A 57671-nucleotide genomic window follows, 5' to 3' on the forward strand; every position below is an offset into this window, starting at 1 on the left:
TTTCTAACTTGATTGCCGCAGAATACGTTGCGCGTTTTAATTTCGTCATTTTTTCACCCAAATTTGTATGCTTATTAGCATAACATTTCTTTCTTAATGGGTGGCCAAATTAACTATGCCACTACATGGAGACTTATGAGTAAAGCTGGAATTATTATTTTTGTGTTTCTCTTTATCACGTTTCTTTTCACTATAAGATATTTTTTCATTTTTGTAACAGCGTTTTGGCGTGGAAGGTTTAAATTAAAAGAGCTTAATTTCTGGTTGTTAGGTTTTATTATTTTTGTACTGACTTTTAATGTCGCAATGAATTTTCACGAAGAGTTAGGGATAAAGAAAACTTGTGCACAAAATGCAGCTTCTTGCTAAGTATAGCTAATTTATGCCAACTACTTACTGTTTAGCAAAGCATTTTATATTCCTCCATCATCATTATTTAAGGATGACTTATGAATAACACAAAAGTGGTTTTAATAACGGGCGGAGGTCGAGGTATTGGTGCTGCTACATCTAAATTATTTGCATCAAAAGGGTATGCCGTTTGTATCAATTACAAGTCTAATCTAGCTTCGGCCGAAGCTGTCGCAAGCGATATTAGGGCTGCGGGTAATCGTTGTATTACAGTCCAAGCAGATGTTTCGGTTGAGAATGATGTGCTAAGGCTGTTTAAAAAAATTGATGCCGAGCTAGGTCCTTTATCAGTACTTGTTAATAACGCTGGTATTTTACGTAAGCAGTCGCGTTTGGAGGATTTAACAGCTGAAAGAATTAATACTATTTTAGCAAACAACGTGACTAGTTACTTCTTGTGCTGTCGAGAGGCCATAAAGCGTATGTCTACACGCCATGGCGGAAACGGTGGTGTTATTGTAAACGTTTCATCGGGGGCATCTCGTTCAGGTTCACCGAATGAATATATTGATTATGCTGCCTCAAAAGGGGCTATAGATACACTCACTAAAGGTTTATCACTAGAGGTTGCCTGTGAAGGAATTAGAGTTAATTGTGTGCGTCCTGGGCTAATTAATACGCAAATGCACGCTGATGGTGGTGAACCTGAAAGAGTAGAAAGGTTAAAGGAGCTTATTCCTCTTAAGCGTGGAGGTGAACCTGGGGAGGTGGCCGAAGCTATTTATTGGCTTTCATCAGCAAAGTCATCGTTTTCGACAGGGAATTTTTTAGACTTATGTGGTGGCCTTTAATACATAGCAAACCAATGTAATGGCAATTCCTCACGCATTACACTTTTAAGTGGGTGTTATAAGTTAAAAAAGGATTGAATATGTTACTCGACTTCTCAGTTTTTGTTGAGAAGCCTCCATTAATCAGGTATTTATACTAAGCGTAGCAGTGACGCATTGTTCAGCATTTCGATTTTAAAGCGCTATCTGGCTTTAACTAAGTAAAAGCTATATCAGCCGCATTTATTTAATACAGCTATTCAAACGCAACTATTCAAATACAATCTCCCCTAAACACAGCTAAGCATAAAAGCTTCGCCAAATAACGTTATTTTAGTAAACGCGAGTTCATATTGCGGTGTGTAATATCTTTACAAGCATTTTAAGTTAGGCGTTCGTACTGGGCGCTTATTTTTAGACTCCCTTTATTAGAGATACTTTTTATGAAGTTAAAGTTATTTATTGCCGCTATTATTGCCTCCTCAGTGTCGTTACACACGGCGCAAGCACAAGCAAGTGCTAAGTTTACTTTTGAAGATTTAAAAGCAATGGCAAAAGCCTCTGCCAAAAAGCCTTATACGCCTGTCGAAGTGCCAGCACCTGAGCTTATTGATAAAATTACCTATGACGAACACTGGAAAATACGCTTTAAAGAAGATGAAACCCTCTACCCAAATGGCGAAAAGGCACCGGTGCAATTATTTTACCCTGGGCGATATTTTCCTGAGCCGGTAAGTATTTTCATCAGAGATGATAAAAACAACGTTAAAGAACTGCCTTTTAATAATGCGCTTTTTGATATGCCTGACGATAGCCCTGCCCACGACCTGCCAGAAGGGTTTGGGTTTGCAGGCTTTAGAATTATGCGCCCCGATATAAAACCAGATTGGATATCGTTTTTGGGGGCGTCTTATTTTAGAACTGATGGCCCTCAGGGGCAATATGGGTTGTCGGCTCGTGGTATTGCAATTAATACCGGTATGAGTGAGCCAGAAGAATTTCCACGCTTTTCGGCATTTTGGTTAGGCCCTGCAGAAAATAAAGGTGAGAGCATGTCTGTGTGGGCATTGCTTGAGGGGCCCTCTGTTACAGGTGCTTATCGGTTTGGTTTAAGTAAAGATAACAAAGAGGCCAAAGGGCATGTTACTTCTGTAAGTGCTAATTTGTATATGCGCGCCGATGTAGAGCGCTTAGGTATAGCGCCGCTAACCAGCATGTACTGGTACTCAGAAAAAGATAAAACGGTAGCGAAAGACTGGCGCCCAGAAATTCACGACAGCGATGGCTTAGCTATTCATACTGGGTCGGGCCAGTATATTTGGCGACCGTTAAATAATCCGCAGTCGGTGTCGACCAATAGCTTTATTGATGAAAACCCTAAAGGCTTTGGCTTAATCCAAAGAGACCGTGACTTTAATAACTACCAAGACGACGGCGTGTTTTACAATAAGCGTTCATCAGCGTGGATAAAGCCTACGGGCGATTGGGGGAGAGGCGCTGTGCAGCTAATCGAAATCCCAACTAAAGATGAAACGTTTGATAACATTGTTGCCTATTGGGTGCCTGAAAAAGAGGTACGTAAAGGCGATGAGTTTACCTTTTCTTATGATATTGAGTGGCGTCCACTCGATCCAAAATCAAAAAACCTAGCAAGTGTTGTTAATACTCGCCAAGGACAGGGCGGAATTCCTGGCCAGCCTATTCCTGAGGGCGTAAACAAAATGGTGATTGATTTTGAAGGCCCAGTATTTAAAGGCCTAGATAGAAAAAGTGGCATAAAGCCTATTGTTGAAGCCAGTAACGGCGAAATACTTGAGCCAATTGGTGCTTACCCAATAGTGGGGACCAACCAATGGCGATTAGCATTTGACTACAAACAGAGCAATAACGACCCCGTAAGCATACGCGCGTATTTGGTTGATAAAAACGAAGAGGCGATAACCGAAACATGGGTAAGTGATGCAAAGGTAACGGTTGAGTAACTATAAAAATTAAAACGGGTGGCCCTATAATTAGTTTTATGTAGCCACCCGAATAACTGCAAAATAAATGTTTTTAGCGAAGGTTAGCTAAAGCAATTCTCTTATTTCAGTATACATCTAATGCTTAGTTATAAATTTAATATGCTTGGCTAACTACTTGGTGAATTTAGCTAATTTAAGTTGCTCCTACTTGTTTTTATGTTTGCTTGTGTGAATAATAAACATTCGATCAGGAAAAATAATAAAAGTAATTAAATTAAGGATATATATGAAACTTTACCCATACTCAACAATTAAAACAGAAAACCTTAAGGGCCTGCTTATCGCTTCTAGAGTGCTTGGGTTTTTGAGTTATATACTGTTTTTTATAGCTATTTGCATTGGTTTATTTGGTGTTTTTTCTAACCTTGGCGCACCTAAAGATTTAGGGAATGGAATAGTTATGTCTGCACCAAATGCCGGTTTACCTGTGATGATAATGTCAATTTGGGGTGCAGTTTCTGCAGTTTGTATTTTAGCTTTTAGTGGCTTATGTGCAGCTGTTGTATCATGCGAATACAAATATACAAAGTCGGTTTAGCTATATACCGGCGTATTTAGATAGTAAAGACGGGGCTTCTACTATCTAAATATTTATTTGTAAGACTAGGTTAACTACCGCGAACAAATCTAAATTTTTTGTTCTTCTTCCTTATCTCAATAGCCTGATATTCGTTTTAATAATAATACAAAAGCAAATCTACCTTAGCCTTTAATACATCCAAACTGTAGCTAATTTACCTTGATAAACCCTAATTTATAGTTAAAATGGCCGGCTTATTTAACGAATGTACCTACTTTATTACTGACATAGTAATAAAAGCTGCATTAATAGATGTAAATACTAAGCGTGCAATTTTAAGGCGTGTTATTTACCTCGTTTTATACCAATCCTCAAAATAGGTTACTTAATTAAGCGAATTGGTATTTGTAAATTTACGTTAGGACGAAAATTGGTTTGATATCATTGAACGACGATTTAATTGTAGGTAAAGGGGCGCATAGAACGTGTTACAGGCACCTTGAGGCACATAATTTATGTATAAAAGTAAGCCATGAAGGGTTTTCGCAGGAGCAAGATCAAGAGCTGGCTTATTATAAGCGACTTAGTAACCGAAATATTCAGTGGCAGTTGTTAGCGCGATACCACGGTACGGTACACACCAATATTGGCACAGGGTACGTGTTTGACCTAGTAATTGATGCAAATAATCAGCCGGCTAAAACGTTGGAACATTATTTAAATCAGCCAAATAGTGAAGCCTTAGCCGAGCCACTATTAAATTTAAAAGATTATTTATTACACAATTTAGTGATCACCAAAGAAATAAAACCACGCAACATAGCGTGTGTTAATAATAACGGCACCATTGAGCGGTGTGTTGTTGTTGTTGATGATATTGGTAATACTGAGTTTTTTCCTATTAGTAATTACGTGAGCTCATCGGCTAAGCGTAAAATAAATAGAAAATGGCAGCGCTTTGAAGCGAGTTTAAATGAGCTTGGCTTAAGCCTTAATTAAGTTTTAAACTCCGACTTTAAATACTGGCTTTAATTAATAACCACAGCCCCGTTTAATACGCAGGGCTAAGCTAACAACACATAGCCTACCCTGCGCTTAATAACCGTTAGTTACTTTTCTAACTCTTTTACATACAGCATGAGTGCGCTGTACATTACGCTAAGGGCTTTTGTTACATCTTCATCAATAACAGCTTCTGCGGGGTGATGGCTTATCCCGCCAGGGCTGCGTATAAATAGCATGCCCACAGGGCAAATAGGGGCAATAGCCATGGCATCGTGCCCAGCGCCAGAGGCAAGTGTAGGCGAGGCTTGGTTATTCAATTTACAGGCACTGCTAAACAATTGTTGAATTTGAGTGTCGCACGCTACGGCGTCGGCCGCATGTGTCCATTGCCAATCAAGCGTTAAATTACGCGATGTTGCAATTTGATCGGTGCGGGTATGTATTGCATTAAGTAATACTGCTAGGTCGGCATCATTTTGTGCGCGTGCATCTAGGCTTATAGTCGTTTTACCGGCAATAACATTTGTAGCGCCTGGGCGAGCATGAATTTGCCCTACGGTGGCGACTTCACCATTACTCGCGTTTTTTGCTAGCTGCTCTATGGCAAGGGTAAGCTCGGCGCAGCCAACTAACGAATCTTGGCGTAAGTTCATTGGTGTAGTGCCTGCATGGCCGCTTTGGCCTGTTAGGGTGATCATAGCGCGTTTGGCGCCAGCAATAGCGGTTACTACGCCTAGCGCCTGGTTTACCGATTCAAGCACTGGGCCTTGCTCTATGTGGGTTTCCCAATAACCGAGTAATTCGTTTTTGTTAAGGGCGGCTTTAGCGTAATCATCAGGGGTTAGGCCAAAATCAAGCATGGCTTGGCGCATACTAATGCCGTTTGTATCTTGTATATTTAACCACTGGGGGTCAAACTCGTTCGCCAGTGCTTTTGAGCCAATTAACGTGGTGGCAAAGCGAGTGCCTTCTTCATCACAAAAGCCCACTACATCTAAATGAAATGGTAAATCAAGCTTAAGCGTGTGTGCAAGGGCGGCTATTTCAATACCCAGTAACACCCCTAAAATACCATCAAATGCACCGGCGTTTGGTACGGTGTCTAGGTGTGAGCCAATAATTAATCGTTTAGCGTTTGGGTTAGATGATGCTAAGCGCCCCCATAAATTGCCAACTTCGTCTTGCCACGATTGCATGCCCGCCTCAGCCATCCATTCAGCAGTGACACGGTTACACTCTTTGTGCTCTTTAGATAAATACACACGGTGAATGCCACCTTGCATTTGCGATAGGCCACTGAGCGTTTTACAGCGCAATAACGCGCGCGCGGCAAATTTATTAGCCAGCTCACTGTTTAATAATGGCTCATGGAGGGGGCTTGCAATCGTCATGCTAAATCCTTTTTTCTATTTATAATGGGCTAGGGCGGCAATAGCGGCTTCGCCTTTAGGGCCTTTATAGCCGTTGGCGTGTAAGCAGGCATCTAGGCTTGCCAATGTTTGTAATACGGCATCTTTACGGGCGTTGTAACCCATGGTGCCAATACGCCAAATTTTGCCATGCAGCGGCCCAAACGAGGTGCCAATTTCAATACCAAAGTCGGTTAGCATTTGTCCGCGTAAGTGGTCAGCATTTATGCCCTCGGGTATATAAACACCCACTACGTTGTTCATTTTATGGTTTAAGTCGCCAAATACGTTTAAGCCCAGCGCTTGAATACCCGTTAGCATGGCATCGCCGTGTAACTTGTGGCGGGCAACGCAGTTATCTACGCCTTCTTCAATAACAATGCGAGCACATTCTGATGCGCAATACAGCATGCTGGTGGCTTCGGTGTGGTGGTTAAGGCGCTCTTCGCCCCAGTAATTCATGATCATGCCTAAATCAAAGTAGTTTGAGCGTACAAATGGCTCGGTGCCGTCGGTATGCTGCGCGGTACGAATACCCGCTTCTACTTTTTTGCGTTTTTGGATCCAATCGGCGCATTTATCGCTCAGTGTTAAAGGGGCTGAGCCAGATGGGCCACCTAAACATTTTTGCAAACCAACCGAAAGCGCGTCGAGTTTCCACTCATCTGCGGGTAAATCGTTACCTACAATTGATGCGGTGGCATCGCAGTAAAATAATACGTCGTGCTTTTGGCAAATATCGCCAATGTGTTCAAGGGGTTGGTTCATGGTTGTAGAGGTATCGCCCTGTACCATAGCAAGTACATGGGGTTTTACATCAACAATGGCTTTTTCTATTTGTTCGGGGGTAAATACCTCGCCCCACGGGACTTCTATGGTGTGTACTTTTGCGCCTACGCGCTCGGCTACTTCAGCAAGCAAGTGGCCAAAGCGGCCCATAATGGGCACCAGTACTTTATCGCCTGGGCGTAAAATAGAGCATAAAACGGCTTCTATGCCTGCGCGTGATGTGCCATCAACTAACATGGTCCATTCGTTTTTGGTTTTAAAAATTTCGCGATAGCGGGCCATGGTTTCGTTCATAAAACCGGTCATTACTGGGTCGTATTGGCCAATTAGCTGCGCCGACATAGCACGTAGCACGCGTGGATCTGCGTTTATTGGGCCTGGGCCCATGAGTAATCGCTGTGGCGGATTTAAAGTTTGAATTTGCGTGTCGCTAAACATGTTTTAGGCTCCCAGAGTCTGAATAAGCATACGAATGCCCGTTATCATTAATACAACGGCAAAGGCGCGTTTTAATTGTTTTTGATCTAGCTTGCTACCAATTTTTACGCCAATAGGGGCAAACAAAATAGTAAGCGGAATAATAAGTATAAAAGCAGGTAGGTTTACAAGGCCCCACGTGCCAAGCGGCGCATCGGTGGGTGTAGTACCAATACTTAATAAAGTAATAACGCCCGGTAGCGCAATTAATAAGCCAAATACAGCAGCGGTGCCAACGGCAACATGAGCACGTACGTTAAACGCGTTTAGCATGGGTACGCCAATAGTGCCGCCACCTATGCCAATCATTACCGATAAACCACCGACAATACTTGCCATAATGCCTTGGCCAAATTTACCAGGTAATTTACTAACTAGGGCAGGCGCGCCGGCTCTAAATAACATGTTTAAACTTACTAAAATGGCAATACAGGCAAACATAAGTACCAATGCATTACCGCGTATAGAATGAGCTAAGTAGCTACATATCACGGCCATTACCAAAATAAACGGGGCCCAGTATTTAATTAAAGCAAGGTCGATATTGCCCTTGGCATGGTGCGAGCGAATCGACGAAATAGAAGTAGGCACTATAGTGGCAAGCGATGTCGCTGTGGCTATCATCATGGCCGACTCAGGGCTTACGCCAAAGCCTTGCAGTAAAAAGTACAGCACAGGCACAATTACTATGCCGCCGCCTACACCAAATAGGCCTGCTAAAATACCTGCAAAAATACCGGTTGCTATTAAGGCCGCTATAATCGGCCATTGATTTATTATTTCTGTCATTGTGTTCCTGCTGTAGTTACTGTTGCGCGACCATCTGAACGAGGATCGGTGGCTGCTTCAAGGCTGGTAGGCGTATCTAAAATGGCACCTGCATGACCCATCATTTCATTGTTATTATCAACGCTCACCCAGTCGTGGTCACGTTGATTTAATTCATGTTTAACTTGAATTACTAAGCTTTGCTCTACCTTTAAATTTGTGCTTGTATCGCCCCAGGTGCGCCCTAATAACCAACGCGGATCGCTTACTGCTTGGGTAATTGATTTATTACGCCATGCGTACCCACTAAATACAGCAGCTTGTGTTTGTGGTTGGCCTTCGCCGCCCATGGTGCCGTAGGCAAGGCGCCTACCATCGTCAAATTTTGCTAAAGCAGGGTTGAGTGTATGAGCCGGTTTTTTATGCGCTTTTAAGGCATTGGCATCGTTGCTATTTAAACTAAAACTTAAACCGCGGTTATTCCATACAAAGCCGCCTTCGCTCATCAAAATGCCGCTACCAAATTCCCAGTAAACACTTTGAATAAAGCTCACTAGTTGGCCGTTTTTATCACGTGCTGCCATCCAAACGGTATCGCCTGGCTCTGCATTAAATGGCCATTGCTTGGCTTGGCTCATATTTATATTGCTGGCAAGCGCATTTAAGCGCTCATCAGTTAATGCGTTTTTATAATCATCGCCAAGCGCGTCTGGGTCTGCCCAAAGTGTAGGGCGGTGCGTAAAGCTTTGTTTGGTTGCCTCAACAATCAAGTGCATCCAATCGGCCTCTGTTTTGGCTAAATGTTTTAGTGTATTAACAGCGCCAATTATTTGCAGAGAATGCACGCCTTGCGTGGGGGCGGGTAAGTTATAACACTGTATGCCCGATAAATTAGCACTGAGCGGCGTTACTAAATCGGCCTGCGTATTGGCAATATCAGCGCGTGTAATTGCACTGCCTGCGGCAGCTAAATCGTTTGCAAACGACTCTGCTAAAGGGCCTTGGTAAAAGGCGTTTAAGCCATGCTCGGCTAAGTGCTCAAAGATACTGGCAAGTTTTGGGTTTTTAAAATGTTGGCCCGCTTGCAACGGTTTACCATTAGGTATGTAAAGTTCTTTAAAGGCTGCGTTAGTGTTTGAAGCGGTGGCAAGCTTTTCGCAGCCTGCTTGCAAGCTTTTAGACACTGTAAAGCCTTCGCGCGCGAGCTTTATGGCTGGGGCTAAAATAGTACTTAGCGAAAGAGCAGCGTGCTCATCTACCGCAAGGGCTTTTTGCCAGCCGCGTAATGTTGCAGCCTGAGTAAGCGCGCTTAAACCGCCGCGCTCTGGTATGTGTGGCTCATTGCTATAGGCGCTTATATCGTTTGGTGCGCGCCCGCAGGCATCAATGGCAGTGGGTATACTTTGGTTTGGGTTATCAATAAGCCAAAAACTGTCGCCGCCAATTGAGTTCATATGCGGATATACCACGCTAATAGCAGCCGCTGCCGCTACCATGGCTTCGGTGGCTGTACCGCCTTGTTTTAGTATTAAGGTGCCTGCCTCGGTTGCTGCAAAATGCGGGGCAGTAAAGGCAATGTTGTGTGTGCTCATGCAAGTGTGTCCTGTTTAAAATGGGCAGCTAATTGTTGTACGCAGGCAAGTAGGCTTTTATCGTTGCCGTGGCTCATCATTAATGAAAACCCATACGGGTAGCCATTTTCTAAATTAGCCAATGGTAAGTGTACTTGCGCCGAGCGGCTCAAGCCCGCAATGGCCGATAAGGTAATTATTTGCATGCGTAAGGCGCTTGTGTCGGCGCCCAATTTAGGTGCAGTTGTGGGTGTGGTTGGCAAAAATAAACAGCTGTTTGTGTTTAGGTTTTTAGCGATTAGTGTTTGCCACTGGGTTTGTACATTTAGTGCTTCTTGCTCTTCTTGGGCGGTTAGGGCAAGCGCCATGTTAAAACGTGCCGCAATTGCCGGAGCAAACTGGGGAAGTAGCCCTGGCAATTGAAGCCAATCTTTATGCGTTTTTGCGATTGCTCGCCCTTGCAGTATTCTAAAGCTGTCAGCCAGTTCGTTTAATAAGCTGCTGTTAGGCAGTTCAAATTCTTTATGGTGTTTAAAGTAAGGTTTGGTTTTTTCAAGCAATTGTTTAAGTGGGGCTTGTAAAACAGGGTCAACCAGCTCAAATAATGGCTCGCAAATAACTAAAGTATCAACGTTATTAATAGCTTGATTTGGTAACAGTACATTGCCTACATCGCTTAGCAGCTCTGCATTTTGCGTAAGCCAGCCAATGGTATCAAATGGGGGCGCTAGCGGTATTAGGCCATCTTTTTCAATTACGTTATGGCTTGGCCTTATACCAAATAAGCCACAATAACTTGCCGGTATCCTTATAGAGCCACCAGTATCAGTACCTAAGCCAATATCGGCTAGGTTAGCCGCCACAGCTGCAGCCGAGCCCATACTTGAGCCGCCACTTGCATGGCCTTTAAGTTTTGGGTTTTGTGCTGCACCATAGTGAATGTTATTGCCCTCTAAGCTGTAGGCCAGCTCATCGGTATGGGTAAAGCCTGTAAAGCTACAGCCTTCATTCATTAGTTTGTTTACGGCACTTGCTGTTTGCTGTGCAGGTTTTGCTGCTTTAAACCAGCTTGGGTTACCTGCGCCGTTGCGCTCGCCTTTAACAGCAAATACATCTTTTACCGCAAGGCGCTTATTTACAAGTGTGCCGTGGGTTTGTGTTTGCCATGCGTTAGGGCCATGGTCACAAAAAATACCGGTAAAATTATTATCTGTTTTGGTACTCATATCACCACTCGTTATAAAGTAAATCTGACCAACTGGTTATAATCAGATTTAGGGTGATTAAAAAGACGAATTAGTTATTATTATTTTTCAGCCCACTGCGTAACATCTTATTTTTATTTTACAGAGCCTGATCCGCTTTTTAATCGGTTAGCTATTATATTGCCTAAAAGCTAAGCAAAAGCAATGCCAAATGCAACAAAGTTGTCCGTTCGGTCAGGTTTTGTTTGGTTAGTATGGGATTTAGCAGATATTTATAAAAATATAAGTATTAAAGAAGGCGTAATTTAGAGGTGAAAACACACCAAGTTGGTGCGTGATTGCACCAACTTGGTTGCAAGTGTGGCGTTTATAGTAATGCGTTAGGGCTAATAATTAAGCCATTTACATCGGCGTATAGCCAATCGGTAGGGTTAATTGTGGCACTAAGCATGGTCACTGTTTGATTTTTATCTCCAAAGCCACGCTTTAATGTACTGCGCGGGGTTGAGCCAAGTGCCATAACCGGTAAATCCATAGTGGCAAGTATTTCAATGTCGCGGCAACAGCCGTTAATAATCACGCCTTCCCAGCCGTTTTTTAACGCGCGCTCCGCCATAATATCGCCTATAAAAGCAAAGCGTTTGCTAGCAAAACCATCAATAACCAGTACTTTACCCTTGCCGTTTTCATGCAGTATGTCGGCGGCAAACGAGTTATCGTCTGGGCAGATAACGGTAACTGCTTGGCCACTAAACGTGGTTTTTTTACCAAAGTGGCGCAGGCCGCTGTCGGCAACTTGTACGCTATTGCGGTGATCGTCAAATAAGTCTGGGGTGGTAAAATTATCCATGGGTTAAGCCTCACTGTGCTCAGGTATTTTTAAACCAATACCTTTTAAAATTATGTGGGCAGTTGATTGCGTTATTTGTGCCACATCGGTTTCGTCGTATTCTAACTTGTTCATTACCAGTAGCACTTCGGCCTGAAAGTCGGCGTAGTACTGCGTAGTTGACCAAATGGTAAATAATAAATGGTAAGGGTCAACATTATCCATTTTGTTTGCATCTATCCAGGCCTGAAACACGTCTACCTTTTGTTTTACCCACGGGCGTGTGTTGGTTCTAAAGTAGTTTTGCAAATAAGGAGCGCCGCGCAGTATTTCACTGGCAAATAAACGTGATTGCAGCGGCTGGTTTACGGCAAGTATTACTTTGCTTTTAATATAGTGATACAACACATGTGCAGGGTCGTCCTCAGGGGTTACGTTATCTAAGCCTAAGTTCCAGTGCGCGATAATGCGGTCTATTACGTTTTCGTATAGGCCGTCTTTGCTTTTAAAATAATATAAAATATTGGCCTTAGGAACGCCTGCTTCTTTGGCAACCATACTCATACTGGTGCCATCGTAACCAAGCTGAGAAAACAACTGCTCGGCGGCATCGAGTATTAATGTTTGGTTTTTTACTCGGGTGAGTTCTTTTTTATTTGGCTTTGTTTGTGTGCTCATTATGGCGATGCTGTTTTTAACGTGTTGAATGATTGTAACTTTACTGACCAAAAGGTCAAACACTTAAGTGCAGGCCAAAAACATCTTTATAACAATAAATGATGAGCAACAATTGTTTAACCCATTAATTACTGTTAGCGTAACGTCAAACATAAGTAGTACTTTTAGGTAGTTAATGGACTTTTTTTCTAATCATAAATACACGCTCTATGGCATTGCCGCTATTTTATTATGGAGTTGTTTAGTGGCTTTGCTCAGGGATGTTTCGGAGTTATTTGGCCCCATAGGTGGGGCGGCACTTATGTACAGTGTAAGCGCGCTGTTTTTAATTTTGGTAATGGGACGGCCCAAGTTTGCTGGGTTTAATAAGCGTTATATTATTTGGGGCACTGCTTTATTTGCACTTTACGAGGTGTGTTTAGCGCTGTTTGTAGGGCTTGCTAATAATCGCCACCAAGCGGTACAAATGGCAGTTATAAATTATTTATGGCCCACACTTACCATTTTGCTCAGTATTATAGTTAACCGTAGTAAAGTAAGTGTTTGGATTTACCCCGGTATGCTGCTCGCTTTTTTTGGTGTGGCTTGGTGCGTTGGTGGCGATAGCGGGTTATCTCTTAACAGTATTATGGGTAATTTTGCCAGTAACCCAACGGCTTACTTGTTGGCGTTTGTAGCACCTTTTATTTGGTCTGTTTACTGTGTAATTACTCAAAAAAATAGCAATGGGCAAAATGCCATTGTGCTGTTTTTTATCGCCACGGCACTAAGCTTATGGGTGTTGTATGGATTAAGTGACGAGTCAAAAATGACCTTTACACTGCACGCGACCGTAACGCTTGTGTTAGCTGGTGTGGTTGTTGGCAGCGGGTATGCTCTTTGGAACCAAGCTATTATTGGCGGTAACTTAATGTTGCTTGGTACGCTTTCGTATTTTACGCCGGTTTTTTCGGCGATTATTTCGGCGTTTTATTTATCAATTACGCTTAGTGCCTCGTTTTGGCAAGGAGTAATAATGGTAACTGGCGGCTCACTCGTGTGCTATTTCGTAACGCGTGAGAAACCAGTTAAAAAGCAAATTAACGCCGTAAATTAACGGTGTAAACGCATCCTTTTTTAACTGTGTTTGTTTAGCCAGTTAAGCGCAAGTGGCCATAATCCGTCAGATTTTTTGCTAAAAAATTTCATATGACCAATTTCCTTCAAACCATAGTCGTGAGGGTTTAAGGTTAGGGTTTGTGCTTTTAACTTAGGAAAAACCGAGAGCATATCGGCTACATTTGCATTGTTAGCAATATCGTCATCGGTAGCATTAACCCATATTGAGGGCATAGAAAGCGTGTTGTAACAGTGTTGGAATACGGTATCACCAAATGCTGATTGCACATACCCTTGGGCGTTACACCATTTTCGCCATTGTTTAGCTACGCCTTTAGGTAGGGGCTCGCCCATGCCAAACCACTGCGATTTAGTATGACCAAACAAGGCATTACTAAAGGGTATAACCCCATTCATAAAAAAGTGTGCTTTAACCTGATACGCTAAGCTCATATTAGTTAATTTACCCGACGAGCAAGCAAAATTAAACGCGGAGCTTAGCTCGTTGGCGTTATGCATTAGCCCCACTAATTGCCCGCCGGCGCTATGACCCACTAAATGATACTGCGTATTAGGAAATAGCCTTTGCAAATGCTCAAGCACCGCAGGCATGTCTTGCTCACCCCAACTTTGTAAACTGGCTTTGCTTTTTTTAATGCTGCGTTTAAGCGATTGGCCAATGCCACTGTTATCAAAAGTAATAACGCCAAAGCCATGTTGCTGTAAGTAAGTAGCAAAGTTTGCATAAAACTGCTGCTTTATACCGGTTGCAGGGGCAATCATCACCGCACCTTTAATAGCGCTGGTGGGTGTAAATACACGGGCGCTTAGGGTTTGCCTGTTATTACAGGTAATAGTGGTGTGCTCAAAGTGTGGTGCGGTCATTAGAATTATTATTTCCCATATAAAGTACACAGGTAAAAATAATATCTGGTTAGACCAGTTTCGGCAAGAGGGGAGTGCGTTGTTTATATCAACCCCATTAAGTATGTGTTTTAAATTTTATTCCGAATAAACAATTCTGTTTAGGCGTAAATTGCTGTAAATGGTTGCTCCCTTAACGAAAATTACAACAAAGAAACGGGTTGTTTTAGCAAGTAAAATAGATCAGCTATTTATTGGCGTTGGTATTAAACCACGCCCCAGATGAAATGGGGCGAGAGGAAGGTTTAAATAACTAAAGGGTACTACTTATTTTGCTAAAGCCTGGTTATTGGCTGCTAATGTAGCCTTATTGTCACTAACAATAACGGGCAAATGGGTATATTAAAAGTTGATTAATTAGATTTACTGTTTACCTGTGCTAATAAATCGAGCACTTTTTGTTGGCCAAATTTTTGTGCAAATTGCTCGGCTGTTTGACCGGCTTTGTTTTGATGTGCGTTGTCGCAATCAAGGCCTACAAGTGTTTTAGCTATACTAAATTCGCCTCTAAATATGGCGGCCATTAGGGCTGTGTTACCGCGGTGTCGTCGGTGCGTGCGGCTGCAAAGTAATAAGCAAGTAAGCTGTCGTATTGCGACTGGGCGGTGCTTTGTTCCGTTACAGGGCTTTGTGGCTCATTGGCAAAGCCTGAAAAGCTCATCACTAAAGTAAATATAATAAGTAATTTACGCATACTGTTTACCTTTTTAAAAAAGAGGAAAGCTAGGCTTTCCTCAATAACTTACAGGTTGGGTAAAACATTAAAGCTTAGCGGCTAGTTGCTTAACTTGTTTCATGTCGCCGTTTACAGCGTTAGTTAAGCGTGTACCGTATTCGCTATCTGCTTTGTAGAAGTGGCTAAGCATTTTGTGCATAACTTTGCTGTCTTTCACTTTGCCTAAATCGCCGGCTAAGTTGTTAACTAAGTTAGTGCGCTCTTGCTTGCTAAAGCTGCGGTAAAGTACACCCGCTTGAGCAAAGTTTTGCTGCTTTTTAATTGCTGCTTGTTGTACGTAGCCTTTTAGCTCTGTGTTACTTCTGCGTGCAATTGGGTTTTTTGCAACGTTTTCGTGACTTGGTTGGTAGTTCACGTTACTTGTTGTATTACCGTAGTTCATTGCGCCGTCTTGGTTGTAGTTAACCACTTCAACTTTTGCACGGTTAATTGGCAATTGTTGGTGGTTAGCACCTAAGCGGTACATTTGCGTATCGGCGTAAGAGAAAACACGCCCTTGTAAAAGTCTGTCTTCAGATGGCTCAATACCCGGAATTACATTTGCCGGTGCCATTGCAACTTGTTCTGTAGATTGGAAGAAGTTAGTTGGCATACGGTTTAGGGTCATGGTGCCTACTTTAGTTTCTTTAACGTCTAACCACATTTTTGTTGCATCTAATGGGTTGTAGTCAAAGTCATCTAACTGCGACGGATCAAGGGTTTTAATGTATAGATCCCACTTAGGGAAGTTGCCTTTACCAATCTCGCTGTATAGGTCGCGTGTTAAGTGTTGGAAGTCTTTACCTTGCACTTCGTTTACTTCTTTAGCATCAAGGTTGTCTATACCTTGTTGGCTTACCCAATGAAACTTAACGTATTTAACATCGCCAGACTTATTAATCATTTTGTAAGCATGTACGCCCCAGCCGTCCATTTTACGTAGGCTTGCTGGTGTACCGTAGTCGCTGTATACCCACGTTAACATGTGAGTAGAACCTGGCTCGTATGAGAAAAAGTCAAAAAAGCGGTTAGGATCTTGAATGTTATCTACCGGTGACGGCTTTAACGAGTGAACCATGTCTGGAAATTTAATCGCATCACGAATAAAGAATACCGGTAAGTTGTTACCTACTAAATCCCAGTTACCTTGGTCGGTGTAAAACTTAGTAGCAAAACCACGTGGGTCACGTAGTGTTTCTGGGCTACCTTTTGAGTGAATTACTGATGAAAAACGTACAAATACGTCAGTTTCTTTACCCGCTTCTGCAAACGGTGCAGCAATTGTTAAGTCATCTAATTCTTTAGACGCTACAAACACACCGTGTGCACCTGTACCACGCGCATGCACTACACGCTCAGGAATACGCTCACGTGCAAAACGTTGTAGCTTTTGAATTAGGTGTACGTCTTCAAGTAATACACTTCCGCGCTCACCTGCGGTAATAGAGTTTTGGTTGTCGCCAACAGCTGCGCCGTTGTCTTTAGTAAGGGTAGTTGCGGCACTTGCAGGTAATGCCATTGCTAAAGCTAATGCGCTTAGCGTTAACGTAGATTTATTATTAATCGTGTTTTTTTGAGTATTCATTGTCGACCTCATCTGTATAAAAGTGCCGGCAGTGTTGCTGGCTGTTTAACTGTTAACGAGTGTATTAACAAAAGTGGGTTCGGCAAAATTGATTGTTTAGATTGGATTAATCACAAATTTAGATTACTGTTTGCGTGCTGCCTTCTATTTTTTAAATAGCGGTTTTGTAATGTTCGACCTTAGTCGTAATTGCAATTTTGAAATCAATGAAAATACAGACAATTTCATATTTAATGAATAAATATTCACCACTGTGGTGCGTTTTTCACTAACAAGATGTTGACTTATTATAACAATAAAGAGAATATGCTCACTTGCTGGGCTTATGCTCAAGTTAAGGTTGCACCAAACTAGGTGCATAAAAAGGGGCAATATGAATACTAAAATAGAATTAGTTATTTTTGATTGTGATGGCGTTGTTATAGATAGCGAAATATTAAGCGCGCAAGTGTTAATAAACATGCTTGCAGAGATTGGCGTTAATATTGACCGAGCCTATGTACAACAATATTTTTTGGGCTGTAATTTTAAAACAGTCACCCAAAACTTATTCGATACCTTTAACGTGACCTTAGCTGAGAGCTTTGAAGCCGATTACCGAGAAGCACTATTAAACGAGTTCGAAACTGCATTAATGCCAACTAACGGCATTAAACATGTGCTAGAGAAATTATCTGTACCTTGTTGCATTGCAACAAGCAGTAGCCCTAAACGCACCGCTAAAGCGCTTAATGTGGTTAATTTATCGCAGCACTTTAATAAGGTATTTACCTCAAGTGAGGTAAAAAATGGTAAGCCCGCACCCGATTTATTTTTACATGCCGCTGAGCAAATGGGCGTAAAGCCACAAAATTGTTTAGTGATTGAAGATTCAAAAGCCGGCGTGTGCGCCGCACTTGCCGCCAATATGCAGGTTTTGCATTACAGCGGGGGGGGGCATATGCAAGATGCAGTGAACTTTGTTCACCAAGCTTACCCAGAGGTAGCGCATTTAACGCATTGGGATGACTTTTATAAGCAGTACCCAACATTACAAACACAGTAATAGAATATCAACGTTGAGCTTTATTACACTGACAAAGCTTAACGTAAAAATGCATTAATTATTAAATAGTTATAGTAGTAGCATTATAAAAAGGCACGGTGATTTACTCACAATTAATTTAAATAAAAAACACTTTTTTAAATTAATAGTTAACCTGAACTTTGGTTAAGAGATTTACTAACATATTAAATCAAAAGTGATATCTATGTTTATTTTCTCTAGCCAGAGATTTACAGTGAAAACAAGGCGAAATTACGCGTCAATAGCTAGCCTATTGCAAGTAAATTTAACGTAGTTAGCGCTGGAAATAGCTGCTTGAGATAGATTTATTATCCAGAGTTCAGGTTAGTTAGGGCTGTGCTTAAAACAATAGGAAAATACCATGGCATCAAGTCCACACACACAAACATTTAACGATGTTAACGAAGAGCAATTGCCCGTTGCTAATCATAAGCTTCATGGTTGGAAGCACTTTGCCGGTTTATACGCTGGTGAACACGTTGCTGCAACCGAGTTTGTTATTGGTGCAACCTTTGTTGCATTAGGCGCATCGACCATCGACATTCTATTAGGTTTATTAATTGGTAACCTATTAGCTATGTGTTCGTGGTGGTTAATTACCTCTCCAATTGCGGTAGAAACGCGCTTAAGTTTATACAACTACCTAAATAAAATTGCGGGTAACTCAATGACCAAGCTCTATAATTGGGCAAACGTGGTCATATTTAGTGTGATATCCGCCGCCATGATCACGGTATCGGCAACCGCAGTGCGGTTTTTGTTTGATATACCCGCGCAACTCGATTGGTACCCTAACAGCTTAGCATTTGTGGCCATTGTTTTATCGGTTGGCTCTATTGTTGTACTTGTGGCTATGTATGGTTTTTCAACCGTTGCTGATTTTTCTAAAATTTGTGCGCCATGGTTATTTGTTATTTTTATAGCGGGCTCGTTTGCATTGTTCCCTGAGCTTTCTAATCATGTATTAGGAGTGACCACGCTAACAGGGGTTGATGACTTTATGGCGATAGGGGATTCTTCTATTTGGACCGGTACCACCGCTGATGGCGAAAAAGGTATTGGCTTATTAGAGGTTATTGGTTTTGCATGGGCTGCAAACTCTATTACCCACTTTGGCTTAATTGATATGGCAATTTTTAGATTTGCTAAACGCAAAAGCTACGGTTTGTTTTCAGGCGTAGGTATGTTTTTTGGCCATTACTTGGCATGGATCTCGGCTGGTATTATGGGCGCAGGTGTTGCGGTATTACTTAAAACAACTATTTCATCACTTGACCCAGGTGACGTTGCTTACCACGCATTAGGCTGGACAGGCTTTGTTATTGTAATTATTGCGGGCTGGACTACAGCTAACGCTAACCTTTACCGTGCAGGCCTTGCAGCACAATCTATTTTTGTTGACCAATCGCGCGAGCGCACTACCGCAATTGTCGGTGTTGTAACCGTTATAATTGCGTGTTTCCCGTTTGTATTTTCGCAAATGTTACCGCTTTTAACTTACGCAGGCTTATTAGTAGTACCTGTAGGCGGAATTGTATTTGCCGAGCATGTTTTATTTCCTAAAATTGGTTTAACCCGCTACTGGGCTAAATACAAAAACATTACACGTAGCGTACCAGCCATTGCCTCTTGGGCATTAGCACTTGTGTTTGGCTTTGGTTTAAATGCGATTGATGTAATGTCGTTTTACTACTTATTTATTCCTACTTGGATTTTCACCATTGTTATTTACACGCTACTGGCTAAAAAATACGGCGCAGGTGAAGACTACAGCAAAGAAATTGCAGCAGAAGAGCAAGAGCTGCAAGACATTAAAGAGTACCAAGCAGGGCTTGCAGAAAACGTTCAAGCTCCAGTTGTTGATAACTCAATGCTAACCAAAGTGTTAAATGGCGTGTCGACTGTTTCGTTACTTATTATTTTTGGCTTTGCCAGCCAAGTAATGTTTTTTAGTGACAGCATGAGCATTTACGCAGGAAATAAATCTCAGTTTGAAATTGCATGTTTTATTTGCACCATTATTTATTTTGCAACCGCTTACTGGTCGCTATTGCGCCATAAAGCACTCAATACTGCATCTTAATTTAAATTTTTAATATTGTTTTAGTAAGGCCGCACCATGACACAACACCAGCACACTGACGCTCTTGTTAAAGGGCTAAACCAACAAAGCTTGGCAGATATGCCAAGCCATGTAGATACACCAAACTACGACCGTAGTAAGCTTAAAGCGGGTATAGTTCATATTGGTGTGGGCGGCTTTCACCGTGCTCACCAAGCGGTGTACATTAACGAGCTATTAAAAACGCCAGGTGCTGAACAGTGGGGTATTTGTGGTGTTGGCTTATTAGAAGGTAACCGTGGTCTGCGCGATATTTTAAAGCAACAAGACTACCTTTACACGCTAACGGTAAGACACCCAAACGGGCAAATAGATAACAAAGTTATTGGCTCTATGATTGACTTTTTGTTTGCTCCAGAGGACAAACAAGCGGTTATTAATAAGCTTGCGCACAGCGATACGCATATTGTGTCGTTAACCATTACCGAAGGCGGCTATAACTTTAACCCAGTAACGGGTGAGTTTGATTACTCAAACCCAGACATTATTAACGACATTAATAACCCGAACGACCCAATTACGGCGTTTGGCTACATTACTGCTGCGTTAAAGCTACGTAAAGAACAAGGCCTTGATGCGTTTACAGTACAGTCGTGCGATAACATTCAGCACAACGGTAATGTAACGCGTAAAATGCTACTTGCCTTTGCGGCCGAGCAAGATAAAGAACTAAGCGAGTGGATTGCTACTAACGTAACTTTCCCAAATGCAATGGTTGACCGTATTACGCCAGTATCTAAAAAGAGCGATATTGACTACGTTGTTGATGCGTACGGTGTTAGCGATGAATGGCCAATTACCTGTGAGTCGTTTACTCAATGGGTCATTGAAGACTCATTTTGCTGCGGACGCCCAGATTGGGATAGCGTTGGCGCACAATTTGTAAGTGACGTAACACCTTTTGAGACCATGAAAATACGCTTATTAAATGCAGGCCATTCTGTACTGGGTTTATTAGGCTCTGTACATGGCTACGGCACAATTGACGAAACAGTATCAGATCCTTTATTTGCAAAGTACTTACGTGCGTTTATGGATAGAGAAGTAACGCCTAACCTAGAGAAATTAGAAGGCATTGACCTTGAAATCTACAAAGACACGCTAATTGAGCGCTTTGCTAATCCAAACATTAAAGACAGCTTATCGCGCATTTGTTCAGAAAGCGCAGCAAAGCTACCTAAGTTTTTAATTGCCACTATTAACGAAAATCTAGCCCATGGCCGTGATGTATCACTTGCGACCCTGGTTATTGCTGCATGGTGTTTTTACAGCGATAAAGGCGAAGATGAGCAAGGCAATAAGCTTGAAATAATCGATGCAATGCAAAGCGAGTTACATGAAGCCGCGGCTAAAACGGCGACTGATGACCTTGCATTTTTATCGCTAACAAGCTTATTTGGCGATTTAAACACGCAAAGTGCCTTTACGTCTCACTACAAAAACAATGTAGAAGCGTTATACGCACCGGCTAGCAAAATTAAAGCAATTATGAATAACGTGCTTGAGCCTAAAGGTAACTAATAATGAGCATTTTAATTGATTCTAAACAGGGTAAAGACGTAAGCGTAAGTTGCTTTGGTGAAGTACTATGGGATTGTTTTGCAAACGATAAACGCTTAGGCGGCGCGCCGCTTAACATGTGTGTGCGTATTAACTCACTGGGCATTAAAGCCGACATGATAAGCGCTGTAGGTAACGATGAACTCGGTACTGAGCTACTAGGCGAAATTAAAAGCAAAGGCGTAAGCTGCGAATACATTGGCGTTAATAACGACAAAAAAACCAGCACAGTACAAGTTACCTTAGATAAAAGCGGCTCAGCCAGCTACGAAATAGTTGCCGACACTGCATGGGATAACATTGAGCTTACAGACTCACTTATTGAAAAAGTAAAAGCCAGTGATGTATTTGTATTTGGCAGCCTAATTGGCCGAAGCGAAGCTTCACTTGCTACATTAAACCAATTAGTTGATGTAGCTAACTTTAAAGTGTTTGACGTAAATTTACGTGCGCCACACTACACGTTAGACACATTAGTAGATTTAATGAATAAAGCCGACTTCATCAAATTAAACGATGAAGAGCTTTATGAAATTGCCAAGGCAATAGGCTGTAAGTTCCATTCACTTGAGCAAAACTTAGCGTTTATTGCACAGCAAACTAACACCGAATACTTATGTGTAACTAAAGGCAGCCACGGTGCACTACTAACCATAAAAGGCGAAAATTACTATAACTCAGGTTATTTAATTAGCGTTGTGGATACAGTAGGCGCGGGGGATTCGTTTTTAGGGTCTTTAATTTATCAGCTTTGTAGTAGTGATTGTGCACAACATGCTGTTGATTTTGCGTGTGCAGTAGGTGCTATGGTGGCCGAAAGTGCCGGTGCTACACCTACACTTACTCATGAACAAATTAACGAGTTTATGAGCCCAGCGTAACGTAAAAAATCACAGTTACACCCAATCATTGTGTGTGTAAGCGGCTTTACTTTTATAGTAAAGCCGCTTTTTTTTGCTTTAATTTTTATTAATAAAGCCGTTTAGATTAAGTGTTGAGCAAGGTGCATAAAAAGTGGCTTAAATAGGGTCTGTTGACCTTTGCAGTTTGAAATTTGTTCAAACTAGGGGCGGTTTAATCGCGGCGCGAGGTTTGTAACCTAGTGGGCTCGATAACTGCTCCTGCGTTATCCTACTGGCTTACATCCATGTAAGAATAAGTCAAAACCGAGCAAAGCTTCCGCGTCCTGCTCACGCCCCTTACCTACATCCATGTAGGCAACAAAGAGTAAATCGCCCCTAGGCAGAATCCGAAGGGCAGCGCCTGTTTGGCATTAATGCTGCGTTATCGCCTACTTATGGGGAATAACCACACCACATAGGCTCTGCCTTGGCTAAATACCAAACAGGCTGCTGCAAATTTAACCTTGAAAGTTCTACAGACCCTTGTCTATTAGCTATTCGTCTTATAGCGGGGGAATTAATACTTTGTTAATGTTCGTCGATTATTCATGGATTGAAAGGCGGGGCGGCAATTAGGCGCTCTATACTCCAAATACAAAAAGAGAAACGTGCTTTATGATCATCTTTTTTATCTGCATAACAATCTTAATACTGGGATATAAGTTTTATAGCCCGTTTGTTGAAAAACAAGCAGGTATGGATACAACAGTTGATACACCGCAAAAACGCTTTAGCGAAGGTGTTGACTATGTAGCCATTCACCCTGTGCGTGCATTTTTAATTCAGTTTTTAAATATTGCGGGCGTAGGCCCTATATTTGGCCCAATTTTAGGTGCGCTTTACGGACCGGTAGCACTTGTATGGATTGTGCTTGGTAACGTATTAGGTGGTGCAGTACACGACTTCTTCTCAGGTGTGATGAGCATTAAAGAAGATGGCAAAAGCTTACCAGAAATAGCAGGGCACTATTACAACGTTGTGTTTAAAGGCTTTATGCTAATATTTACAGCCATGCTGCTGTTTTTTGTGGGCGTTGTATTTATTATGAGCCCAGCAGGCTTATTAAGTAATTTAGATGTATTTGAAGGCACTTTTTTTGCTAATAATACTTTTTGGGTTTTGGCTATTTTAGCGTACTTTTTTTTAGCAACCCTGCTACCTATTGATAAAATTATTACTAAGTTTTACCCGCTATTTGGTTTATTAATGATTGTAATGACTACATTAATAGCCGGTGCGTTATTACTAGATGCACCACACTTACCAGTTGCAGGCGACTTTTTAGCCTACTTTGAAGCCGACCACGCGCATGACTTTTTAGAGCCAAACCCTGATGGCCTGCCAACCTGGCCGTTACTGTTTATTACCATTACCTGTGGTGCTATTAGTGGCTTTCACTCTACCCAAGCGCCTATTATTGCCCGCTGTTTAACAAACGAAAAATACGTACGCCCAGTATATTACGGTGCAATGATGTGTGAAGGTATTGTAGGTTGTGTATGGGCACTTGCGGGTATTGCTGCATTCCCAGAAGGTTACGCTGGCTTAAAAGCATTGCTTGATCAAGGTGGCCCAGGTTTAGTGGTTAACCATGTAGCAAATAGTTACTTAGGCGTAATGGGCGGTATTATGGCCATTATTGCTGTTGCGGTGTTCCCTATTACCTCTGGCGATACGGCGTTCCGTTCCCTGCGTTTAACCGTGGTTGATGCGTTTAATATCCCGCAAAGCTTACGTAATCGTTTATTACTGGCAGTGCCAATTTTAACGATAGCCTTTTTTATGACTAAATTAGATTTCTCAGTTATTTGGCGCTACTTTGCATTTTCAAACATGCTGCTTTCAACCAGTGTATTATGGCTTGCAACTAAGTACTTATTTGATAGACGTGCATTCCACTGGATCACCAGCATACCTGCCGTTATCGCTACTGGCGTAACACTTTCGTATATTATGACTGCTGCTATTGGCTTTAATTTATCGGCCGACTTAGGTAAACCAATTGGTGCCGCCGTGGTTGTTATTGGCTTAGTAGGTTTAGTGTTTGTACACTCTAAGCATAAAAAGCTAGACGTAGTTTAAAGCGTTAAAATTTAAATAAGCGAGCTTAATAAGCTCGCTTTTTTTATGCATAAAATTTACTCTCACACTATGCAATTTTAAAGGTAATAGAATGAAAATAGCCGCCGATTTTACCCAGAGAGTCGTTGTTCATAGTGAGCAACTTAATTGGAGCCCTTCGCCAATGGCGGGCGTTGATAGGCGCCCACTTGATAGAGTAGGCGCAGAAGTAGCCCGTGCTACAAGCATTGTACGTTATGCACCAGGGAGCGAGTTTTCGCCTCATGTGCATACAGGCGGCGAAGAGTTTTTTGTACTAGAAGGCGTATTTCAAGATGAGCATGGCGATTTTCCACAAGGCTCTTATATCCGTAACCCACCGCAATCAAAGCACAAACCAGGCTCTGATGAAGGCTGCATAATATTTGTAAAGCTTTGGCAATTTCAGCCACAAGATAGAACCCACGTACGCTTACAAACACAGCATATGGGCAGCGTGCAACACGACACATTTAAAGGCCTTGCCATAACCCCACTTTATAAAGATGACTTTGAAGATGTGAGCTTATTGCATTTTGAGGCAGGCGCTAACATGCAAATTAGCGCAAGCGAGGGGGCTGAGCTACTCGTGCTTGAAGGCGATATAAGTGAGCAAACAGATGTATTAGTAAAGCACAGCTGGTTAAGGCTGCCTATTAATAGTGAGCTTAATGTAACCGCAGGTAAGCAAGGTGCAAAAGTATGGCTTAAATTAGGGCACTTAACAGATGTAGATAAGCAAATAGAGCGCGTACAAAACGCTTAGCAAATAGCATTATTTAGCAGTATTGTTTGATTTAGTTCAGTACTAATTAACTTAATACGGTGTAGTTTTATAGTTTAACTCAGTAAGTAATGGGTATTTTTGGGGTTTTTATTTTTTAAAGGGAATAATTTCACTTTATAGGCTTTAATTAACTCCAACTTTCGTTATAAAACCCACTCACACAGGCTGTAAATAACACAAGCGCACCCGATTAAGGAGAGCAGCATGGTACACACAACACATGGTTTATCTATTGGTATTGAACGCGCAGGCCGAGAATTTTTTTTAAAACTAAAAGCTGTAGGAACGCTAACCCACGACGACTATAAAGTCATTACCCCCATGATCGACTCAGCGCTTGGCGAGGTTAAACACCCTATAGCAAACGTGCTTATTGATGCCACCGAGCTAGAAGGTTGGGAGCTTCGCGCCGCGTGGGATGATTTAAAGCTTGGCGTAAGGCACTCAAAAGAATTTAATAAAATTGCTATTTATGGCAATCAAGAATGGCAAGCCCGCATGGCTAAAATAGGCAATTGGTTTATCTCAGGCGAGGTGCAATACTACGAAAACGCCACCGCCGCCATCGATTGGCTAGATGAATAATTAAATAATAAAAAACGCTCACAAGAGCGTTTTTTATTATTTAAAGCAACTTACACTCTACTTAAGAGTTACATTACATCAGCCAGCACAGGTAATGCCGGAAATGCCCCTTTAGCTAAACACGCTTTAGAGCCACATTGAAGGGCAAAGTGCAGGGCGTTTTTTATGCTGGTTTCATCATTTAGTTTATCTGCCAGCACTAAATCACTCCCTAAGTTATTTAAATAGTATAAAGCCCCCGCTATAAAAGCATCGCCCGCGCTTGTTGTATCTACTGCGTTTATTTTTGGTGCCGATTCGTTAAGTATAAATGCGCTGTGGTAAACCGTAGCAGGCTCAGGCCCGTCGGTTAAAAACACCAGTTTAACTCCGGTATTTAATAGCATTTGAATGTAATCTTCGCCCGTTGTTTCGCTATGCTTTGCTAAAAAATTAAGTTCATCACGCGAAAGTTTAACTATGTCGCAATAAGCGAAGCAGGCCTTTACATTGCTGGCTATATCATGGGTGTTTTCCCACAAGCTGTAGCGTAAATTTACGTCAAAACTAACGAGCTTATTATGTGTTTTAGCAAGTTCTAGCGCTTTAACCGTTGTGCTAGCTATGGCTGGATCGGTTAGGGTGTTTGAGCAAAAGTGCAGGGTGCTTATGCTTTGCCAATTTATTTGCGCTAAATGCGCTTGGGTTAAAAGTACATCGGCTGTGTTATGGCGATAAAAGCCAAAACTACGCTCGCCTGTTTCATCAAGGCTTACTATTACCATGGCGGTTTGTGAGCCAGCAATGGTAAATAAATAGTCTGTATTTACATTGTATTGCGCCAGTGCATTACTTAATTGATTGGCAAAATGATCGTCACCTTTACCACCACAAAATGCAGCCTCACCGCCAAGTTTTGCATAGCCAACAGCAACATTAGCAGGTGCACCACCAGGGATGGGTAAGTACGCTGAGTTATGAGCATCTTGTGGCAGCATATCAATTAAAAGCTCGCCTAAGCACAGGAGTTTGGTCATTTGGAATATCCTAAAAAAACCCAGCAAAGCTGGGCTAAAACATGAAGGGTGTTATTTATTCATACTTTAAAAGGCGCTACAGCGATGACTCACTGCAGCGCAATACACACATTTAGTTAAAAGCGTATTTTAAAGTAACCGACGTAGTGCGGCCGTTAATAGTACGGGCACGAATAATGTCGTTTTCTGGTACTGAGCCTTCTTCGGCTTCTGTAATACCTACTGTATCGAATAGGTTGTTTACATTAAGCGCAAGGTTTAAGTTTTCTGATAAGTCGTAGCTTACAAACGCATTTACTTGCGTGTAGCCGTCAAACTTAAGGTCGTTGTTATCTTGTGCGTAAGCATCGGTTGTACCAATAAAGCTTACACCTGCCGCGCCTTTATCGTAGCTGTAACGCGCCATTAATGAGTAAATTAAATCCGCTTGGCGACGTGGTGTGTTACCTACAACTTCAGGAGTTAGCGCATCTTTTGCAATTTCAGCATCGGTCCAAGTAAAGTTACCTCTAAAGTCCCATGCATCCATAAAGTAAGTTGATTCAACCTCAATCCCTTTTGCTTCGTATTCACGGTCGAAAAAGGTTTGCGATGTTGCTTCAAAGTTTTGCTCTTCTGTTTCTGCGTAAAAGGCTGTTGCAAATACCGAGAACGAGTCAAAGCGTTTTTTCACACCAATCTCAAATTGGTTTACTTCATCTACTGCATCTTCATCGGCTACGCTTCCGTCACTGCGTACTTTACCAAATAATAAACGGTCTGCATTTGCGCGCCCACCTTTACTAATACGTGCAAACGTCGCTAGGCTTGGGTCAATTTGGTAGTTAGCACCTACAGAATAAGACGAGTAGCTCCAGTCGTAATTAACTGGGCTTGCATTAGCTATATCAATACCTGCTACGTTTTGCTCAGGAATAGAAATAGTACCGTCGCGGTTCATATCTACTGTTGAGGTTACGGCACCTGCGTAGTTACCGCGTGCTTCACCGCTGTCGTAGCGGGCACTTGCATCAATGCTTACATCACCAAGTTTTGTTGAAAACGCAACATACGGTGCGCGAGTATCGTACTCGGTGTCGTAATCGCGCTGACAACAGTTACCCCAATAAGGCGTGCCGTATGCGTATAAACCGTTTTCTGAATACTCAGTGCCATCGGCTGCGGTTACATTTAAAAGTGCCGCATTGTCGCCTTTAAGCTCCATTAGGTAAGAGTTCCATAACCACGACATAGCAATATTTTGCGTAGAGGCAAAGTAACCAAAGGTTAGGCTAGTGTCATCACTAAACGATTTAGTCAGTTTAAAATCGTTAACAATAGAGCCAAAGTCATTAAGCGTTACATCAAAAGTGTGAATACGCATGGCAAGTTCATCATTAAATGCTTCGCCTGTGTTTGCATTACTCAGTGTTGCGCCTACACCGCCAATACTTTGTGCAATAGACGATGCGCTGCCAACCTCAGCAGGAATAAGCGAGTTAAAGTTACCGCTAATTGATGACTTACGAAAACGGTTTTCGATACGCCAATCGTTATCTAAATCAAATACAGCTTCAAAACCTACCGCATCCACTTTAGGGTTCATGCCGTCGCGTAAATCGCCACTGCTAATTTGGTTTTCACCGTTTAAACGAACAGTTTTAGTAAATAACGCAGAATGCGGTGTATCTGATTGTGCATCAAACCCGGCAATAGAGTCACCATTTGAGTACATTGGCATAGGAAGGTAGCCAACACTCTTATCGTCTAAGTGTTTGTAATAAAGGCGAACGTAGCCGTTTTCAAAATCTTTAGTAAGGTTAGCTTTAATTTGGCCACCTTTATTTGATGTGTAGTCTGTTTCGCGCGGGCCTTCGCCTTGGCGTACAAAACCACCTACATGAAAACGCACGCTGTCGGTTAAATAGGTGCCGTATTCAAAATCGGTGCGTACACTGTCGTAATCTAGGCCAACAGTAGTAGATACGCTACCCGATTCGTTATCACCGTTTTTAGAAATAAAGTTAATTATGCCGCCAGGTGCATTACTGGCTGATGTAGAGGCTGAGCCACCACGAATTGATTCGATTGTTTGTACTGTGTTATCAAGGCGCATAAAAATATCGGCGTTACCAAAGGCAACATCACCAAACTGCATTACAGGAAGGCCATCTTCTTGCAGCTGTAAAAACTTAGCGCCACCCGATGCTACAGGTAAGCCACGCACTGCAATATTTGCATTACCTTCACCGCCTGTTGATTCAGCGCGAACACCCGGAATAATTCTAAATGCTTCAGCCGTTGAGCGTGGCGTTGATACCTCAACTTGCTCAAGCGATAAACTGCTTACTGATGAGCTCGATGCCATAATAGTTGTGCGGCGAGGTACACCGGTAACAACAATTGTTTCAAGCCCTTGCTTAGCTTGCACTTTGGTTTCTTGCTCGTCTTGTGCATGAACGCCTTGACTTACTGCAAGTGCTAAGGCACTGATTAAATATAAAGGTGTGTGGTGTGTTGTCATGTTAACGCCTCATTGTGTTGTGTGAGTTTGTTATTTTTACTTAATCGATTAAGTAAAAATAACAAAGTTTTTACAATATGCAAATTTTTTTTGTGTGTAATTTGCACTTTTTTGTTTTTATATTGATTTTAAAGGTATTTTTATTCTGGCTTGAGCAGCCATTTATGCATTTTTAGTTAATGCTTTTGCCGCAGGGTCGCGGTAAAAGTTATAAAGCATGGCTAAAAATAAGATCACAGCAAAGCCGGTAGCTAAGTAAAAGCCGTAGCGTACGTGGCCAAAGTAATCACTTATCATGCCCATAAATAAAGGCGCAAGTGCGGCCGAAAGCGCGGTAAAAAATAAAATAACACCCGCTACTGCACCATGTTGTGCAACAGGAAAGCACGATATACCTTTAGAGTTTAAAGTAGGGTAAACCATCGACATAAATAAACCCGAAAGCGGAAGCAAGCCTACCGCCCAATCAACACCGCCTACCAAAGTGCCTACATAACACAGCGCGATGCCTAAACTTAAATAAGCCATGACCCCTTGCCAGCTAAAGTGATTTAAAAGCCATACAGCAATAAAGCGTCCAGCAGCACGTAATACAAAAAATATAGTAAGTGCGTAGGTTGCAAGTAAAGGCCACGAGCCTGTGTAATCTTTTAAAAGTGTTGGCATCCACACGTAAATAGCAACCTCGGTAGCCACATATAATGCAATAGCCAACGAAAAACCAAGTGCGTACGGGTTTTTAATCATTTTCATGGTGGTGGCAAGTGAAGCGGGCTTTTCTTTGCTTTTAACAACACTTGGGTAGTCGGCGCGCCATGCCATTAACGCTAAAATTAAACACATAACGCCGGCAATAATGTACAGGTAAGTCCAGCTCACGTTTTGAGTAAGCAGTACGCCTACCAGCGCAGGGCCAACTATGGCACCAATACCAAAAAAGCCTTCTACTTTGTTCATGGTTTTAGTGTGCTCTGCGTTACTTGCAGATATATCGCCAAGTAGCGCTAGTGCACCGGTTTTAAATAAACCAATGGCAAGCCCTATACAGCACAGCAAAATTAAAAATACCGAAAAACTGTTGCTAAAGGCAAACAAAAAGCAGCTGAGCGAAAAAATAAGTAAGCCCAGCATTATGGTTTGTTTACGGCCTAGGCTGTCGGCTAAAAAGCCTAAAAACAAGCCACTAAAAGCAATAAGTGCCATAGGTGCATAATGAAAAGCACTGGCTTGGGTCATACTTAAACCAAACTCTGTGATTAGTTCAGGGATGATCATACCTACTGCATCTGAGGTCATCGCAAACATAAAAAACATCATGTAAGTGAGTATTCGTATGTGCTGCATTGGGTCGCTTTGCGAGTGTGTGTGTAAATTCGTCATGTGATTTTTCCTCGTTGTGGCTCAAGTTATAGTAATAACTCAATCACTTACTCTAGTTAGTATTACCGTTGCCACAACTTTTGTATGTAAAATATTTAAAAATTACTTGTAAAATTGTACGTGCTAGTTAAAGATATATCTTAATCGATTAAGTTTCAACTTGGTAATCACACATGATGAAGAATAAAGTTCAATTGATCACATACGCTGATCGAATCACAGGTCAAGATATAAACGCACTTACAACATTGTTAAAAGGTCCTTTGAAGGGCGTATTTGGTGGTGTGCACCTTTTACCTTTTTATAATCCTATTGATGGAAGCGATGCGGGCTTTGACCCGATTGATCACAGCGAAGTAGATTCTCGCATTGGTACATGGGCTGATATTCAAGCACTGGGTGAAAACCATGATCTAATGGCTGATTTAATCGTTAACCATGTATCGGCGCAGTCTTATCAGTTTCAAGATGTGCTAGCTAAAGGCAAGCAGTCAGAATTTTGGGATTTGTTTTTAACAAAAGAAGACGTTTTTCCAAATGGTATGAGCGAAGCTGAGCAACAAGCAATTTATCGCCCGCGTCCCGGTAGCTGTTTTACGCCAATGCAGTGTGGCGATGGTCAAACGTATGACTTTTGGACCACGTTTACCGATAACCAAATTGATATAAACGTAAAAGTTGAAGCGGGTATTGCGTATTTAAATAACGTATTAACTAAGTTTTCTGAAAATAACGTAAATATTATTCGTTTAGATGCAGCGGGTTACGCAATTAAACAAGCCGGTACAAACTGTTTTATGCTAGACGAAACCTTTGGCTACCTAGATAACTTGTCAAAGCAAGCAAACGAGCTTGGCATGGAAACCATTGCTGAAATTCATAGCCACTATCAAACACAAGTAGAAGTAGCAAAGCGTGTAAACATGGTTTACGACTTTGCATTACCGCCGCTTATTTTGCATAGCTTATTTAATAACGATGTAGATGCATTACTTAAATGGTTACAAATTTCACCACGCAACTGTTTAACGGTACTTGATACGCACGACGGCATAGGCATTATTGATGCAGGCCCAATGGGCGACAAGGCAGGGCTATTAAATGCACAGCAAATAGATACCCTTGTAGAAACCATGCATGCCAACAGTAACAACCAAAGCCGCCAAGCTACAGGTGCTGCTGCCAGTAACGTTGATTTATACCAAGTAAATTGCACGTATTACAATGCATTAGGCGCTAACGATTTAGATTATTTGATTTCGCGTGCCATACAGTTTTTTGCCCCCGGTGTGCCGCAAGTGTACTACGGCGGTTTATTTGCCTGCGAAAACGATATGGATTTACTTGCGCGTACCAATGTGGGCCGTGATATTAACCGTCCGTATTTAAATACTGAAACAATTGAGCACGCACTCAATAAACCTGTAGTAAAAGGTTTAATAGAGCTCATTAAATTACGTAATGAACACCCCGCTTTTGCAGGAGAGTTTAGTGCTCACGGCACCCAGGGAATATGTTGTTTAACGTGGCAACTAGAAGATAAGTCTATTGCATTAAGTGTTAATTTTAAAACGCGAGACGCGCTTATTACTCAAGTAAATGATGATGAAGAAACAACAATAAGTTTAAACGCATTGTTAGCCTAACAGGCTATTAAAACATAAAAGCCAAGCTCTTGACTTGAGCTTGGCTTTTGTTTACCCAATCCTTTTTAACATAACTTATTAACCACTAGCGCCAATATCTAGCTCGTAACTTACATCACATATTTTTTCTTCTTTTGATATAAAGAGCTCGGCGGCCATTACGCCTTTTTCTTGGCTGTTTTGATGAATAGTGGTTAGGCGCGGTACAAAACGAGCGGCTTCGTCTATTCCATCAAAGCCGACAATACGCAGTTCTTCACCTATTTTTATGCCTTGTTTTATCGCTTCTCGCATGGTGGCAAGGGCAATTAAATCACTCATACAAATTATAACGTTAGGGCGGGGGGAGGCACTTAACACCTCTTTAGCGGCAATGTTAGCAAAACGCTCGCTGCTCTCAGGTATATTCCAAATGCGGTCATCAGCTACGGTTATATTTGCCTCACTTAAAGCACGTTGATAACCCCGTAAACGTTGGTGCGAAATAGATTGCCCTGTTTCAAATTCGTGGTGCTCATATACGCGGCACAATACGTTTTCATCAAGTAATCTTAAGCCTAAAATAGCGACTTTATCGCTTTGATTTTTTAAAACATGCTTGGCTATTTCGTAACTTGCTTGCTCGTTATTAATATTTACTGAGGCATTGCGGGCTATATCAAAATCAATAGTTACCACATGTTTAGAGACCGTTTTTAACTGCTCTACTAATGCGTTATTTCGAGGGCGGCCATAACAAATAAAGCCATCAACAAAGTCGACCACACTCTTAAGGTTATCGCTATTACCAGATAACAATAAAACATTAATGCCGTTTTTTTCAAGCACCGAGGTTACACCCCGCATAAAGCTACTGGCCACAGGGTCCGACACCATATATTCGACGCTATCGGGCAGCACTAACGCCACAATATTAAATGTACCACTGCGAAGCGATTGCGCGGCTTTATTGGGCCCGTAATAGCCCAAGGTTTTGCACGCTGCAAGAATATCGTCTCGGCGTTTAGCCGATAGCTGATCAGGGCGATTAAACGCATTAGAGACTGTTGCGTTAGATACACCTAACTCTTTAGCAATACTTTTTAGGGTCCAGCGGGTTTGCTTACTCATACCAATTCTTTACTCAATACTCATGTTAATAAACTAACATATTCAGGGCGTTAGCAAAGTAAAAAATAAGGTTTTAGCCTTAATGCCGGCACTCTTTAGGCGCAATACCAAAGGTTTGTTTAAAAACACGACTAAAGTGGCTTGCGCTATTAAACCCAACATCAAAGCACACTTGGCTAATAGCATGGCCTTGCAGTAATTGATTGCGGGCTTTTTTAAGTCTTAATTGTTGCTGCCAAAGGGCTGGGGTAGTGCCAAATGCCAGTTTAAACTGCTGATAAAACTTACTGCGGCTCATGCAGGCTATTTTGCACAAGGTATTTATGTCGAGCGTTTCGTTTAAGTGCTCTTCAATATAAAGCAGTGCATCGCTTATTTTTGTTTTAAGGCGTGGTTTATCCCTATTAGCCAGTAATAAGTCGCGACTTTGTTGTTGTAACAACCGGGTGATCAATTCGTTTAACGACAAGTCAATTAAGTAATGTCGCTGTGCGCCTTGTTCGCTAAATAAATGTACCATGCGCTCTAATAAATGCTGTGTTTGGCTATTATGTTGGCTATGCACCAATTGCGGAACATACTCGAATAAGCCGCCATCGTGTGCAAAGCTTTGCTGCATGTTAAGCGCATTCGCCACAGTGTTTATTTTATCTTTGCTTATTTCAATTGCTAAACACGTGGTTGGGGCGTGCATTGATGCCTGTGGAAAATCAATTAATACACCTTGCTCTGGCGCTAATACAAACGACTCGTGGGGTAAAAATGCTTTATGGTATTGGCTACTTTCTACGTGCATTACTTTTTTACCGCTGAGCATGGCACAAAACAGTAACTCCTTTGAATGCAGTGCCACCTTTTGTGCGCGTTGGTACGTGTCGTAAATGCTCAACTCGCTGTTATCTGCTGCAAATGTCACTTTATTTTCTATTAAAACATCAAGTTGTTGGCGTTTTTTGTTTAACTGAGATGTGTGCATATCAATCCTTTTGGCTTTTATTAGTGTGGACTCACAGACAACTTTTGTGGACAGCTAATCAAGTTTTTAGGTGCTCGTTAGGCTAATGTCAAATAACACTGATTAAATATAAAGCATTTTGTTTTATATAAATGTTCGACCTTTAGCTAACAACAATAAAGAGAGCACACACATGATATACGCAAATCCAGGTAGCGATGGCGCACTCGTAAACTTTAAACAACAATACGGAAATTACATTGGCGGAGAGTGGGTAAAACCTGTAAACGGCCAATATTTTGATAATATAAGCCCAGTAAACGGTAAGGTATTTTGCCAAATACCTCGATCCGACAAAGACGATATAAACCTAGCACTCGACAAAGCGCACGCAGTGCGAGAGCAATGGGGCACAACCTCAGTTACCGAGCGCAGTAATATACTGCTAAAAATAGCCGACCGAATTGAGCAAAACCTAGAGCTACTAGCTGTTGCCGAAACATGGGATAACGGTAAAGCCATTCGCGAAACACTCGCGGCTGATATTCCGCTCGCGGCCGATCATTTTCGCTACTTTGCAGGGTGCCTACGCTCGCAAGATGGCAGTATTGGCGAAATTGACGAAACCACGGTGGCATATCATTTTCACGAACCGTTAGGTGTGGTTGGGCAAATTATCCCGTGGAACTTCCCTATTTTAATGGCCGCATGGAAACTTGCACCAGCACTTGCTGCAGGTAACTGTGTGGTACTAAAACCAGCTGAGCAAACACCGGCCTCTATTTTAGTTTTAATGGACATTATTGGTGACTTACTGCCTGCAGGCGTGCTCAATATTGTAAATGGGTTTGGTAAGGAAGCAGGCGAAGCACTGGCCACAAGTAAACGTATCGCTAAAATTGCATTTACAGGCTCTACACCTGTCGGCTCACATATTTTAAAATGTGCTGCTGAAAACATTATCCCATCAACGGTAGAACTTGGCGGTAAATCGCCCAATATATTTTTTAATGATGTAATGGAAAAAGACGACGCGTTTTTATCAAAAGCTATAGAAGGCGCCGTGCTTGCTTACTTTAACCAGGGCGAAGTATGTACCTGTCCATCAAGGTTGTTTATTCAAGAAGATATATACGAGCAGTTTATTGAGCGCATACTCGAACGTACCCAACAAATTAAACGTGGCAATCCACTCGACAGCGAAACCATGGTGGGCGCTCAAGCTTCAAAAGCACAGTTTGATAAAATACTTAGTTACATAGACATAGGTAAAAAAGAAGGCGCCGAAGTACTCACCGGCGGAAACGTAGAGCAGCTAAATGACGATTTAAATGGTGGTTATTACATACAACCTACACTGCTTAAAGGTACAAACGACATGCGTGTATTCCAAGAAGAGATTTTTGGCCCTGTTATTTCTATGTCGACCTTTAAAGATGAAGCCGAAGCACTCGAACTTGCCAACAGCTCAGAATTTGGCTTAGGCGCAGGGGTGTGGAGCCGAAGCATGAACCGTGCTTATACCATGGGGCGCAAAATTGAAGCTGGCCGAGTGTGGACCAACTGTTACCACATGTACCCAGCACATGCTGCATTTGGTGGTTATAAAAAATCAGGAATAGGGCGTGAAACACACAAACTAGCACTCGATCACTACCAACAAACTAAAAATTTATTAGTGAGCTATAGCGAAGACCCGCTCGGCTTTTTCTAATAAAGCAATTCAAACTTAAACACAACAACCATTAAGTAATGAGGGCGCTGCATATTTGCAGCGCTTTTATTCACATTGCTCACAACGCTACTTTAAGCGTGTTGTAATATATAAGTACAATACCAGCCGGGTTCAAAACGTTAAAACCTAAGCGTTTTAATAACTCATTACCTGCGTTAAAAACGATTTTACGATATTAACTTTTTATAAAAGTTGCTCTAAAAATGTGCAGTGATTTATGCATTGTCGGATATTACTGCTCTCCCCCATTTTGGTGTGTTACAGCATTAACGGAGATTTCTTTGTAGTTAACTAATTGTTTACAGGTGGTTATTTGCTGGCTAAGATAAATGCATTGTAATATAGGGACATTTGTCGGTTTATAAAACGACAAGTGTCGTAGACAAAGTTGCTAGGCTTCACTGAGTATCTATGAACAAATTTAATCTAATAGAAAATGCTAGTGATTCCTTGGAACATGCATTAAGACACATGGGGCCAATTGAGGAAAAAGGGCTGGGGAATTGGAAGAGGATTATTGTTGATCTTGCGCACGTTGTAGAGCTTTTGTTTAAAGAGAAGCTCAGGCAAATTCATCCAGCGTTTGTCTTCACAAATATTGATAAATACCCATCTCCATCTCAACACACTGTAAGTAGTGAACTTGCTTGTAAAAGGCTGCAAAAAATTGGCGGCGTTAAGTTCAGCGACGAAGATCTAAATGCTATTCAAACTGCTAGGGAAAAGCGGAATGAAATTGAGCACTTTGAATTTTCAATATCAGACCAAGAAGCAAAGACATTAGTCGGGCAGGTTTTACTATTTGTCATCAATTTCTCTGAAGAGCATTTAAGCTTGGACTGGAAGTCAAAGCACCTAAAGGAAAATGGCCTTGCTGTTTTATATAGTTACACGGAGTTCTATAGCAATTATCTTAAGGCAGCTTACGAAAAAATAGAAAAAGAAGATATTGCTACCATAAAGTGCACTTCCTGCCACAACTTGACCTTCGACATCGACAATGAAATTTGCCTTGTCTGTAGCCACGAAGAAGAAGTTCTTGATTGTAAGTGGTGCCAATCTCCTTACATATATTCAGCTTGTGAATATGACGAAATGGCTGAGCTGTGCCCAGGATGCGAATACAAAGACGGATATGCGGCAGCTCATCATGAAAAGTATTAAAAGTTTAACAAGCGCGTCAATTGGGACTGGTTTTCCGCTGGCGCTACAAACCAGCCCATTAGCGGGCGTTATGAGGTGCTCTAGATAGTATGCAGAATATAAATCCATGGCTTTGGTCAGCTTTTGTAATGTCTCTCTCAGGAATCTTTTTTAGATGGGTGTTTGGTAATACGTTTGTGAGCTTTTTTCTTGCCGTATTGCTAGCTTTAGCGATAGTGCCTTTAGTTAAAAAAATTCAGAAAAAGAATTAACAAAACACCCATTTTAAACTTTGCATCTTTCGAAGCCTAGATTCTAATTGGCTAAATAAAGTACGTGTCATTATAACTTGCTTTTTGGGTACAAATTGATTGCCTTAAAGTATAAAGCTATATAACTTATTAAAGTGAATACATTTTATTGACGTAAATTAATTAGCAGGAAAGCCAAATGAACAATAAAATACTCAAATCATCTACAGCTACGTATCAAGGTGGTGTTGCAAAAGCCGATGGTAAATTTTATGTAACGCAAGGTGAGGTACGTTTTGAGCCATACAATGAAAGTGCTGGTTTAGGGCCTTATACTTTTACACGAAGCGCAATCGTAAAAATTGAAAAGTCAGCAGGGAGAGGTGCAGGCATTTTACCACTAACAAGCGATGCAATAACAATCACTTTAGATAATGAAGATACTTATGACTTTATTTTAGCAAACCCCGATGAATGGATTCGTCTACTCAAGCATTAAACAATCTCTAGAGCTGGCATTTAGGCATAATTATCTTAAGTGTGTGCTAAGTTAAACGGCATCAATAGTTTCCAGTTTTAACTATTAAAAAACTACAACAAAAGGATTTGAATGATGGTTAAAATATCTATGCTCACTATTTCTACTAGCAGCTTTATTGTATCTTTTATGGGTTTTGCTAACACCGCTGTGTCACCGCAAACGGATGAGCAGTGGCGAACAGTAATAGAAAACGATATTCAAGCTGCTTACAACATTACAGCACAAAATCACCCAGGTATGTTTGATGCTAACAACCCCGCGTTCCCTGATTTATTAAAACAGGCAAAAGCACAAGCGCTTAAACTCTCAACTCAAGCGAGCGGGCCGCAGGTTCATGCAGCGGCAATTTCTCGCTTTAGCACTATTTTACAAGATGGCCACGCCGGTGTGTTTTCAAGCGTAGATAGACCCGCGCGCCGCTGGCCGGGCTTTAGAGCTGTGTGGCGAGGTGATGCGCTAAAAGTGTATTACAGTGAAAACAAAAATATTAGCAAAGGCGACGTTGTAAGCCAATGTGACGGGCAAAGCACCGAGACCTTAATACGTGAGAGAGTGTTTAAGTTTTATGGGCAAGTTGCACAACCTGGCCATTGGTGGCAGCAAGGTTGGCGGTTACTCATTGACGAGGGCAATCCATTTTTAACTCCTTTAAAAGAATGCGAATTAGTTAAAGCCAATGGCGATACCTATACACACGTATTAAATTGGTCTGTAAGGCCTAAGTCAGCCAGTAAGCATTTAGAAAATGCCTACAACGGTGATGAACTCCCCATTGATTTAACCTGGCCTGAAAAAAATATTGCGTGGATTGCTATGCCTAGCTTTTCATCAACCGAAAAGCAAACTGCTGCCTACAATAAAGTGTTTGAAAAAATACAACAGCAGCGTAGCAAGTTACTTACTGCAAAAGCCGTGGTGTTAGATTTGCGCCATAACCAAGGTGGCTCATCTTATTGGAGCTCACAAATAGCCAAAGAACTATGGGGCAAAAAAATAGTAGAACAAAAAGTAAATAATACTTCTCAAAACACGCAAGTGTGGTGGAGAGCATCAAAGGATAATACCGACCATGTAGTGTCTTTATTAGAGGTTGTAAAAAATCAGCCTGAATTATTGAAAATATTTAAAATCACAGCTGCGGGTATGGCTTTATCACTTAAAAGTGGTGATCCATTTTATGTAGAGCAAGAAACTAATACGCCAAATAACATACCACAAAAGCCTTTAACTAGTGACTTTAAAACCAAGGTGTTTGTTATTGTTCCGCCGCAGTGCGCCAGTGCTTGTTTAGATGCGCTTGATAAGTTTAAGCTTTTTGAAAATACAACGTTATTCGGTGCGCCAAGTAGTGCTGATTCTATGTATATGGAAGTACGCTTAGCTGATTTACCTTCAGGGTTGGGGAAAGTGATTGTACCTAACAAAGTATACGTAAACAGAGCGCGAGGAGCAGGGGCTTACTACAAGCCAGATATTGCGTATAACGGCATTGATTGGACAACTAATGTATTGCTTGAGCAAATAAAAACGTTATAAAAAAAGCCGCTTATTAAAACAAGCGGCTTAACTATTCTAACTAGGGAATAGTTTAAAACGTGTAACGGGCACCAATTGAGTAGCGTGGGCCGTACTGATTAGCAAATAAGAACTGCTCTTCGTAACGGCCGTAGCCTTCTTCGGTGGCATTATTTAAGTTTATGCCATCAAAAAATACGGTTACGTTTTCGTTTACATCGTAGTTTACGCTCATATCCCATTGGCCGTAGGCTTTAGCATATTGCGGTGGCGCATCGGCTGAGCCTTGTGCTTGGCCTACACCAATTAAGTACGAGTCGCGCCATGCGTAAGTAATTTTGATTGATAGGCCGTCTTTTTCATAAAAGCCTTGAAAGTTAGCAGAGTCACTTAAACCTGTAAGCGGCGCTTGTTGGTCTAGGCTTTCGCTATCAAATTCTACATCGCCATCTACAAACGTGGCGTTAACACCTACACCAAAACCAGTTTCGCCAATTAAGTGCTGAACAGCCACTTCAAAACCATCTACCGATTTGCTGTCGGTGTTTTGTGGTTGGCTTATGTTCCATACCATAAGTGGGTCATCGCTATTTGGCTCAATGACGCCATTCGCATTGCCATAACCATTGCTAATCATTTGCGCAAAAATAGCATCGGTGGTTGCTTGCTCACCGCGCGATTCAATATCGCTAACAGCTTGTAAGTAACGCGGGCCGTTTAAAATGTCGTATAGGCCTTCAATCGTGGTTTGCGTAATGGTAGTTTGAATAAAGTTATCTACGTCTTTTTTAAAGTAACCAACAGAGGCGTAGCTGCCTTCTGCGTAGTAATACTCTAATGATAAGTCGAGATTGGTTGATTCAAACGGCAATAAATTTGTATTACCTTGGCTACCCGTGCGCGAGCCAGGTTTTGGGCTGCCTGTTAAGCTACGGCCACCGGCTAAATCACCCAGTGGTGCACGCGACATAGTTTTACCCCATGAAACACGGGCTACAACGTCTTCGGTTAAATCAACACTTACATCGATTGACGGTAATAATATGTCGTAATCGCCTTGCTGCTCTAAGAAGTTATCATCGCCGCCGGCTGCATATTGCATTATCCACTCTGAGGCGCTTATCCAGTTTACTTGTTCTTCAACACGTTGGCGTACGGTGCTGGTTACATCTGTTTGCTCGTAGCGCAGGCCTGCGTTTACTTTTACGTAGTAATCGCTTACATCAAACTCCCAGCTTGATTGAATATAAAAGCTGTTTGTAATTTCTTCTACGTAGCTTTCGCTATCAATACCATCCATGTAAGCATTGGCTGCGTATGCATCGCCACCGGTTACATCAGAAGTTAGGTAAGCCATTTGGCGAGCCACTGCTTCGTCAAAATCGTAGGTGTAGTAGTAACCTGGTTGTAAGTTGCTGCCGCCACCATCAAATTGATCTAAAAGGCCCGACGTATCGTGGCGAGTAAACATGCTATCTGGGAATGTTTCTGTGTACGATGGGTTAAAACCAGGGCCACCCACTAAGCCACTCCATGCAGTGTAACCACCTGTGTTTTGCTCAGTGCGCGATGCACCAAATTTTACTTTAACTAGGCCAATATCAAAGTTTTCATTGTACCAAGTGGTATGTAATTGTAATTGCTCAATGTTTGATTCACCTGGCGAGTGCGTAAATTGGCTAAAGTTAGAGTCAATTTCGCCTGGCGTTAATTCGCTTGTGCCGTTTAACCAGTTAACTTGAGCACTTGGGATTTCGCCTGTGCGGTAATCGTAAATTTTATTTGCTAGCTGATCAGAGCCTAAAATCACTTGGCCGGTACTGCCTAGCCCGTCATCGGCGCCGTTATCGGTTTCATTTTTAGAGTCATGGTAATCAAGCTCAACGTGCCACGTGTCGTTAATTTCCCACTCTAGGTTTAAACCAATAGAGCGTGCTTTTACTTCTGTGGTGCCTTTGTTGGCTGTAAACGAGGCATCGTTACCGCTAATATCGGCATAAACAGCGGTGCCGTTTTCATCAAGCTCGTAGCCATTAATATTGCTACCAAAGTCGTTCCAGATACCCCAACCAATACTTTCAGAGCCCGTAACCGCTTTACTTGCTGTGTAATCTAAGGTGGCTACAAAGCTATCAACCGGTTCAAATTGAAAAGTAACTTGGCCGTTAGTACGTTCACGCTCTACATCTTCAATAGAGTAGTTCATGTCTTTAGGGAAGTAGTAGTTACCTGATGGGTCAGTACGGTTATCAACAACGTTACTGCTATCTAATTCAGGTAAATCAACATTGGCTTGCCAACCTTGAATATTGGCGCGTTGTTTTTGAAAGTCGCGTTCTTGATGCGAAAACGAAAAACCAAAACCAAATCTGTCATCTGCAAATGTGTTGCTATAAACAGCAGAAAGCTCGGGAGTTACATCATCACCGGCTTCGTTTGATGAGTCGTGATTTGCTTTAACCGTGGCTGAAAAATTTTGACCTGGCTTTTGAAAAGGGCGCGCAGTAGAAATATTAACTGTTGCACCTAAACCACCGCTTGGTACATCGGCGCGCGCTGTTTTAAATACTTCTAGCGCACTTACGCCCTCTGAGGCAATGTTTTCAAGGTTGTACGAACGCGTATAACCTGTGCCTGGCATTTGGCGGCCGTTTAGCGTAATTAAGTTAAACTCTGGGCCAAAACCACGTACGGTAATTTGGCTACCTTCACCGTTTGCACGGCTCACCGATACACCGGTAATGCGTTGTAATGATTCTGCTAAATTGGTATCTGGAAATTTACCCATTTCTTCTGCTGAAATGGCATCTACCACGCCCGATGAATCACGTTTCATATCCATAGAACGAATAAGTGAACCACGAATACCTTTTACTTCAATAACTTCTACATCAGGAGATGCTGCAGTGTCTGCCTCGGCAGCAATGGCCGTATTTAACGTGCTTGCAGCAATGATAAGAGACACAGAAGCCGCAAGTTGGCTCTTTTTAAAATTGAATGTGTTCATAATAGCTCTGCTTTATAAAATGTTGTTGTGTAGCAATAGGCGCCATGCGCCTATTGTAGTGTGTTTTTATGGATTCGCGATAATCACGTTATCTATGCGGTATAGTGCGCCGTTGCCCATATCCCACGTAGGAAATACCATGAGCACGTTTATAGCGCTAATATCTAAGCCCGCATCAAATAGTTGCCCAATAGGGAAGGTGTATGTTTGCCATTCGCCTGTAACAGGTGTTTGCCCTTCATTGCTTTGCGTTAATGCCAGCTCTACTGCGCTTGAAGCGCCAATTGATTCAATTTTAAATAACCATTGTGCATCCACGTTTGAGGGTGCTGTTATTACTTTTAAATCAAACTGTACAACGCCATTTTCTAACAGAGCTGATGCATCAAACGATACGTCTTCATCGGCTAAAAAGCCCATTACAGTAGGTGTTGCACCAATGCTAAACTGAGCCACTGCGCCGTGCTGATCATCGTCGGTTTCTGTTGTAGGTGTTGAACCACCACAGCAATCCCATATGCTCCACTGATCGGCGACTGTATCTGTAAATACGTTTAGCTCACCAGAGGCAACGGGCGCTGCATTAGGGTTGTAAATTTTAACATTATCTACACGGTAAACCGCGCCTTCACCTGCGCCCCATGCCGGAAAAATCATAAGTACATCAATTGCACTTACATCAAGGCCTGCACCAGCGAGATCTGATAACTTAAATGTATAAGTTTGCCACTCGCCAGTCACTGGCGCTACACCTTCAACACTTTGCGTTAGCTCAAGTTCTGCAAATGAAGTTGCACCATTTGCCTCTACTTTAAATAACCACGCAGTTGACGGGTCGCTAGGGGTAGATGTTACTTTTAAATCAAACTGAATAACGCCTTCATCTAAAATGCTGCTTGCATCAAATGACTCACCTGCACCACCTACTTCAACACGGCTGTTAAAGCCCATTACTGTAGGCTCTGCACCAATACTAAATTCAGCGGTTACACCGTGCGCTTCATCATCTACCACTTCGATAGGCGTTGAGCCACCACAACAATCCCACATTGGCCATGCTAGGTTTTGCTCATCTTCAAAAATAGTTAGCTCTGGTGATGCGCCTAGGTTGTCTTGTGTAATTTCAACGTCGTCAATTAAAAAGGTTGCGCCTTCGCCGGTGCCCCACTCAGGAAATACCATAAGTACGTCAATTGCGCTGATATCTAAATCTAAGTCAGCAAGGTCAGAAAGTAAAAACGTATAGGTTTGCCACTGACCTACTACAGGTGCTTGGCCTTCAACGCTACTTGTAAGCGGCATATCAGCATCGGTTGAGGCTTCTGTGCTTTCAAGTTTTACAAACCAAGGTGTGTCTGGCACGCTTGGTGCGCTGGTTACTTTCATTTTAAAGCGTACGTAGCCTTCTTCTAACATAGGTGATGCATCAAAAGGCGTTGCAGCGCCGTTTTCGTCAGTAATAAATGCATCGCGGCTAATAAAACCAACCACTGTAGGCTCGCTGCCTATTGTAAATTCAACAACGTCGCCTTGCTCTTCATCACTTACAATTGCAGGTGTAGAGCCACCACAACAATCCCATGCTGGCCAGTTAGGGTTAAAGCTGTCGCCAAAAATAGTTAACGGTGTAGCAATACCTGTAGATGGCGGGCTAGGAATAGGCGCTTCGCCCTCTAGCAGGGCATCGTCTAGGCTATCGTAACCTGGGCGAATAGTTTCACACCCTTTGCCGGTATCTGGGTTTGATGCACATTGATAAACGCGTACGTAGTCAATTGCAAACGTTTGGCCGTTTTCAAATGCGCTGGCATCTACGCCTAACTCATTTACGTTTTCAGGCCAGTCGCCGCCTACTGCTAAATTTAACAGTAAGTGAAAGTCCTTATCGTAAGGAGCGCTATCCCAATGAGTTTCTAGCTCGCCAGAACCTTGTTCAAAATACTCTGCAAACCAACCGCGATGTTTCAAACCTGCGGCTTCGCCTTTGGGATTATATAATACTTCTGATTGGCGCTGTGTGGCATATAGGTAGCCATCAACGTACCAGCGTATTTCACCTTCTTGCCACTCTACTGCGTAAGTATGAAAGTCATCTGCTGGGTTGCTATCTTCAGGAAATTTGTACTCTTGGCCTGTGTAGCTGTTATCTGGCCAAGCGCGGCCGTAATGCAATGTGCCATGAATGCTTGATTCAATACCGCCATCTTCGTCAGCGGTTTTTAGGTTTACTGATTCTAAAACATCAATTTCGCCTGATCGTGGCCATGTACCGTATTCTTCATCGGTTGGTAGCATCCAAAACGCAGGCCAGCTGCCTTGCCCCGAAGGGAGCTTTGCACGTACTTCAAAGCGGCCATAAGTAAAGTCAGCATTGTAACGGGTATTTAAACGCGCAGAAGTGTAGGGCTTTTCAGCGCCTTCTGTTGCGGGTAGGGCAACAATGTTTAACACACCGTCTTGTATAAAGGCGTTTTCTTCGTTATCGGTGTAACATTGTTTTTCGTTGTTACCACCGCCATCGCAGTTTAATTCAAAGTTCCACTTATTAGTATCAATGGCTGAGTCTTCAAACTCGTCGCTCCATACTAGTTGCCAATCTGAAACTGGCTCGGAAGCGTCGATATTTTCAAAATTAGATGTTGTGGCTGAGTCGCCACCACAGCCAGCTAAAGACGCTAACGAAATGGCAGCCAGTAAGCGAGCAATGTGTGTTTTTTCAATGTTCATAGCTGAACCCCGGTTTCACAGATTGTTGTCAGAATGTGTGTTTAAACTTATTAAAAAGAACCATATTTTTGTAAGCGCTTACATTTATCATGTGTTTTTGTAAGCGCTTACAAATAATATTGCGCACTACGTAAATGGTCAACATATTTGTGTGTTTTATTTACATTTAGTTTACGGTAAGACCAGTTTACCAATTGGAGTTATTAACTAAATCGCTAATAAATTTAACAGCTTACATTATTTGTAATGTTGCATTTTAATACATCTATTAATATTTTACTTAATTGGTAAATATTAAAGTTACCTGCAGCAATTACATTTAGCGCTAATTGCGATGATTTACCCGTATTAGGCTAACTATATGGCGTGTAATTTTGCTTTTTTACAAAAAACGAAAGTTAAAAACAAAGTGAAAGTGGTATAGCATTCAATAGGTTAGTAAACCCTTTAAAGTGCTTAACTTGTTAAGGCTAAATTTTAGCGGGTAAGGCTTTGGCGGGGTTTAATAAGGTAAATGTGTAAATTTAAATACGCATTTACCCCTTAATTTATTGTTTATTTTAAGAGTATTGTAGCCACTTGAAATGGCTGCTTATTTACGTTTAAACGGCATAATTAGCAAGCCCCACAGCGAGGCGTTTTGCTGCTGGTTAGGGTATTCTTTTAAGCCTATATCTATGTCATTATCGGCTTTTTGCGCTTCATTTTTGTAACTACCAAACAGTTTATCCCACCAAATAACGCTAAATCCATAGTTTGAATTGGTTTCGCTCACGCGCTGGCTATGATGAATACGGTGCAGTATTTGGGTCATTAATATGAGCCGAAGTGGTTTTTCTATGGCATTGGGTAAACGTATATTGGCGTGGTTAAACAGCGCTAATCCATTAAGTGCTATTTCAAATATTAATACTGCAATAGCAGGTACTCCTAAAGCGGTAACGGCAATCAATTTTATAACTATGCTGAGTACAATTTCGATAGGGTGAAAACGCAAACCTGTGCTGGTATCTACATGGGCATCGGCGTGGTGCACTCGGTGCAAACGCCACAGAATAGGCACTTGATGAAAAAGCCGGTGCTGCCAATAAATAACTATATCAAGCGGTAATATACTTAAAATAATAGCAACACTACTTGGTGTGGCTATTTGATTAAATAAACCAATGCCGTGCTCTTGGTTATAAAGCGCTACGGCAGTTAAGCCTATTGGCACACTTAAGCGAGCAATTAATGATGAAGCAAACACCAGTCCAAAATTGGCCAACCACCGGGTGGTACTTTTTATCGGCGATTTACGGGCAGGCATACGCAATTCTAGCAGCATCATAATAACCAAAATGCTAAAAAAGAACCCTAATCGCCACCAAATTTCATTACTCATTGGTTTGTTTAACCTCATCAGCTTCTTGGCGTTTAAGCGTGTTATAACCACCATGTATACGTGTAAAAATAGTAATAGCGCACGCAGTGGCAAAAATACTCGCCATTAGGGCAAAGTGCTGCGGCCAAATACAAAAAGCAATAAACAGCGCGATGGTTTCTGTGCCTTCGGTTAAACCATTTAAATAGTAAAAACTTTTGTATTTAAACTGGGGTTTTTCGAGCTTAAATTTTTCGGCGGCGATGGCAAAGGCTAAAAAGCTTGAGCCAGTGCCTATAAAGGTGGCCAGTAATATGCTACCTGCAATGGCGTTTTGCTCGGGGTTTGCCAAAATAAAGCCAAGCGGAATTGCCGCATAAAATAAAAAGTCGAGGGTAATATCTAAAAAGCCACCAGCGCTTGAACTTAAATTTGCATGGCGTGCTAATGCGCCATCTAGCCCATCTAAAATACGATTTAAAGCAATAGCCGTTAACGCTGCGTACCACATTTCATACGCAATTAATGGCACAGCTAATAGGCCTATTAAAAAGCCAGCCACAGTAAGTTGGTCGGGCGTTATGCCGCGTTTGTGCATTAACGCCACAACAGGAGTTAACAGTGGCTTTATTACTGGGGTGATGTATTTGTCTAACATGCTTGGTGCCTTGTACTTTTTGTGCGTTTATTTGGCTAAATTTAAGGTGATCAGTTTGCCGTTTGCGGCCTCTGCATCGCTATGATCGTGGGTTACCATAATAGCGGGCAATTTATGCTCGCGTATTTGGCTAAATACTAGCTCGCGCGTATCTACTCTTAATTGGGTGTCGAGCTTGCTAAAGGGCTCATCAAGTAAAATGGCTTTTGGCTCGCTCAATAGCATACGCAATAAAGCAACGCGGGCTTGTTGCCCACCAGAGAGGTTGTCGGGGTGGCGATTAGCCATGCCTTTTAATCCAATTTGTTCAAGGGCGTGCTCTATTTTTTCAAGGCGCTGTTTTTTATTGCCTTTAGGCATAGCAAAGGCAATGTTACCGCCTACCGATAAATGCGAAAATAATAACGCATCTTGATAAAGCACGCCTATGTGGCGTAAATGTGCGGGTAAGTTATTAATATTTTCGCCGTTAAGCCACACTTCGCCATTTGCGCTAAAACCACTGGGTAATGTGCCGGTAAGCCAATTTAATAAACTTGATTTACCACTGCCTGATGGCCCCATAACAGTGAGTATTTCGCCGCCTTTTACCTGCTCGTTTAAGCTAAGTAATTGCTGGTTTTGACGATAAAGCTCACAATTTTTAATCTCTAAAGATGACTGCATTAAAAACCTTTTAATTTATGGGTTAGCGATGGGCGCTTTTAAAAAAGTACTTAGGTAACACCCACGCCAGTATAAAGCCAATGAGTGGCAATGCCATTTGCATAATGGCATACACCGCACTGGTGCGCCTACTTGCGCCATTAGCAAGGGTAACCGCTTCGGTTGTTATGGTTGCTATGCGCCCGCCACCGGCTAAAAGTGTAGGTAAATATTGGCCAAAGCTAATGGCTAAACCAAGTGCCGCCGCAATTAAAATAGGAGCAAATAACTGGGGTAATTTTACTTGTAAAAACACTTTGCAGGGTGTTGCGCCAAGGCTTGCTGCTACATGAGCAAAGCGAGGGTCTAAGCGCCTATAACTGCTCGCAAGTGATAAAAACACATACGGAAGTACAAACAATAAATGGGTAAATACCACATTAAAAAACGCGGCCTGGTTATTTACTAGTTGTTGCAGCCACACTAGGCCAAATAAAAACGCAATACTTGGTACAAGTAGCGGTAAATAAATAATTAAGCTGGTAAAGCGCGACATGGGTTTGGCACTTAATTGCTCTGACTCTAAGCACAAAAGCGTAATAATAATGGCAAATAACGTAGTAACTAACCCTATAGCAAGGGTATTAAAAAGCGGGTTTTGCATTTGCATTAGCGCACTTTTAAAGTGAAGTAGCGTGAGCTGCTCGGGCAGTGCCGCCGGAAAACGCCAAAACCCCGCAACCGACCACATAATTAAGCCAATTAACGAGAGCAAAATAAAGCCAATTACAAATACTGTTAATACGGTTGTTATTTTTTGCCAATAAACGCCGCCATATTCTCGCTCGCCATTGGTGAGTAAATCACTAAATAATGCTTTTATCGCTTTTTCGCCGCCAAGCCAAAGTGCTAGCAAACCGCCAGTAAGTACAAGCTGCAATAACGCCCCCGCAGAGGCTTTAATACGCAGGTTTAAATCTACATCGTTAAACCAGTGCATGATAGCTACAGCTAATGTGGGTGGTGTATTTGGCCCCAAAATAAGTGGCATTTCTACACTTGCACTGGCATAAGCCAATACGGCTAAAATGGGTAGGCGCAGCAATGGGTAAAGGCTTGGTAATACTACTTTAAAAAAAGTAGTCATAGGGCAGTAGCCTAAATTAAGCGCTACTTTATGTTGTTGGCGCAGTTTTTTGCCAAGCTCAGGTTGGGCAAGCACACCTAGCGCCATTAACAGTAAAAAAGGCAGCTCTTTAAGGGTTAAGCCTAAAATTATACTAATACCAAACGCGTCATGCGGAAACATGCCGTTAGGCGCAAGTTCCCACCCACTAAACCAAGGCGATACTAAACGCGAGATCATACCCGAAGGAGCAATTAAAAAACCTACCGCTATAGCCGCTGCCGCGTGGGGAATTACCAGTATCGGGCTCAATAAACGCTGAATACGGTTAAGCCACAGACTATTAAAAAATGCCGCTAAAATCATTAATGTAATGATAAAGGCTAGTAAGGTACTTATTAATCCGCTGCCAACACTTAGCATAACCATGCGTGTTAGGCCGGGTGTTTGCAGGAGCATAGTAAAGCCATGTAGGCCAAGTGTTGTGTGCTCAAGTACCGGCGCATAACCAAAAGCGGGCAATAGCACGCTAATTAGACCGCCTATTACAGGTAAAATAAGCAATGCCAGTAAAAAGCGTGGGCTTAATATAACTAATTTACTAAACATATCGGCGCTTTTATGTGGTTTAAGCGTTGGGCTCGCTGCTAGCTTGTTTGATACAACACTCATTGGCTTACTCCAAAACGCGCTTGCCAACCTTGCAAAATAGCATTTACCCAGCTTGGGTGAGGCTCACTTAGCGTGCGTTTAATACTATTTAAAGGCAGGGCACTTGGATGCGGTTGCGTTTTTTTAAATAAGGCTTGTTGCTGTGGTGTTAGCGTTGATTGAATAAGTACGCTTTTATCGCCCCATATAGGCGCTTTTTGTTTTTGAGCTTGCGCTTCTGGGCTTAATAAAAAATTAGCCACTAACTGCGCACTTTGCTGGTGGCTTGCATTATAAGGTATGGCTACAAAGTGGGTGTTACTTAAACTGCCATCTTGCATTGCATAACTGCGAATACTTTTAGGTAAATCATAACGTTTAACGGCTGCGGGCACTTCGGGTGCTGAAAACGTAAACGCTATGCTTAGCTCGGTGTCGCCTACTAAACGGCGCATTTGTGCACCACTTTGCATAAAGTGTTTACCGCCGCGCCAAAGTGTTGGGTGCAGTTTATTTAAAAAGTCCCATAATGGGTTTAATACTTGGGCTGTGTTTTGTGCAGTAGCTGGTTGATTTAACTGTGCTTTAAGTGTGTCATCACTTTGTTGATGTAGCATAACAAGCGCGTATTTTAAAAAGCTCATGCCTAAAAAGTCAGGTGGCTTTGGGTAACTAAATCGCCCTGGGTTTTGTGCGCTCCAGCTAAGTAATTGGTTTAGGGTTGTTGGTAGTGTGTTATTTGCAGTGCCGTCAATTGCTAAACTGTCGTAGTAAAAGGTGAGCGATGCTTGGCCCCAAGGTGCTTCCATTCCATTAGTGGGTATTCCAAAATCAAAATTAACAGCGGGATTATTGCTAGGGTCGGTGTAGCTAAAATTAGGCAGCTTATTAGCCCATTGTTTTAGTAATAATGAGTGCTCGCTCATGGTGGCAAAGTTAGCACCGTTTATCCAAATTAAATCTACGCTGCCTTTATCGTTATTGTTTGCTGATTTTTCGGCAAGTACCCGGCTAACGGCTTCGCTGGTATCACTGAGTTTTACATGTACTAAGTTAATGTTGTATTTGGCTTTTACTTGCTGCGCAGCCCATTGAATATATGCATTTATTTGCGCATCGCCGCCCCACGCATAAAAATATACGCTTTGGTTTTTACCTAAGCTTTCTATTTGTTGCCAACGGCTTTGTAGTTGTGTACTTGCTAGGCTTTTAAAGCTAATAATAAGGCAAATGCAAAACGCGACACAGCAAAAGCTGTATCGCGATAATGTTTGCCAACATTCATTGGCGAGCATTTAAATCCCAGTTATAGTCTAAAAATTTAACTTTCATGTTGTTATTTTTAAGCGCTTTTTGCTGAGCGGGTATCAGTTTTAGTGCTTTAGGGTATTGCATAAAAAACTGCTGCAGCGTATTTGCACCTTTAAAGCCTTGTTCAAAATCATCGCCGTACCACTTAAATATTGAAGACACACTTAGCGTATTACCTTGCGCTATATTGCGGGTTGTATCTGATAAAAAACGCACCGTTTGCGCTTGCAATTGGCTTTCTAAATTAGTGGCAGTGTAGGCTTCTTCACGTAGTGCTGGGCAGCCAATACTTGCGCAATTTACAGCAAAGTGAATACGTGGGTCGTTGTATTTACCACTGCCACGTATTAAACCATGCTCAATATCATCAAGGCTGCGCGTTTTACCAAGTAATGGCACAAACTCTTTGCTCCATGGTGAGCTAAAAAAGCTGCCTAAATCTTTAATTGATTTAAGGTTTGGGTATTTTGTTAATATAAGCTCAACAGTAAAGGCGTTATATGCGTTAATTAAAAACGCCAGCTGCTTAGGTTTTTCCCATGTATCAAACTCATTTCGGGTAACAGCCGATAGCGAATCTAAATAGGTTTTAAGCTCGCTGTGCTTAGCTTTTATTGCTGAATAATCAACCTCTGTGCTGTGGCCATGATTAATAGCTACAACATGGTTGTTTAATAATGCGTTCCAGCCCTCGTGCATATTTTTAGCTTGGGCCGAAAATGACGTTGCAAACGATGTTGCAAGCAAAGCAGACCCTAACAATAGCGCTTTTAAAGGTGTTTTAAACATATTAGCCTCTGCGCCATGTGTGGTATTTTTCAAGCATGTTAAGTACTTTTTCAGGTGCGTGAGCGCGTTTCCACTCACCCGCCGCGTACTTATTACCTTCAGCCCACGTAGGGTAGCTGTGAATAGTGCCCAGTATTTTGTTAAGGCCTAACCCGTGTTTCATTGCCAGTACAAACTCAGCAATTAAATCGCCAGCGTGCTCAGACACCACAGTAACACCGAGTATTTTGTCTTTGCCTTTTGGTGTAATTACTTTAATAAAGCCTTTTGTGGCGCTGTCGGTAATGGCGCGGTCTAGCTCTTCAAATTCAAAGCGAGTGATTTCATAGTCTATGCCTTTATCAATAGCATCTTGCTCGTTTAAACCAATACGTGCTACTTCTGGGTCAATAAATGTGGTCCACGGAATAACACGGTAATCGACTTTAAACTTTTTAAGATTACCAAATAAGCCATTTACTGCTGCGTACCAACCCTGATGAGCGGCTACGTGCGTAAACTGATACGGGCCAACAATATCGCCAGCGGCAAAAATGTTAGTGTAAAGCGTTTCAAGGTATTCGTTAGTGACTACAGTGCGGTTAGTTTCTATGCCAAGTTCTTCAAGGCCGTAACCTTTAAGGCGAGCGCTTCGGCCCACAGCACATAGTAGCTCATCGTATTCAATATCGATTTCGGTATCATTATGCTTTACCACAATGAACTTTTTACCGTCGCGCGCTTCACAGCGCAGTGCCTGATGCGAGGTTAAAATGTTTACGCCGCTCTCAGTAAGCGCTTCGTGAGCAAAGGTAGACACTTCTAGGTCTTCTTTGATCATAATACGCTCAGCCATTTCAATTTGCGTAACATTTGAGCCTAAGCGTGCAAAGCTTTGTGCAAGTTCACTACCAATTGGACCACCGCCAAGTACAACAAGCTTTTTAGGGGCTTCTTCAAGCTCAGCAAATTTAGTCCATAATGTATCGCTTGTTACATAGCCTGTTTCTTCAATACCAGGAAGTGGCGGTACAAATGGGCGTGCACCAGTGGCAATAACAATAGTACGGGCGGTTAATGTTTGCGTGCCACCGTCGTTAAGCTTAATTTCTACAGTCCACGGGTTTAATAATTTACCGTAGCCTTTAACTACATCTACCCCAAGGTTAGTGTAACGCTCAACGCTATCGTGCGGGGCGATGTCGGCAATTACTTTATGTACACGTGCCATTACTTTTTTAAACGAAAACTGCGGTGTCGCGTTTTCTAAGCCGTAGTGTTCACCGTGGCGAATTTGCTCAGCAATTTTAGCGCTTTTAATAACGGCTTTACTTGGCACACACCCGTAGTTTAAACAGTCGCCACCCATTTCGCCGGCTTCAATTAGGGTTACTTTGGCTTTAACCGCTGCTGCAATGTAGCTTGTTACTAAGCCGCCAGCACCTGCGCCAATAACAATCATGTTGCGGTCGAACTTTTTAGGTTTAGTGTAATTTTTGTATACGCGACGTTTTTTAAACACGTTTAGGATTTCTTTAGCAATAAAAGGGAACACACCCAATAAAGCGAATGATAAAATAAGATCGAGCGATAAAATGCCTGATAAGCTCTCAATTTGCGCAAGTTGCGTACCGGCGTTTACAAATACAAATGTACCCGCCAGCATGCCTATTTGGCTTACCCAGTAAAAGGTCCATGCCTTAATTGAGGTAACACCCATTAATAAGTTAATTAAAAAGAACGGAAATACTGGCACTAATCTAAGCGTAAATAAGTAAAAGCCACCTTCTTTTTCAACGCCTGCGTCAATAGCGCCTAAGCGCTCAGGAAAACGTTGTTTAATTGTATCGCGCAATAAGTAACGCGATACTAAAAAGGCAAGCGTAGCACCTACCGTAGAGGCAAACGAGGCAACCAATAAGGCTTCAACTAAGCCAAATAACGCACCTGCAGCCAGTGTTAATATTGCCGCACCCGGTAAGGAGAGAGCCGTTACCACTACGTATAATAAAAAGAAGCCACCAAAAACCAATAATGGCGATTGCTCTTTATATTGGCTAAATTGATCCATCGACCCTTTTAAGCCTTCAAGCGTAAGTAACTGGTGTAAATTAAAGTGAAAGAACAAGCCTATAGCCGCTGCTGCAATCAATACCAAAAATAGTTTTTTAATCATGTTCTCTCTCAAACCGCTCTTAAAAATTATGGGTTAGTGTTAATTTTGCGTTTATTGGCAGTTCTGGAAATGCCAATGTTGCGCCAAAGTAACCCCCTTCAAATACTGGGCGCCAGTTTTTTTGATTAGTGACATTGTTTACATCTAATCGCAACTTAGTCCTAGGCGTAAAAGCATAGCTAGTATTAACGTTTAGCGTGTATTGATCACGAATTTTAACTGTTGCTAAAAAGTCTAATGGGTAACTCTTTGTATATAGACCTGAAAAACCCATTTGCCATTTCGAATTAATTGAATAATTTCCGTTAAAACTGAACGATTGCTCAGGAATGCCCTGAACTTGGCGGTTTGAAGGTGCAAACGCGGTAAAACTTGGTGCGCCAACGCCGGTACCTGCAATAATATCTGGACGCGAATTATCAAATGCATCGATTACTTGAGCAGAATCTTGACTGCTTGCAGAATTGTCGTAACGAGCGTCTATGTAGCTGTAACCCGCACTTAGCCAATAAGGGTAGGCATCGTAAAATATTTGGCTTTCAAAACCTGTAGTACGAATACCTGTATTGCTGCCATCGCGATTTCGTAAACTACGACGCTGGCTAAATACCGCACCATCAGCGTACCAGTCGCTATTGGTTGGGGCGTACTTTAAGCCAAACTCAACTAAGGTGTTTTCGGTTGCAAAATTTTGTGCGCTAATCGTGTTATCGCCACCAAGCGATGTGCCGCCAGCCATACTGTTTGATGTGGCTTCGTTATAACTTGCTGCACCATAGGTGGTGTAGTCGGCATTTAATTTGTAATTAAAGCTAACTTGGCCTGAATGCAGGGTTTCGTTAATGCTGTCGCTTGCGGCAACTTGACCTTGTGGTGCAATAGGGTCGTTTGCTTCTACATCGTAAAAGTCAACGCGGTAACCCACACTGGTATGAAGCTTATCACCCCAATCAGAGTCTTGCTGAATAGCAAGCCCTGTTTGCCATGAGCGTGAGTCGGTGGTGTCTGATAAGTTAAAGTCGCCGCTGCCATCGTTATCTAAATCGTATTGACCACCAGGCGATACAAATACACCTGGGCTTAGCTCTACTAAACGTACTTTTTGTGCATCGGTTAAGGGAATGCGGCGGTTTGAAAGTGGGCCAGTTAAATCAATTGGTAAATCGGCCTCGGTAGTAAATTGGCTGTAGCCGAGGGCTTTGTTATAGCGTACATCAAAAGCAAAAATTGTTTTCTGGTCACTATTCCAGCGGTAGGTAAGCTCAGTGCGGTTTTGCGCTGTATCGGCGCCGTCTATAATTTCTACAAAACTGTTTTGGGCTATTTCTTCACGCTGTAAATGCTGAAAATACGTAATGTTTTTAAGCGAGGCATTAGCACTTAGCTCACGCTTATAAATGCTGTGAATTAAATAAGTGGTTGCTTCGTTTTGGTTATCAGGGTCGGTAAGCGCGGTGCTACGATCTATTTTTACTTGCCCAGTAGGCGAAACAATTGAACCCGCTGCAGGTACGGTACTGCCATTGGCTTGCACGCCTTGGCCGGTAATATAAAGGCCATCATCAATTAAGGCTTGGGTAGGGCGGTTAATACCGGCGTTATCGGTAAATTCAACTTGGTATAGCTCAAAGTTAATATCCCAACTGCTTTTATCATCCGGCAAAATTCTAAGCGCAGCAAATAAACTGTCGCTTTTAGTGCCTGAGTAATCGTAGTAGCTGCCTTCATCAAGGTGCTCGTAACTTACTCTAAGGCCCACTTTATCTTTTATAATGGGGGCAGTGTAATCTACTTGCGCACTGTATTGATCCCATCGCCCCGCTGAGAGCTTAACTTTACCTTTACTTTCATCTGTAGAGGCAGCTTTAGAATGTAGATTTACAAAACCACCGTTACGTTGGCTTGAACCAAATAAAACCGGCGGTGCGCCTTTTACTACATCTATTTGTTCTACAGAATTGAACGATAACGGCACGCCAAAGCCATTATTACCTGCTTGGCGGCGTGTACCATCTTGAAAAAGCTCACCCAGTTGGCCACGAATAGTAGGTAAGCTGGGTGCACCAAAGCCACTTGCAGAGTATGTGTTTGGGCTTACGGCTAGTACGTCTTGTAGGGTAGTAATATTTAGTTGCTCTATTAACTCGCTTGAAATAGGCGTTACTGAGCGTGCTATGTCTTGCAGTGCAAGGTTGTCGCCGAAGGGGCCGTTAATAGTGGCATCTTTTACAGAAAGCCCTTGAGATTTAATCGTTTGGCCTGCTACTTCAATACGTTCAATTGAGTCGGTATTAGCTGCAGATTGTGCCGCATGAGCATAAAAATTAGGTGTGAGTGAAGCGGCTATAAAAAGTGCCAAATATGAATGTTTCAAAAGGGTTCTCATTTTGGTTAGTGTGAATGTAGCAATAAAGACCTGCAGCTTTGTGAATAACTTTCAGTAAATATTAATTCTTTTTGTTTTTTAGAATGAAGCGTTAAAAGTTTAGCACATTGCTCAAAAGCGTTATTCAGTTTTAGGCACTATGTTTTTGTTTTACAAATACTGTAGTTAGTTATTGCCTTGATAAGGTCGTAATTTATAAATAGCGGTTTTATACGCAAACAAACCAAAAGCAGGGCACCGAATTTATTAAAAAATTATACATTAAGATGAAATAAAATATGTGTTGAGCGGTCTTGCTAGTTTCAACATTAAATTATTTAGTTTTAAGGAAATTTTATGACTGGTACAACAGGTACTGACTTTCAAAATCGTTTGCAGTGGTCGCTTTTTTCGCTACGCCTAGGCGTGTTTATTGTAATGATTATGTGGACGTTTGATAAGTTTGTTAACCCTGGGCATAGCGCACGAATTTTTGAGCATTTTTATGGTATTGGCGGCTCTACAGATGTGGTTGCTTATGTACTGGGGGCGTTACAGCTTATTTTAGTGTTGGCTTTTATAGCGGGTATTAAAAAGCGCCTTAGTTATGGCGTTATATTTGTAATGCACGGCCTTTCTACGCTTTCATCTTATAACCAGTATATTGATGGCTTTAATAACTTATTGTTTTTTACAGCGTGGCCAATGTGGGCAGCGTGTTTTGCACTTTATGTGTTACGCGAGCAAGACGTTAAATTTACCATTAAGTAGCACTGCAAAAAAAATGGTTATAAGCCATACGGCTTATAACCAATAAGTACACAAGGGAGTGTATGGAAGTCGGTTTAATTAATAACTAATGCATGGCATCGTTGTACTGTTTAGCTAGGCTTTCTTTTTGCCCTTCGGTTAGGGCTTTACCCGCTAATTGAAATACTTCATGTTCTTCTTCACTTAAATGATGATGCACTAAATGGTGCAATTTTTTAGCTGCAACTAACCAAGCAGATGAGCTCATTTCTGTGTCTTCAAGTTGTTCTATTAATTCGTCAATTTCATGGTGTTCAGCAACACTGTGGCGTGCTTTTTCGTGCGTTAAATCGTCAAACATAAGTGGGTTATAAAAATAACGCTCTTCAAATTTTGCATGATCTTCTAATTCGGTTTTTAGCTCGTCCA

General features: G+C 42.0%; 44 protein-coding genes and 1 pseudogene (1 of these 45 running past the window's edge). 19 read left to right on the forward strand and 26 right to left on the reverse strand.

Annotated elements, in window-relative coordinates:
* Positions 1 to 135: 135 nt before the first annotated feature.
* The 5 genes from PSI06_RS12510 (at position 136) to PSI06_RS12530 (ending at position 4724) form a co-directional block, all read left to right on the forward strand.
* Positions 136 to 369 (forward strand): hypothetical protein, encoded by a 234-nt coding sequence (locus tag PSI06_RS12510; protein ID WP_004587078.1) that lies wholly within the window; start codon positions 136 to 138, stop codon positions 367 to 369.
* A gap of 80 nt (positions 370 to 449) precedes the next feature.
* Complete coding sequence (locus PSI06_RS12515) at positions 450 to 1202, forward strand: SDR family NAD(P)-dependent oxidoreductase (RefSeq protein ID WP_273603856.1); 753 nt, start codon at positions 450 to 452, stop codon at positions 1200 to 1202.
* A gap of 422 nt (positions 1203 to 1624) precedes the next feature.
* Positions 1625 to 3163, forward strand: a complete 1539-nt coding sequence (locus PSI06_RS12520) for a glucan biosynthesis protein (RefSeq protein ID WP_273603857.1) — start codon at positions 1625 to 1627, stop codon at positions 3161 to 3163.
* Between the two features lie 268 nt (positions 3164 to 3431).
* Positions 3432 to 3743 carry a hypothetical protein gene (locus tag PSI06_RS12525; RefSeq protein WP_004587081.1) on the forward strand — a complete coding sequence of 104 codons (312 nt, stop codon included), beginning with the start codon at positions 3432 to 3434 and terminating at the stop codon, positions 3741 to 3743.
* Between the two features lie 426 nt (positions 3744 to 4169).
* Complete coding sequence (locus tag PSI06_RS12530) at positions 4170 to 4724, forward strand: YrbL family protein (RefSeq protein WP_273603858.1); 555 nt, start codon at positions 4170 to 4172, stop codon at positions 4722 to 4724.
* 110 nt (positions 4725 to 4834) lie between these two features.
* On the opposite strand, the gene PSI06_RS12535 is transcribed toward PSI06_RS12530, so the two are convergent.
* The 7 genes from PSI06_RS12535 to PSI06_RS12565 form a co-directional block, all read right to left on the reverse strand.
* On the reverse strand, positions 4835 to 6121 hold the full coding sequence (locus tag PSI06_RS12535) for an allantoate amidohydrolase (protein ID WP_273603859.1): 1287 nt from the start codon (positions 6119 to 6121) through the stop codon (positions 4835 to 4837).
* 15 nt (positions 6122 to 6136) lie between these two features.
* Positions 6137 to 7366, reverse strand: coding sequence for a pyridoxal-phosphate-dependent aminotransferase family protein (locus PSI06_RS12540; RefSeq protein WP_273603860.1), 1230 nt, complete (start codon positions 7364 to 7366; stop codon positions 6137 to 6139).
* A 3-nt stretch (positions 7367 to 7369) separates the two neighbouring features.
* Positions 7370 to 8194: a sulfite exporter TauE/SafE family protein gene (locus PSI06_RS12545; RefSeq protein WP_004587085.1), complete on the reverse strand. Its 825-nt coding sequence runs from the start codon at positions 8192 to 8194 to the stop codon at positions 7370 to 7372.
* Entirely contained in the window at positions 8191 to 9765 is a 1575-nt protein-coding gene (locus PSI06_RS12550; protein WP_273603861.1) for a gamma-glutamyltransferase family protein, read from the reverse strand. The genes PSI06_RS12545 and PSI06_RS12550 overlap by 4 nt, the downstream gene beginning before the upstream one ends.
* Positions 9762 to 10970, reverse strand: coding sequence for an amidase family protein (locus PSI06_RS12555; RefSeq protein WP_273603862.1), 1209 nt, complete (start codon positions 10968 to 10970; stop codon positions 9762 to 9764). Before PSI06_RS12555 ends, PSI06_RS12550 begins: the two co-directional genes overlap by 4 nt.
* A gap of 346 nt (positions 10971 to 11316) precedes the next feature.
* A complete protein-coding gene (locus PSI06_RS12560) occupies positions 11317 to 11799 on the reverse strand; it encodes a putative 4-hydroxy-4-methyl-2-oxoglutarate aldolase (RefSeq protein ID WP_273603863.1) in 483 nt (160 codons plus the stop codon).
* Positions 11800 to 11802: 3 nt separating this feature from the next.
* Positions 11803 to 12456, reverse strand: a complete 654-nt coding sequence (locus PSI06_RS12565; RefSeq protein WP_024032802.1) for a TetR/AcrR family transcriptional regulator — start codon at positions 12454 to 12456, stop codon at positions 11803 to 11805.
* A gap of 175 nt (positions 12457 to 12631) precedes the next feature.
* Between PSI06_RS12565 and yddG the strand changes: the two genes are divergently transcribed.
* Entirely contained in the window at positions 12632 to 13552 is a 921-nt protein-coding gene (yddG, locus tag PSI06_RS12570) for an aromatic amino acid DMT transporter YddG (protein ID WP_273603864.1), read from the forward strand.
* A 20-nt stretch (positions 13553 to 13572) separates the two neighbouring features.
* Here the strand turns inward: yddG and PSI06_RS12575 are convergent, their stop codons facing one another.
* From PSI06_RS12575 to PSI06_RS12590, 3 genes and pseudogenes are all read right to left on the reverse strand, one after another.
* Positions 13573 to 14439 carry an alpha/beta hydrolase family protein gene (locus tag PSI06_RS12575; protein ID WP_273603865.1) on the reverse strand — a complete coding sequence of 289 codons (867 nt, stop codon included), beginning with the start codon at positions 14437 to 14439 and terminating at the stop codon, positions 13573 to 13575.
* Between the two features lie 392 nt (positions 14440 to 14831).
* Positions 14832 to 15172: pseudogene (locus PSI06_RS21490) on the reverse strand (ankyrin repeat domain-containing protein).
* 67 nt (positions 15173 to 15239) lie between these two features.
* On the reverse strand, positions 15240 to 16778 hold the full coding sequence (locus PSI06_RS12590; RefSeq protein WP_273603868.1) for a catalase: 1539 nt from the start codon (positions 16776 to 16778) through the stop codon (positions 15240 to 15242).
* Between the two features lie 373 nt (positions 16779 to 17151).
* Here PSI06_RS12590 and PSI06_RS12595 point away from each other — a divergent pair, with 373 nt between their 5' ends.
* From PSI06_RS12595 to PSI06_RS12625, 7 genes are all read left to right on the forward strand, one after another.
* On the forward strand, positions 17152 to 17823 hold the full coding sequence (locus tag PSI06_RS12595) for an HAD family hydrolase (RefSeq protein WP_273603869.1): 672 nt from the start codon (positions 17152 to 17154) through the stop codon (positions 17821 to 17823).
* Between the two features lie 382 nt (positions 17824 to 18205).
* Positions 18206 to 19927 (forward strand): purine-cytosine permease family protein, encoded by a 1722-nt coding sequence (locus PSI06_RS12600; RefSeq protein ID WP_273603870.1) that lies wholly within the window; start codon positions 18206 to 18208, stop codon positions 19925 to 19927.
* A gap of 36 nt (positions 19928 to 19963) precedes the next feature.
* Entirely contained in the window at positions 19964 to 21487 is a 1524-nt protein-coding gene (locus PSI06_RS12605; RefSeq protein WP_024032787.1) for a mannitol dehydrogenase family protein, read from the forward strand.
* A 2-nt stretch (positions 21488 to 21489) separates the two neighbouring features.
* Positions 21490 to 22407 (forward strand): carbohydrate kinase family protein, encoded by a 918-nt coding sequence (locus PSI06_RS12610; protein ID WP_273603871.1) that lies wholly within the window; start codon positions 21490 to 21492, stop codon positions 22405 to 22407.
* Between the two features lie 636 nt (positions 22408 to 23043).
* Positions 23044 to 24510: a carbon starvation CstA family protein gene (locus tag PSI06_RS12615; RefSeq protein ID WP_273603872.1), complete on the forward strand. Its 1467-nt coding sequence runs from the start codon at positions 23044 to 23046 to the stop codon at positions 24508 to 24510.
* Positions 24511 to 24601: 91 nt separating this feature from the next.
* Positions 24602 to 25294 (forward strand): cupin domain-containing protein, encoded by a 693-nt coding sequence (locus PSI06_RS12620; protein ID WP_273603873.1) that lies wholly within the window; start codon positions 24602 to 24604, stop codon positions 25292 to 25294.
* A 225-nt stretch (positions 25295 to 25519) separates the two neighbouring features.
* The gene (locus tag PSI06_RS12625; RefSeq protein WP_273603874.1) at positions 25520 to 25900 is read left to right on the forward strand and encodes an STAS/SEC14 domain-containing protein; all 381 of its coding nucleotides are present in this window, start codon (positions 25520 to 25522) and stop codon (positions 25898 to 25900) included.
* A gap of 68 nt (positions 25901 to 25968) precedes the next feature.
* Here PSI06_RS12625 and PSI06_RS12630 read toward each other — a convergent pair whose 3' ends face one another.
* The 3 genes from PSI06_RS12630 to PSI06_RS12640 form a co-directional block, all read right to left on the reverse strand.
* A complete protein-coding gene (locus PSI06_RS12630) occupies positions 25969 to 26916 on the reverse strand; it encodes a carbohydrate kinase family protein (RefSeq protein ID WP_273603875.1) in 948 nt (315 codons plus the stop codon).
* 112 nt (positions 26917 to 27028) lie between these two features.
* Positions 27029 to 29419, reverse strand: a complete 2391-nt coding sequence (locus PSI06_RS12635; RefSeq protein ID WP_273603876.1) for a TonB-dependent receptor — start codon at positions 29417 to 29419, stop codon at positions 27029 to 27031.
* Positions 29420 to 29581: 162 nt separating this feature from the next.
* Positions 29582 to 30799: an MFS transporter gene (locus PSI06_RS12640; RefSeq protein ID WP_273603877.1), complete on the reverse strand. Its 1218-nt coding sequence runs from the start codon at positions 30797 to 30799 to the stop codon at positions 29582 to 29584.
* 173 nt (positions 30800 to 30972) lie between these two features.
* On the opposite strand from PSI06_RS12640, the gene gtfA reads away from it, so the two are divergent.
* Positions 30973 to 32445 (forward strand): sucrose phosphorylase, encoded by a 1473-nt coding sequence (gtfA, locus tag PSI06_RS12645; protein ID WP_273603878.1) that lies wholly within the window; start codon positions 30973 to 30975, stop codon positions 32443 to 32445.
* A 78-nt stretch (positions 32446 to 32523) separates the two neighbouring features.
* Here the strand turns inward: gtfA and PSI06_RS12650 are convergent, their stop codons facing one another.
* Together PSI06_RS12650 and PSI06_RS12655 are read right to left on the reverse strand one after the other, a co-directional pair.
* On the reverse strand, positions 32524 to 33555 hold the full coding sequence (locus PSI06_RS12650) for a LacI family DNA-binding transcriptional regulator (protein ID WP_273603879.1): 1032 nt from the start codon (positions 33553 to 33555) through the stop codon (positions 32524 to 32526).
* Between the two features lie 79 nt (positions 33556 to 33634).
* Positions 33635 to 34531 (reverse strand): AraC family transcriptional regulator, encoded by an 897-nt coding sequence (locus PSI06_RS12655; protein ID WP_273603880.1) that lies wholly within the window; start codon positions 34529 to 34531, stop codon positions 33635 to 33637.
* A 172-nt stretch (positions 34532 to 34703) separates the two neighbouring features.
* On the opposite strand from PSI06_RS12655, the gene exaC reads away from it, so the two are divergent.
* From exaC to PSI06_RS12675, 4 genes are all read left to right on the forward strand, one after another.
* Complete coding sequence (gene exaC, locus PSI06_RS12660) at positions 34704 to 36224, forward strand: acetaldehyde dehydrogenase ExaC (protein ID WP_273603881.1); 1521 nt, start codon at positions 34704 to 34706, stop codon at positions 36222 to 36224.
* Between the two features lie 432 nt (positions 36225 to 36656).
* Positions 36657 to 37409 (forward strand): hypothetical protein, encoded by a 753-nt coding sequence (locus PSI06_RS12665; protein ID WP_273603882.1) that lies wholly within the window; start codon positions 36657 to 36659, stop codon positions 37407 to 37409.
* A 429-nt stretch (positions 37410 to 37838) separates the two neighbouring features.
* A complete protein-coding gene (locus tag PSI06_RS12670) occupies positions 37839 to 38138 on the forward strand; it encodes a hypothetical protein (RefSeq protein ID WP_004589576.1) in 300 nt (99 codons plus the stop codon).
* Between the two features lie 168 nt (positions 38139 to 38306).
* A complete protein-coding gene (locus PSI06_RS12675) occupies positions 38307 to 39716 on the forward strand; it encodes a S41 family peptidase (protein ID WP_273603895.1) in 1410 nt (469 codons plus the stop codon).
* 52 nt (positions 39717 to 39768) lie between these two features.
* On the opposite strand, the gene PSI06_RS12680 is transcribed toward PSI06_RS12675, so the two are convergent.
* From PSI06_RS12680 to PSI06_RS12725, 10 genes are all read right to left on the reverse strand, one after another.
* Positions 39769 to 42702, reverse strand: a complete 2934-nt coding sequence (locus PSI06_RS12680) for a TonB-dependent receptor (protein WP_273603883.1) — start codon at positions 42700 to 42702, stop codon at positions 39769 to 39771.
* Between the two features lie 66 nt (positions 42703 to 42768).
* Positions 42769 to 45429 carry a glycoside hydrolase family 16 protein gene (locus tag PSI06_RS12685; protein ID WP_273603884.1) on the reverse strand — a complete coding sequence of 887 codons (2661 nt, stop codon included), beginning with the start codon at positions 45427 to 45429 and terminating at the stop codon, positions 42769 to 42771.
* Between the two features lie 592 nt (positions 45430 to 46021).
* Positions 46022 to 46813, reverse strand: coding sequence for a sterol desaturase family protein (locus tag PSI06_RS12690; protein ID WP_273603885.1), 792 nt, complete (start codon positions 46811 to 46813; stop codon positions 46022 to 46024).
* Entirely contained in the window at positions 46806 to 47450 is a 645-nt protein-coding gene (locus PSI06_RS12695) for a CDP-alcohol phosphatidyltransferase family protein (protein WP_054981733.1), read from the reverse strand. The genes PSI06_RS12690 and PSI06_RS12695 overlap by 8 nt, the downstream gene beginning before the upstream one ends.
* Before the next feature lie 27 nt (positions 47451 to 47477).
* The gene (locus PSI06_RS12700; RefSeq protein ID WP_273603886.1) at positions 47478 to 48116 is read right to left on the reverse strand and encodes an ATP-binding cassette domain-containing protein; all 639 of its coding nucleotides are present in this window, start codon (positions 48114 to 48116) and stop codon (positions 47478 to 47480) included.
* 22 nt (positions 48117 to 48138) lie between these two features.
* Positions 48139 to 49893: an ABC transporter permease gene (locus PSI06_RS12705; RefSeq protein ID WP_273603887.1), complete on the reverse strand. Its 1755-nt coding sequence runs from the start codon at positions 49891 to 49893 to the stop codon at positions 48139 to 48141.
* The gene (locus tag PSI06_RS12710) at positions 49890 to 51167 is read right to left on the reverse strand and encodes an ABC transporter substrate-binding protein (protein ID WP_273603888.1); all 1278 of its coding nucleotides are present in this window, start codon (positions 51165 to 51167) and stop codon (positions 49890 to 49892) included. The genes PSI06_RS12705 and PSI06_RS12710 overlap by 4 nt, the downstream gene beginning before the upstream one ends.
* On the reverse strand, positions 51154 to 51972 hold the full coding sequence (locus PSI06_RS12715; protein ID WP_273603889.1) for a DUF547 domain-containing protein: 819 nt from the start codon (positions 51970 to 51972) through the stop codon (positions 51154 to 51156). Before PSI06_RS12715 ends, PSI06_RS12710 begins: the two co-directional genes overlap by 14 nt.
* A 1-nt stretch (position 51973) precedes the next feature.
* Complete coding sequence (locus PSI06_RS12720) at positions 51974 to 54127, reverse strand: FAD-dependent oxidoreductase (RefSeq protein ID WP_273603890.1); 2154 nt, start codon at positions 54125 to 54127, stop codon at positions 51974 to 51976.
* A 19-nt stretch (positions 54128 to 54146) separates the two neighbouring features.
* A complete protein-coding gene (locus PSI06_RS12725; RefSeq protein WP_273603891.1) occupies positions 54147 to 56501 on the reverse strand; it encodes a TonB-dependent receptor in 2355 nt (784 codons plus the stop codon).
* 348 nt (positions 56502 to 56849) lie between these two features.
* On the opposite strand from PSI06_RS12725, the gene PSI06_RS12730 reads away from it, so the two are divergent.
* Entirely contained in the window at positions 56850 to 57263 is a 414-nt protein-coding gene (locus PSI06_RS12730) for a hypothetical protein (protein ID WP_273603892.1), read from the forward strand.
* An 85-nt stretch (positions 57264 to 57348) separates the two neighbouring features.
* On the opposite strand, the gene PSI06_RS12735 is transcribed toward PSI06_RS12730, so the two are convergent.
* A protein-coding gene (locus tag PSI06_RS12735; RefSeq protein WP_004589589.1) for a hemerythrin domain-containing protein crosses the window boundary here: on the reverse strand, positions 57349 to 57671 show its 3' portion. 103 nt of this gene lie beyond the right edge of the window; the window shows 323 of its 426 coding nt (coding positions 104–426); the start codon falls outside the window, past its right edge; its stop codon occupies positions 57349 to 57351.

The sequence above is a fragment of the Pseudoalteromonas sp. GABNS16E genome (assembly GCF_028598715.1).
GTDB lineage: Bacteria > Pseudomonadota > Gammaproteobacteria > Enterobacterales > Alteromonadaceae > Pseudoalteromonas > Pseudoalteromonas atlantica.

Coding starts and splice junctions, on each gene's coding strand:
- PSI06_RS12510 (WP_004587078.1), top strand. CDS start 136: ATGAGTAAAGCTGGAATTATTATTTTTGTGTTTCTCTTTATCACGTTT.
- PSI06_RS12515 (WP_273603856.1), top strand. CDS start 450: ATGAATAACACAAAAGTGGTTTTAATAACGGGCGGAGGTCGAGGTATT.
- PSI06_RS12520 (WP_273603857.1), top strand. CDS start 1,625: ATGAAGTTAAAGTTATTTATTGCCGCTATTATTGCCTCCTCAGTGTCG.
- PSI06_RS12525 (WP_004587081.1), top strand. CDS start 3,432: ATGAAACTTTACCCATACTCAACAATTAAAACAGAAAACCTTAAGGGC.
- PSI06_RS12535 (WP_273603859.1), bottom strand. CDS start 6,121: ATGACGATTGCAAGCCCCCTCCATGAGCCATTATTAAACAGTGAGCTG.
- PSI06_RS12540 (WP_273603860.1), bottom strand. CDS start 7,366: ATGTTTAGCGACACGCAAATTCAAACTTTAAATCCGCCACAGCGATTA.
- PSI06_RS12545 (WP_004587085.1), bottom strand. CDS start 8,194: ATGACAGAAATAATAAATCAATGGCCGATTATAGCGGCCTTAATAGCA.
- PSI06_RS12550 (WP_273603861.1), bottom strand. CDS start 9,765: ATGAGCACACACAACATTGCCTTTACTGCCCCGCATTTTGCAGCAACC.
- PSI06_RS12555 (WP_273603862.1), bottom strand. CDS start 10,970: ATGAGTACCAAAACAGATAATAATTTTACCGGTATTTTTTGTGACCAT.
- PSI06_RS12560 (WP_273603863.1), bottom strand. CDS start 11,799: ATGGATAATTTTACCACCCCAGACTTATTTGACGATCACCGCAATAGC.
- PSI06_RS12565 (WP_024032802.1), bottom strand. CDS start 12,456: ATGAGCACACAAACAAAGCCAAATAAAAAAGAACTCACCCGAGTAAAA.
- yddG (WP_273603864.1), top strand. CDS start 12,632: ATGGACTTTTTTTCTAATCATAAATACACGCTCTATGGCATTGCCGCT.
- PSI06_RS12575 (WP_273603865.1), bottom strand. CDS start 14,439: ATGACCGCACCACACTTTGAGCACACCACTATTACCTGTAATAACAGG.
- PSI06_RS12590 (WP_273603868.1), bottom strand. CDS start 16,778: ATGAATACTCAAAAAAACACGATTAATAATAAATCTACGTTAACGCTA.
- PSI06_RS12595 (WP_273603869.1), top strand. CDS start 17,152: ATGAATACTAAAATAGAATTAGTTATTTTTGATTGTGATGGCGTTGTT.
- PSI06_RS12600 (WP_273603870.1), top strand. CDS start 18,206: ATGGCATCAAGTCCACACACACAAACATTTAACGATGTTAACGAAGAG.
- PSI06_RS12605 (WP_024032787.1), top strand. CDS start 19,964: ATGACACAACACCAGCACACTGACGCTCTTGTTAAAGGGCTAAACCAA.
- PSI06_RS12610 (WP_273603871.1), top strand. CDS start 21,490: ATGAGCATTTTAATTGATTCTAAACAGGGTAAAGACGTAAGCGTAAGT.
- PSI06_RS12615 (WP_273603872.1), top strand. CDS start 23,044: ATGATCATCTTTTTTATCTGCATAACAATCTTAATACTGGGATATAAG.
- PSI06_RS12620 (WP_273603873.1), top strand. CDS start 24,602: ATGAAAATAGCCGCCGATTTTACCCAGAGAGTCGTTGTTCATAGTGAG.
- PSI06_RS12625 (WP_273603874.1), top strand. CDS start 25,520: ATGGTACACACAACACATGGTTTATCTATTGGTATTGAACGCGCAGGC.
- PSI06_RS12630 (WP_273603875.1), bottom strand. CDS start 26,916: ATGACCAAACTCCTGTGCTTAGGCGAGCTTTTAATTGATATGCTGCCA.
- PSI06_RS12635 (WP_273603876.1), bottom strand. CDS start 29,419: ATGACAACACACCACACACCTTTATATTTAATCAGTGCCTTAGCACTT.
- PSI06_RS12640 (WP_273603877.1), bottom strand. CDS start 30,799: ATGACGAATTTACACACACACTCGCAAAGCGACCCAATGCAGCACATA.
- gtfA (WP_273603878.1), top strand. CDS start 30,973: ATGATGAAGAATAAAGTTCAATTGATCACATACGCTGATCGAATCACA.
- PSI06_RS12650 (WP_273603879.1), bottom strand. CDS start 33,555: ATGAGTAAGCAAACCCGCTGGACCCTAAAAAGTATTGCTAAAGAGTTA.
- PSI06_RS12655 (WP_273603880.1), bottom strand. CDS start 34,531: ATGCACACATCTCAGTTAAACAAAAAACGCCAACAACTTGATGTTTTA.
- exaC (WP_273603881.1), top strand. CDS start 34,704: ATGATATACGCAAATCCAGGTAGCGATGGCGCACTCGTAAACTTTAAA.
- PSI06_RS12665 (WP_273603882.1), top strand. CDS start 36,657: ATGAACAAATTTAATCTAATAGAAAATGCTAGTGATTCCTTGGAACAT.
- PSI06_RS12670 (WP_004589576.1), top strand. CDS start 37,839: ATGAACAATAAAATACTCAAATCATCTACAGCTACGTATCAAGGTGGT.
- PSI06_RS12675 (WP_273603895.1), top strand. CDS start 38,307: ATGGGTTTTGCTAACACCGCTGTGTCACCGCAAACGGATGAGCAGTGG.
- PSI06_RS12680 (WP_273603883.1), bottom strand. CDS start 42,702: ATGAACACATTCAATTTTAAAAAGAGCCAACTTGCGGCTTCTGTGTCT.
- PSI06_RS12685 (WP_273603884.1), bottom strand. CDS start 45,429: ATGAACATTGAAAAAACACACATTGCTCGCTTACTGGCTGCCATTTCG.
- PSI06_RS12690 (WP_273603885.1), bottom strand. CDS start 46,813: ATGAGTAATGAAATTTGGTGGCGATTAGGGTTCTTTTTTAGCATTTTG.
- PSI06_RS12695 (WP_054981733.1), bottom strand. CDS start 47,450: ATGTTAGACAAATACATCACCCCAGTAATAAAGCCACTGTTAACTCCT.
- PSI06_RS12700 (WP_273603886.1), bottom strand. CDS start 48,116: ATGCAGTCATCTTTAGAGATTAAAAATTGTGAGCTTTATCGTCAAAAC.
- PSI06_RS12705 (WP_273603887.1), bottom strand. CDS start 49,893: ATGAGTGTTGTATCAAACAAGCTAGCAGCGAGCCCAACGCTTAAACCA.
- PSI06_RS12710 (WP_273603888.1), bottom strand. CDS start 51,167: ATGCTCGCCAATGAATGTTGGCAAACATTATCGCGATACAGCTTTTGC.
- PSI06_RS12715 (WP_273603889.1), bottom strand. CDS start 51,972: ATGTTTAAAACACCTTTAAAAGCGCTATTGTTAGGGTCTGCTTTGCTT.
- PSI06_RS12720 (WP_273603890.1), bottom strand. CDS start 54,127: ATGATTAAAAAACTATTTTTGGTATTGATTGCAGCAGCGGCTATAGGC.
- PSI06_RS12730 (WP_273603892.1), top strand. CDS start 56,850: ATGACTGGTACAACAGGTACTGACTTTCAAAATCGTTTGCAGTGGTCG.